The organism is Bartonella florencae (assembly GCF_000312525.1).
Lineage (GTDB): Bacteria > Pseudomonadota > Alphaproteobacteria > Rhizobiales > Rhizobiaceae > Bartonella > Bartonella florencae.
This window is the reverse complement of the sequence record NZ_HE997452.1, coordinates 219,861-277,531: the sequence shown is the minus strand read 5'-3', so window position 1 is coordinate 277,531 and position 57,671 is coordinate 219,861. Positions and strand designations below refer to the sequence as shown.

Genomic DNA, 57,671 nt, shown 5'->3' with positions numbered 1-57,671 from the left:
GCAAGAAAAGCAGCTTGTTTCTGCCATGCGCGCTGGAATGAATATGACGGTGAAGGCACTCTCGAAACGAGGAACTTCTACCACCTATACTTATTCCTTAAAAGGGATTACTGCTGCATTAAATGCGGCAGCGAAATGCCATTAAGGTCTCTGTAACATTAAACTATGATATAAATTGGAAAACAATGGCCATTTCTTATGACCTTAGACCAGTTGGGCTATGTCCATCACGGGAAACAAAGAGTGTTGTCATTAAAGAGAGCACTAAGCTCTCTTTAATTGGTTTATCGCAAGATGAAATGGCGCAAGCTTTAAAAACAATAGGGATACCAGAACATCAAACGCGTATGCGTACACGTCAACTTTGGCATTGGCTTTATGTCCGTGGTATTTCAAATTTTGATGAAATGCGAAACATTTCTAAACCCATGCAAGAAATGCTTAAGGGTCATTTTTCTATTGCGCGCCCAGAAATTGTTGGTGAACAAATATCAAAAGATGGCACACGTAAATGGCTTTTACGCTTTCCAGCACGTGGAGCAGGAAGACCTGTGGAAATTGAAACGGTTTATATCCCTGAAGAGGGCCGAGGGACTTTATGTCTTTCATCGCAGGTAGGGTGCACGTTAACTTGCTCTTTTTGTCATACAGGAACGCAAGTACTTGTTCGCAATTTAACAGCAGAAGAAATTTTAGCGCAATTATTGGTTGCACGTGATTGTTTGGGTGACTTTCCTGATAAGGATACGCCTGATGGAGCAATTGTTCCCGTTGAAGGGCGTAAAATCACCAACATTGTTATGATGGGAATGGGGGAACCACTTTATAATTTTGAAGCAGTCAAAAAAGCTTTATTGATTGCCTCTGATGGAGAGGGGCTTTCTTTGTCAAAACGCCGGATTACACTTTCAACCAGTGGGGTGGTACCTGGAATTATCCGAACAGGAGAAGAAATTGGCGTCATGTTAGCAATTTCACTCCATGCAGTACACGATACATTAAGGGATATGCTTGTTCCTATCAATAAAAAATATCCACTTGCTCTGCTCATGGATGCTTGCCGTCAATATCCTAGTTTGTCTAATGCAAAACGAATCACATTTGAATATGTTATGCTGAAAGATATCAATGATAGTTTGGATGATGCTAAGCGATTGATACAGTTGCTAAAAGCTATTCCAGCGAAGATTAATTTAATCCCTTTTAATCCATGGCCAGGGAGTAATTATCAATGTTCTGATTGGGAACAAATCGAACGTTTTGCCGATGTGGTCAACCAAGCAGGCTATGCCTCCCCCATTCGGGTACCGCGTGGGCGCGATATTTTAGCTGCATGTGGTCAACTTAAATCGGTTTCAGAGCGTTTACGTAAATCTGAACGTTTGCAGTTGGAAAACGCTATAAACAGCCAGTAAACTCAATTTTCGGTTATAAGAAGATGGAGAGCAAAGCTGGTAAAAGTACCAGCAATAAGCCAGTTTAAAAAGCGCATATAAAGGGGATTCTGTTTGAGGCTTTTGAAAAGTTTATGCGCCATAAAGACCGTCGAAATTGTGATGGGGAGAGAAATAGGAATATAAGAAAGCCCTAAGATGAGTAACTTTTGCGTTGCCATAGGATCATTCGCATTAATAAATTGCGGTAAAAAGGTTATGTTAAAAAGAATAACTTTGGGATTTAAAAGATTAATTCCAATACCAGCAAGATAGTTACGTTTAGAGCTTTTGTATTGAGAGGGTGCCTTTTCAATAGAAAACGTTGAGTGTTTACGTAATGTTTGAATGGCAAACCATAGAAGGTAAAAAGCGCCAGCAACTTTAAGAAGAACAAAAGCACGTGGTGAAGCGAAAATAAGAGCAGATAAACCAAGCGCTACACCTGTTACTTGAATGGCAAAGCCTGTTGCACTTCCAAGAGCACACATAATGCCAGCTTTTTTGCTTTGCGTGATGGTACGCCCTATAGAGAGCATCATATCAGGTCCTGGAATAAGTGCTAAAATCAATGATGCCATAGAAAATTGTATCAAAATAGGCCATTCAGGAAAAAATGACATATAAACCTCTTTGATTATTGTGTAAAAATATTCAAATAATTCACACTTTTTACAAAAAAATCTTCTTTACACTTTTTTGTGTTTTTTTGCATCTTTTAAATATTGTTCAAAAGGAATTTATTTTCATAATTTACACAGTTTTTAATCTTTAAGTATTAAAAAATAAACATGGTGAAATTTTAAAACGAAAAAGTGGCAAAATATTAGAAAAGTTGTTTTAGCTTATTCTAGGGGCTTGGATACGTCTATTATTCTTAAATGGTTGCAAAGTGAACGGGATGTTGAGGTTGTAACTTTTACAGCTGATTGAGGGCAGGGGGAAGAATTAGCTCTCGCGGGTTGTAAAGCAGAAATGCTGGGTGCGAAAGAAATCTATATTGAAGATTTGCGTGAAGAATTTTTACGTGATTTTGTCTTTTCAATGTTTAGCGCTAATGCCGTTTATGAAGTGAACTATCTTTTGGGGACATCAAAAGCGCGTCCATTCATTTCAAAACGCTTGATTGCAATTGCTAAGGAAACGGGTACAGATGCAATTGTCCATGGGGCAACAGGAAAAGGCAATGACCAAGTACGCTTTGAATTTTCTGCCTATGCCCTTAAACCTGATATCAAAATCGTTGTTCCATGGCGGGATTGTGATTTTAAGAGTCGAACAGATTTGATTAGTTTTGCGCATGTCCATCAAATTCCTATAGAGAAGAATAAGCAGGGAGAAGCACCTTTTTCGGTTGATGCAAATTTATTGCATTCGTTATCAGAAGGAAAAATTTTAGAAGATCTGGCGATTCCTGCTCCTGAATATGTGCATATACGGACTCTTTCGCTGGAAGCTGCTCTAGGTCAAGCAACTATCATCACTATTAGCTTTAAAAAGGCGATGTTGTTTCGATTAATGGGAAAAATTTATCTCCTGCAAATTTACTGGCTGAATTAAATAATTATGGATGCGACAATGGTTATCGGTCGGTTAGATTTAGTAGAAAATCGTTTTGTTGGTATGAAATCACGGCGCATCGGGCAATGGAATCTTTGACATTGTATCGAGGGGCAGTGCATTTGAAAGATGAATTAATGCCGCGTTATGCAGAACTCATTTATTATGGTTTTTGGTTTTTACCTGAACGCAAAATGTTGCAAGCGGCCATTAACTTATCTCAAGAAAATGTTGAAGGTGAAGTGACATTAAAGTTTTATAAGGGTAATGTAATTGTTGAAGAACGCCAAAGCAAAAAGTCACTATATTTTAGTAAATTAGTGACTTTTGAGGATGATGAAGGTGCCTATGATCAAAAAGATGCGGCAGGTTTTATTAAATTAAACACTGTGCGTTTGCGGACATTGGTAGCAGGTTCATCATAATTGTAAATAAATGCTTGCATATTCCACTGACAGTATAACAAAAGGATATTTTCTGTATAAAATATCTCATTTTGTCATTTTTCTAACTTATTGATGTTGGCAAAGTGGTTTGTTGTCCAATTTTTAGCTCAATGCTAGAAGACTTTTTTTCTTGCTGATAAGTGTGATAAGTAAAGCCTAGAATAATGGCAATTAAAACACCAATAACCAAAATGAGAAAATTATATTTCATAATATTTATACTTTATTGATATAAAAATAAAAGACAACACTAAGGACAAGAATAGGTCAGAAGTTAGTCATAACAAGAGTATAATAAAAAGATTTTTGGCAGCTTTTCGCTTGCTCTTATTGACGAATGAATCCAAGAAACATACACCATACCGTTAAAGAGTTTAATTTTTTAGGATAAAGATAATGATGCGTGATCAGTGTGATGCCCTTAGCCTTACGCCTGAATTGAAAGATGCGGCTGCTCAATCGAAAACTTGGCCCTTTGAAGAAGCACGTAAAATTATCAAACGGTATGAGAAAACAGGTTATCCAGAGAATGTTTTATTTGAAACAGGCTATGGTCCTTCTGGTTTACCGCATATTGGTACTTTTGGGGAGGTCGCGCGTACAACTATGGTACGCCATGCTTTTCATATTCTCACGGAGAATAAAGTGAAAACAAAATTGCTTTGTTTTTCTGATGATATGGATGGTTTGCGTAAAGTTCCTGATAATGTGCCCGATCGCGAGAAAATGGAAAGCTATCTTGGTCAACCACTTAGCTGCATACCCGATCCTTTTGGTGATATTTATCCCTCTTTTGGAGCAGCGAATAATGCACGTTTGCGCGCTTTTCTTGATCGTTTTGGTTTTGATTATGAATTTGCCAGTGCCACTGATTATTATAGCTCGGGTCGTTTTGATGAAACGCTTTTAAAGATACTTGCCTGTTATGACCAGGTAATGGCAATTGTTTTGCCAACCTTGGGTGAAGAAAGGCGAGCGACTTATTCACTCTTTTTACCTATTTCTCCATTTTCTGGTAAGGTCTTACAGGTGCCGATGATTTCTCATAATGTTGAAAAAGGCACCGTCACCTACATTGAACCTGAAACAGGAGAAACCATTGAAACGGAGGTAACGGGTGGCAAAGTGAAGTGTCAGTGGAAAGTGGATTGGGCTATGCGCTGGACAGCACTTGGTGTTGATTATGAAATGGCGGGCAAAGATCTTATTGATTCCACAAATCTTTCTTCTAAAATTTGTAAAACACTTGGTGGAAAACCACCAGAAGGATTTAATTATGAGCTTTTTTTGGATGAGAAAGGGCAGAAAATTTCTAAATCGAAAGGAAATGGCTTAACGATTGATGAGTGGTTAACATATGCACCAACGGAGAGTTTAGGGCTTTATATGTTTTCAAAGCCCAAAACAGCAAAACGGCTTTATTTTGATGTTATTCCCAAAGCCGTTGATGAATATTATGCGCATCTTGCAGCTTATGGTCGTCAAAGTTGGCAAGAGCGACTTAATAATCCAGTATGGCATATCCATAATGGTTGTCCTCCACAAGTTGATTTACCCGTACCCTTTGCTCTGCTCTTGAATTTGGTAAGTGCTTCAAATGCAGAAAATAAAGAGGTTCTCTGGGGATTTATTTCTCGCTATGCTAAAGGAGCAAATGCACAAACTTATCCAGAACTTGATCAGTTAGTGCAATTTGCCCTTAAATATTTTGATTTTTTTGTTAAACCCAACAAAAAATTTCGAGCAGCAGATGATAGTGAACGAGCAACATTAGCGCAAATTGATGAAAAATTAGCCAGTTTGCCTGAAACTTCTGATAGCAATATGATTCAAAATGCACTTCTTGATATTGCACGTTTAATAGAGCGCTATCAAGATCATAGCAAAAAAAGCCCTGAAGGGGGCCCAGGTGTTTCAAATGTCTTTTTTCAAATGATCTATGAGGTCCTTTTGGGGCAAGAACGAGGACCCCGATTGGGATCATTTATTGCTTTATATGGGATTAATGAAACGCGTGCACTGATTGCTGAAGCGCTTGCACGACCTGTGGAGGCATAATGGAAAAGCGCGTACAAGAAGTAAAACGGCGTCGTACATTTGCAATTATTGCCCATCCAGATGCAGGAAAAACAACACTAACGGAAAAACTGTTATTATTTGGTGGAGCTATTCAGCTTGCCGGAGAAGTAAAAGCGAAAAAAGACCGTATTCAAACTCGTTCCGATTGGATGCATATTGAACGTGACCGCGGTATTTCGGTTGTGACATCGGTAATGACATTTGAATATGAAGATCACATTTTTAATTTGTTAGATACTCCAGGCCACGAGGATTTTGCTGACGATACTTATCGCACTCTTACTGCTGTGGATAGTGCTATTATGGTGCTAGATGGTGCACGTGGGATTGAACCGAGAACACTGAAATTATTTGAAGTGTGTCGGATGCGGGATATTCCTATTGTTACTTTTATTAACAAAATGGATCGTGAGGCACGTGATCCCATAGAGCTTTTAGATGAAATTGAAGAAAAACTTGCCCTTGATACTGCACCAATAACTTGGCCCATTGGTACGGGGAAGGATTTTATAGGAACATTTGATCTTCATCATAATAGGTTTCGTCAAAAAGATGATGAGGTAACACAACAAAAAGTTTCTGGACCCCATGAGGTTGCAGATTTGCTTCCTGAGTATCAACGTTCAACTTTTATTGAAGGTGTAGAAATTGCACGAAATGCCTGCAAAAATTTTGATCTTCAAGCTTTTCGTGAAGGACATATGACGCCGGTTTATTTTGGTTCGGCTTTACGCAATTTTGGGGTTCGTGATTTGATCAATGCGCTCATTGATTTTGGTCAAAGCCCTCGTGATCAGGATGCAGATCGTCGCAGTATTGTTGCAACGGAATCTAAAATGACAGGGTTTGTTTTTAAAATTCAAGCGAATATGGACCCTAATCACCGTGATCGTATTGCATTCTTTCGGGTTTGTTCTGGAACACTTGAACGTGGCATGAAAACAAAATTGGTGCGAACGGGAAAACCTATAACACTTTCAACACCACAATTTTTCTTTGCGCGTTCACGCCAAATTGCTGATCAAGCCTATGCCGGTGATATTGTAGGAATTCCTAATCATGGCACATTGCGTATAGGTGACACCTTAACAGAAGGAGAAGATATTTTCTTTAAGGGAGTACCCAATTTTGCACCAGAAATTTTGCGTCGTGTGTGTTTGGGTGATCCGATGAAAGCAAAAAAACTCAAAGAAGCTTTGCAACAAATGGCAGAAGAAGGGGTTGTGCAATTATTTATCCCCTATGATGGTTCACCCTCGCTCATTGGTGTCATTGGTGCTTTGCAGATTGATGTTCTAAAGGAAAGACTGAAAATAGAATATGGTTTGCCGGTAAATTTTGAATCAGCACGCTTTAATGTATGTCGTTGGATTTCAGCACAAAGCAAAGATGAATTACAAAAATTTCTCAGCAATCACCATTCTGCCATTGCCCATGATTTAGAGGGTGATCCAGTTTTTTTAGCAGAAAATCATTTTTCATTGAATTATGAAGCAGAGCGAGCCCCGAAAATAAAATTTGCAACTTTTAAAGATTATCAAACACGCTCTGAATAAAAAAATATTTTTTTACAAAAAATTGTTTTTAACATCTAATAAGGAGGAGAGGTAAGATTCCTCTCCTTTTTAGAAAAATCACATGAGCAATTTAACCAAGTGCCTCTTTAATCCATTCAGTAACACGTGCTTTAGAGGCAGCACCAACCATATTCGATGAAACATTTCCCCCTTTAAACATCAACAGGGTAGGAATTGAGCGCACCCCATATTGGGTAGCCAGTTCGGGATTTTCATCGATATTCACTTTGGCAATTTTAACTTGATTTTGCATTTCTATTGAAATCTCATCCAAAATTGGAGCAATCATTTTGCAAGGACCACACCACTCTGCCCAAAAATCAACCACAACAGGGGTGGAAGAATTCAGAACTTCATTTTCAAAATTGCTGTTATCAACTTTTATACACATCATTGATTTATCCTTTATATTCATTTCTATAGATTGGTACGATAACGATTCATATCAAGTTATTGCTAAGATAAATTATAAGAGGCTTTAAGGGGGAAAATTTTTCATAATTTGTCAGGCAATTTCATCGAGAAGCGCATCGAGGTGTTCTGGAGGAAGTTTAAACACTTTTACTTCTTTACTGTAGACGAGAAGTGCTTGGATATCTTTATTGGGATGAATAGTTTGCAGCAATTTTCGATAAAGAGCCATTTGCAACAAATGGTGTTGAGGGATTGCAGCTTCATTTTCAGGTGGAAATCCTGTTTTAAAATCAGCAAAGATTATGCTCTCTTCTGTTATATAGAGACGGTCAATTTGACCGGAAACAGCTTGTTCTTTTCCACGAATTTTTACTATACCCATTAAGGGAACCTCAGCACGAGAATGATCAGAAAAGAGAGGTGTAAGGTAAGAATGATCTAAGATCTGCCAAACATGATAAAGTGCCTTTTTTCTTTGATTCTCAAACCAATGAGACGCTTTAGCATTAAGATAATGCTGAGCGTAATCTCGACGTCTTTGGGGAGGGCAATTGGGCAAATATTGCAGCAATCGGTGAACAATATTTCCATATTCAATGAAGAAAGTTCTGTTGCTATTTGTTTCTCCTAAGACAGGAGAGAGATTCAAATATTTTGGATTTGAGGAAATTTCAGGATCAGTTTCAATAGAAAGGCTAGCAACAGAGGGCTTCAATGGCTTAGGTAGAGTTGGTTCTGTCGGAACTTTATGGGAAAAAAAGGTTGGCAGAGATGGTGGTGTTTGGCACGCAGTATGAGGGAGCTCTTGGTTTATAGAGGCAGATGAAGAAGATGTAATACAATAGCGCCAAGCCGCGATATCTTCTGCTGGACCTTTTATAGCAACGGCATGGGGTTTGAGAGCATTTTTTACCAATTGTAGCCATGTGTGAGGGGAGGTTTTCTCACCACTATATCCGCAAACAAATAAACGATCTTCAGCGCGTGTCATTCCCACATAGAGAAGGCGCCTATATTCTTCTTCAGCGCGTTCTTTTAAAGATGACAATGCTTGTTTAGAGGGTGGTGTTTCGAATTTTGCATTAGGGCGCCAAATAAAAGCTTGTTGATCACAATCTTGCGCATGACTTGAAGGGACTTTAAGCAAGTGTGGTGCATGTTGAGGGTGCCAAATAGCACTCCCTGGGTCAACCAGAAACACAACAGCAGCTTCTAGTCCTTTTGCGGCATGAACAGTCATGATACGAATTTCTTCATGATTTTGATCAAACTCACGTTTAATTTCTGGATCGTTTGCACTTAATGTTTCCAGAAAAGCCTGTAACCCTAGTAAACCGGTTTTTTGAATAGTGAGTGTATAATCCATAAAAGCATCAAGCACATCATTTGCTTCCACTCCTAAGCGAGCCAAAATCTTTTGGCGTCCTTTATCATTATTCAGAATATAGCTATAGAATTCAAAAACCGGTATTTTATCCACGAGAGTGCGATAATTGCTTAAACTTTCAAAAGCATTTTTAAAAGATGCATGGGATGAAGCATGCATACAAAGGCTTTGCCACAGAGAGCCTGTACGATGTGCAGCAAGCTGATAAAGTTCCTCTTCACTAAGGGCAAAAAGAGGACTTTTCAAAACACAAGCAAGAGAAAGATCATCCTGTGGTTGCAAGACAAAACGTGCCAGCGCCATTAAATCACGCACACTAATGTGCTTAATCAGCTGTAAACGATCAGCACCAGCGATGGGAATATCGCGGTATTTAAGAGCACGAGAAAGAGCAGAAACAAAGTGATCACGTTTACGAACCAAGATCATAATATCACTTGCGCGCATGAGGCGCCCTTTTGCTGGAAATATTTCTCCTTTGTGTAACCAACCAGCAATTGTTTCAGCAATTGTTTCTGCTAAACGTGTTTCAGGGGTGTCTAAATGATCAACGCTTAAATGCCAATCATCAGGAAGTTCGCTTTTTTCTTTAGAAATGGCATCCCATATAATAACCTCTCCTGGGCTATGAACACGAATAGCTTCATGGACTGTTTTGGTATTTTCTGCTGAAAGTCCTTTGTAGTTTTCTGGTGTTTCAAACACAAGATCAACACTTTTAAGAACATCTGCCGTAGAACGAAAAGAATAATTCAGTTGTATTTTTTCAAATTTTTGTTTTGCTTGCTGGGCTTTTTTTTGAATTATTCGTCCATTTTCGGCAAAATTTTCTGGTACCGCACCTTGAAAAGAATAGATGGATTGCTTTTCATCTCCAACAGCAAAAAGAGTACGTATATTTGTACGCTGACCATAACCTGTAAAAAATTCTTGCGTCAAAAGTTGAATAATTTGCCATTGCTCAGGGTTGGTATCTTGTGCTTCATCAAGTAAAATATGATCAAGACCACGATCAAGTTTATAATGCACCCATTGGCTTGCCCCTTTGCGCCGTAACAGAGAGAGAGTGCGTTCAATGAGATCATCAAAATCCAACAAACCATTGACTTTTTTTAAATTCGCGGTGATTTTAAGATAGAGGGCACAAAGCTGAAAAGCTGCCCTATTGAATGTGACGATTTTTGCGCATTGATATTTCTCTAAAAGAACAGAAAGTTTATTCTGTTTATCCTCAAGCATTTGTTGAATAAAGGGCCAAATTTCATCTGATTTTTTACAAGATAAAGATGAAAAATTACGTGGTTCGCCTTTCGTTGTAAAATAAATATCGGAAATAATATCAATAATATTTGTTTCATCATGAGTCTCTTCTAATTGGGAAAATTTCGCGATTATTTTCTGGAGGCTTTTATTGCCGTTGGTTTGGCAATGTGTAAGAGCATAAAGAGGCAGACGAGCAGTTTGTTGAATTTTTTCTAGCAACCGTTCCTTTGTTTCATCGGCTGCTAAATGAAAGAGTGCACGCAACTTTTCTTCTGCGTTTTCAGAGAGAACAGAGGACAAAAAATCAGTTAGTTTATGCCGCTTCTCAATTGCCTCATACAGCAATTGGTTAAGCGTGTGCTCACTAACAATTTTAAGCAGCTGTTTTAAAGCGGATTGCGCATCCCTATGCTCCAAAAGCTGACGACGGGCTTCTTGGAGGAGTTTTTTTCGACTGATATCATCAAGCATTTCGAAATGCCCAGCAATATTAGCTTCTAGCATAAATTGATGCAAGAGAGATTCACAAAATGCGTGGATAGTTTGAATTTTTAATCCCCCTGGTGTTTCTAAGGCACGGGCGAAGAGTTGACGCGCATAGGTTAGTTTTTGTGCATTGATGGGTTTCTTTTCAAGCTGCGATAAAGTTTGTTGCAGCTGTGCATCATCAAGTTCATTCCAGCTAGAAAGTGTGCGAAAAATCCGCGATTGCATAACAGCAGCCGCAGCTCTTGTGTAAGTAAGGCATAAAATACGTGCCGGAGGGGTACCGTTTAAAAGCAAACGAATAACCCGTTCGCTTAAAACGTGGGTTTTTCCAGATCCCGCATTGGCAGAAACCCATACATTCGTTTTGGGATGTGTTGCTGTTTTTTGTGCTTCAAGAGCTGCTTCAGGAATAGAAAAAAAAGTCATTCTTGATCTGCTTTCTGAAGTCCACTTGACCATTCCCATAAACGTGCCAAATGGTCATAATCATCTTCATATTCTCGTTTAAAAGGAACTGCATTTGAAAGATAACCTTGTTGTGGATTTTGATAATAATTCATTAATGCGATAAGACGTTTCCATGCCCTCTCACCAAGATCAATGGGGCTTTGGTGAGCTTTTTCTTCTTTCTTTGAAAAAATTAACTGGGAAGTGATTTTACCTTTTTGATTAAGAGCGACATAAAATAAATTTGTAGGGGTAAGATTTTGAAAATCTGGAAAAGCGCCTTGCATAAACAAAGCTGTTTCTAGTGCCAATTGTGGAAACAATAAATCGCGCACTTCTTTTGATGAGGGGGGAGTACTAGTTTTAAAATCAAGTATTTCCACTGTTTTATTTGGCAACACATCAATACGATCAGCACGTCCCGAAAGGGTGACACCTGTGGTAGAGATGGGTATTTTTTGTGATACCACTTCGGCATATCGTTCTCGAGGTCCTAAGCTTTGTTCCCATTGGAGTAAAAACGGAGCAAGATTTTCAAAATTGTTCCACCATATTGCTTCAATATCGGCAGGCAAATTGAATTTATCAAATTCTTGACGTCCGATATTGAGAAGTACATCAAGTGCATTCGCAGCATTTAGGTTTTTTACTTGTCTACAAAAAGTAGCAAGAATAGCGTGATAAAGTATGCCACGTTCAGCAGCGCTAGGAGCATGGAGGAGGGCTTTAAGCGGTTTAAGATGTAAGATTTTTTTTGCATAAATAGCGTAAGGATTATAGCGCAACGTTGCTATTTCGGTAACGGAAAAATGGCGAGGACGCGCATCAAGGGGGGGGGCAGGACAAGGACGTGTCGCACCAGCAATGATATTTGTATGATCAAGCATTTTTGCCCAATGAAGAAATATTTCACCTCGAGCACGGATTTGTTGCCAAACTTGTTTTCCTATAACCGTTTCTAAGCGCTGTAACCAGCGTGATGGAATGGAAGGCGTATGATTGACTCTTAATGCTCGGCTCATCACCACTTTATCCATTCCCATAGCCCATTGAAAATCATGTGCGGAAAGGCCAATACGTTGTTCGGGTGGTTCAAGAGTTAGCATTATTTTCATCGGCCGTGATAAAAAAGCATCATTGTGGGTTGTAATTGGCCATGATCCTTCATTAAGTCCTCCGATGATGACTGTATCAACCGTTTGCAGGCGTGATTCCAAAGTACCCCAGATGAATAAGCGGGGATGTCCTCCAGGGGATGGTGTGACAGAACGGGTTGCTATCAGGGCTGAGAACATAGCAGGCCATTCGCAAAGAGGGAATTTTAACCCCGATTGATCGCTCACCAATTCACGTAAAAAAGTCAACAGAGCTTGACCTGCTTCATATTGATAAAGATGAGCAAGAGAATTGTTTTCATCACGCCCAAAATTTTCAAAAACTTCAACTGTTGCTACCGCAACCTTGTTGATTGTGCATTCCTGCTCTTGTTTCATGAGCGATGCTAAAGGCTCCACAGCTTTGATCAAAAGATCACCAAGCAGGCGTGCTTCTTCACATTTTTGTTGATCTAAAGCATCGGGTTCAGAAATATTGCTCAAATATGTTGCGGTCCATTTTTCGAGAAATTTATCGCATTCACAAAGATTGATACAGCTTGTGTTTCCTCGAAGAACAAAGAGTTCAAAATTTTCTGCCATTTCGCGTAAATGATGACGCTCTTGGCCCAATGTGGTGAGTGGATGTTTAAGAAGGGAAAGAAAAGCAACAGGATCATAAGGCTGAAAGATATTTTCTAAAAGAAGTCGTAACAAGGTGGCAGGGAGTGTTTGTGCAAGTGGTATTCCACCTGAATCATTTGCTTCAATGCCAAAGCGCTGTAATTCAGCGGCCACACGGCGTGCTAAATTGCGGTCATTAGTAATAAGAGCTGCATTTTTTTGAGGCTCTTCAATAGCATTGCGTAAAGCAACAGCAATAGCGAGTGCTTCCTCACGCTCATTTATCGCTTCAATGAATGACCAATCGGTACAAAGATGTTCGTAATCATCGCGGACAATTTGTATCCAGCGCTCTGTTGTAGAAGCTGGTCGTAGCGCTTCCGATAAAAGAGCCATACGCCTTTTCTTTATTGCACTTTGTTGACCAATTTCGCACACATCCATGCGGTGGCATTTCATGAGAGAAAGAAGTTTTTTTAAATGATATTGAGGATGGCTAAAAGCATTCACTGCATGATCAAAAACATCATAAGTTGTTTTTTCTTTATGGGTTACACCTAATGCCTCCCATTGTTCTTCATCCATATCAAGATCAAGTCCAGGAAGAACAACAGCACCTTTTGGCAGAGAGGCAATGACTTTTAAAAGATGAGAAACTGCAGGTATAGAGCCTGACACACCCGCTGCAAGAATAGGCTTATCAGGCTGAGTTTGCCATAAAGTCTCGGCGTGCATTTTAAGTGCTTGATTACGCCATGCAGCTGGATTACTTTGCCCTCTTTCTTGTAAGATTTGCGGCCAGCTTTGTGTGACAATGGTAAGGAAATCGACTGTTATTTGCCACCATTCCGCAACCATATCGGGGGCAATGTCTTTAAGTTTTGACCAGTCTGCTGCTTCTGTTTCCATTTCATCCATAAGCCTTACTAAATCTTGTGCAAGCCAAATTGCATCGGCCGTATGAGCGGGAATAAGCACATCTTCTGTACCAAACATGGCACGCAAATGAGCAGGCAAATTTTCACGCCAAGGACGAATGAAACGCGCGAGCAGCAGAAGGCGTTCACTTTCTCCGATAGGAGGGTTCAGAGCATTAATATGGTTTTCACTAAAAAGGAAACTCTCTTCATCCACATCTCCCAAAGCGCGAATGGTTGGCAAGAGGGTTGATCGTGTATCACTTCTTTCCACAAAAGCTAGACGCAAAGCACGCGCAGCACGGCGTGTTGGAACATAGATAAGGGTATCTGCAAGAGCAGTTTGAATATCTCCATGAGGTGCGAAATTATCAATAAGTACACCAGAAAACAATGCATCGACAAAATGCGATAGAAAAGATGTTCCTGGAGAAATAGAAAAGACACGCGGTTTATAGGTCATATGATCTCGTTTGGGATGTATGGAAATGTTCCGCCTTATTGATGATTTATGTTTTTTCTACTTTATACAATTTTTATAAAGGGTAAAACTGAAAAACTGCATCTATAAGAGATTGTTAGTTTGGGTTAAGCAACTTTGATAAAAAGACTCACTCATTGTTATGAAAGGGGTTTGGAACAGAAAAAGGAAGCAAAAATATTTCTTCTTCTCGCATCCCATAGTAAAAACAGCTTATTTTTGTAAAAAGAATTTTTTGAAAATAAAAAAGAGAAATCTCTATCCTATTTTTAGAGTCCTATTTCTTGATAGAGGTTTTGTAAAGGTCCAAGCATTGGGTGTGAAAGATTGCGGGCAAGATAATCTTGTACATGGGGGAGATATTGAAGATAAGATGATTTTCCATCTCGCTGATGAAGACGTAGAAAAATTCCTAACACTTTCGAAGCGCGTTGGGCGCCCGCAAAAGCATAAAGCTTGCGGAATTCTCCTTCATCAAAGGGTCGTGGCGCTTTATGACGTGCATTGCAATAAGCATCAAGAATTTTTACTTCAAGTGTTGGGGAAATAAACACACGTGCGTCTTGTGCTAAAGAAACAAGGTCATAGACTGTTGGACCTATTAAGCCATCTTGAAAATCAATCAAACCAATACGATCAAATCCTTCCTTATGTGCACGCCAAAGAATATTGGGTGAATGGTAATCACGCATAACAAAGGTATTTTCTCCTTTGGAGAGATGATCAAGATAGGGCTGCCAACAGGCAAAAAAAGCGTCACGTTGTGCTTGATCTAAATTTTTTTGTGTTTGAAAGGGGATATACCAGTCGAGCAACAAGGAAAGTTCTGCCTGTAGTGCTTGGCAACCATAGGGAGGAATTTGCAGCAAAAATGTTGTAAATTGCTTTTGGGAAGGCCATGATTTTTGATGAAAAGAAGAAAGCAATTCACTACAGGCGATGTAACGCTCTTCTAAAGGATAACCGTTTTGATCTAAAATTCCTTCATTTCCAAAATCTTCCAAAATCAAAAATCCCTTTTCAACATCTTCGACAAAGATATGAGGAGCAGAAAAACCATTCTCTAATATGAGTTGATTAATTCCAACAAATTGGCGGATATCTTTTGCAAGCTGTGCCATTGTTACGTAAGAGAGATCGGTATTTTGTTTCATCTGCATGGTTGGTGCATCCATGAGCACTTCCTTATTCTGACCATCATAAAGAAGTTCATAAATACGTCCTGAGGCATCACCAGCTAAAAAATGACGATGAACATGACCACGTTCATGGGTTTTTAAGAATGTACGAATTGCAAAAGAACGTTGTAAACGTTCAAGAGAATTTTGTGCTGCTGTAAGCGTTACATGACGCCCACAGCCTTCATGTTGTAAAGTGAGCGCAAAGGTAACCGATTCTAAGAACTCTGCCCCTTTTTCTGGCCATTCAATGAGTAAAATGCTTTGCTCACGTGCTTCATGAAGACCTAATTCATCAATTTCTTCTGCCATAGAAAGGCGATAAAAGTCTGCGTGAATAATTTCAAATTTTGGAAGTTGATAGTTTTGCACAAGAGTGAAAGTAGGGCTTGGAACATCCAGACTATTGTCATTTGCAAGTGTGTGGATAATTGTCCGTGCAATGGTTGATTTTCCTGCTCCAAGATCACCTTGTAGTGTCACCAGATCACTAGGCCTTAAAGCGAGTGCTAAATCTTGCGCAAAAAGCTTTGTTGCTTCTTCATTTTCAAGAAAAAAATTAAAATTCATGAACTGTTCCCTACAGGGATGAAAAATTGTGTCACAATAAAAGATACGATTAAAAAACTTTATCTCTTTGGGAAATTGGAAAAAAACATTTCACTGTTGTTCCTTGTCCAGTACCGGTAAGAATTTCAACGCGTCCATCATGGAGCTCAACAAAGCTTTTCACAAGGGACAAACCAAGACCTGCTCCAGCACGCCCACCATGATGTGAATGGGAAGAAAAAGGTTTGAAAATGCGATTGAGAATATCTTCTGGAATATCAAATCCCTCATTATGGACACAGAAGACGATGTTATCATCTTGTTCATCGACACAAAATTCAATCGTACTTGCTTCTGGTGCAAAGTTAATGGCATTGCTGAGAACATTAACAAAGATTTGATGCAAACGCGTTGCATCCGCAGAGATACAATTTAGGGAGGGAGAAATTTGCTGTAAAAGCGTAATATGGCGCCCATTAAGGCGTTCTTCTACACGTGTTACTGCCTGCACCATAGCATCGGCAATATTAACCAGCTGTATATCTAGCTTCATGATACCTGCATCAAGGGTTGCAAGATCAAGGATATCATTAACAAGATTCAAAAGAGAACCTGATTCTGAATGAATGTGCCCCAGATATTCCTTTTGGCGTTCATTAATAGAACCAAAAATTTGATCGCTTAAAATATCAGAAAATCCAATAATATTGGTGAGAGGTGTACGGAGTTCATAGGAAACATGTTGAACAAATTCATTACGCAAACGATCAGCACTTTCTAAGGCTTCATTTTTTTCTTGGAGAGCACGTGCAACATGAACAGTATCTGTAACATTAACAAAATTGAGCATTGTCTGCCCATCGGGAAGAGGTACAAGTTTATAGTCAATGATCATACCATTTGTAAGGTCCATGCGCCCTGAAATGGTATCACGTTTTTCAGCAAAACCTGTAATAAATTTGGTAAACTGATCCCATTCTTGTCGCAGGCTTAAGGCCGAGCAATGGTTTTGTAATTGTGTAATATGGGTACCTTCTACCAATAAATTATAGGGAAGAGACCATAATTTTGATAAGGCAGGATTTGATAAACGAAGACGTCCATCAGTGCCAAAAACGACAACACCTTCTGAAAGTTTATCAAGGGTTTCACCTTGTATTTTAATAAGGGTATTATAACGTCGTTCAAGGTCAATTTTTTCTGTAAGATTTTCATAAAGCCAAGTGATGCCTCCTTGGGGATGAGGGTTCGAGACAACCCGTATGGTGCGCCCGTCTGGCAAATTCCAAATTTGTTGATTTGATTCTGTTTGCTGGTAGGCTTTTAAAAGTTCTTCTTTCCATGCACGCCAATCTGGGGGTTGTGCAATGAGTCCTTTTTCGCGCAAACGTTCAAGAAGCAATGTATGGCTTGGTTCACTTTCTAAAAAAGAACTCTCCAAGGGCCATAAAATTTTAAAAGCATGGTTGCAGAATTTTAATTTTTGATTGGTATCAAAAACAGCGACAGCTGTTGAGATTTGGTCAAGTGTTTCACAGTGGCTTTGAAGAACGCGCCTTAGTTCATTAGAAAGATTTTCATATGCGCTGTCATCATGCGCAAAAGCGGCCATTCCTTCAGCAGTTGTAATCCGTGTAAGGTGAAAATGATGCCGTTCTCCATCAATGACCGTATGAACATGCTCTTGAAAAATTGTTTCTTCTTCATCTGTTTTATATTTTGCTGTGTCACTAAAAAGATCATTTACTTCATTAATACCTTCTTGAAATCCCGTTATTTCTTTAAAGGCACGATTAACAAAACAAACTTTTCCTTCACCGTCTCGTATCCATACGGGTTCTTGAATACGATCAAGAAGATTACGTTGCATTCTAAGTTCAATAAGGATTTTGGAGATATCCTTTTGTAAACGTGCATTTTCGCTCTGCTGTGTTGAGATATCTTGAAAGCGCGCAATGGCTACAGTTCCTGCAATGACTCCTGTAACCTGTAACAGTATATTATTTTTCGTTGTGATAGAAAGTTCAAAAGGATGCGCTTCATAACGCAATTGCGTCAGTGCATAATCAAGTTCTCGGTTTGAATTTTCTTCAAGCCAGAGTTCAAAACATTGAAAATCTTGCTGAAGAATTCCTGCTTTTTGTAACGCGGGAATGTTACCAACCAAACGAGGTAAAGCGTTCGGATCTTCCCAAATCAGAAGGGATTGTCCAGTTTCTTCTAGAAGCCATTCATAATATTTAATTTTCTCAGAAAAGTTTACTGTAATTGTTTGCTGAGGTTTCCACGAAGCTTTTTTTGCACATCTCATAAGAGCTATACAAGTGAGCAGTAAGGCACAAGAAATCCCTCCAAAGAGAATAACAAGAAGCCACGGACCATCTGGCAAGGTAAAAGTAAATGGTAAATGCATTTCCAATGATTGAGCAAAAACGCATGTCGGAAAAAAAAGACAAAAAATATGCGTACAGATTCGGATCATTTTTTGAACTTTTTCTTTGGAGGCATAGTCACCAAAGTGGAACACGGCGCCTTTTCCCTTTTTCTTTTAACCCAAGGAAACATTTTAATAACGATAATGATTTGGTTTATAAGGTCCTTGAGGCGTAACTCCAATATAAGCAGCTTGTTCTTCTGATAAAATGGTTAACTTTATTCCTAAACGATCAAGATGAAGGCGTGCAACTTTTTCATCAAGATGTTTGGGCAAAACAGCCACTTCATTTTTATAGTGTTCTGAACGAGTAAAGAGTTCAATTTGCGCTAAAACTTGATTGGTAAATGAGGCTGACATAACAAAAGAGGGATGCCCCGTAGCATTACCAAGGTTAAGTAAACGCCCCTCAGAAAGCAGAATAATGCGCTTTCCATCGGGAAAGGTAATCATATCGACCTGTGGTTTAATATTTGTCCATGGCAAATTTCGAAGAGCTGAGACTTGGATTTCATTATCAAAATGGCCAATATTTCCAAGGATACACATATCTTTTACTTGCCGCATATGGTCTAAGCGAACAATATCTTTATTGCCTGTTGTTGTGATAATAATATCGGCACTAGAAGCGGCATCATCTAAATGAACCACTTCATAGCCATCCATTGCTGCTTGAAGAGCACAGATTGGGTCAATTTCCGTTACTTTGACACGAGCTCCAGCACCTGAAAGAGAAGCTGCTGAACCTTTACCCACATCACCATAGCCACAGACAATAGCTGTTTTACCAGCTATCATCACATCTGTTGCACGTCGAATACCATCTACGAGTGATTCTTTACAGCCATATTTATTATCAAATTTCGATTTCGTAACACTATCATTGACATTAATAGCAGGAAAAGGCAAAAGACCTTTCTCTTGTAAATGATGAAGACGGTGTACACCTGTTGTGGTTTCTTCACTCACACCTTTGATTGCGGCGCACTGTCGTGTGAAAAAGCCCGGTGTTTTATTTATACGCTTTTGGATTTGTTTGAAAAAAAACGCTTCTTCTTCTGTTTTAGGATGAGAGAGAATATCGTTATTTTCTTCTGCACGACATCCCACCAAAATATAGTTTGTAGCATCAGCTCCATCATCTAAGATAAGATTGGAGAGATTTCCATCAGGCCATTGAAAAATGGCATCTATATAAGTCCAATATTCTTGCAATGTTTCACCTTTTACCGCAAAAACAGGAGTACCCGTGGCAGCAACAGCTGCTGCTGCGTGGTCTTGCGTAGAAAAAATATTACTAGAACTCCACCGTACATCAGCGCCCAATGATTTCAGTGTTTCAATCAAAACAGCTGTTTGTATGGTCATATGCAATGAACCAGAAATTCGTGCCCCTCGTAAAGGTTGATGGGAAGAAAATTCTTTCCGACAAGCCATTAAACCGGGCATTTCTGTTTCGGCTATATCGAGTTCTTTACGACCATAAGGAGCAAGTGCAATATCTTTGACAACATAATCTGGGGTTGCCATTTTTTATTTCCTTTAAAATTATTTTTCCCCAAAACGGTAGGAGAAATTAAAAAAAATGCAAGCCAATAGAAAGATTTCTTTATGTGAAAAAATTCTTATTTAAAACCTCTATAAATTTGTGCACAAAATAGGCATTTATCTGTATTAAATGACAGTAATTGACAAAATACAGCGGGTTCAAAAATTTTCTTAAGTAAGCATAATTTACCAATATTTGCTGTTTTTAAGGCATTTCAGTTTTTGTATATACAGCTAGGTTGAAATAAGAGTTCCACACATTCTATTTAGTTTATTTGTAAAACAGAAACACAGCTTCATTTTGGAAGAAGATAAAAACAAATTTCTAGATTTGTCATTTTCTTTTACTTAAGCTTTACAACTTTAAAAACCATTCAAGCAATATTATTTTTAAGAATGAAAATTACAGAATACCTTACATTTTTTGTATAGATTCTTTAATAGGGTCATGTCCTTTCACGAGGAAGAGCACGCCATTGTACAGCTTATCATATACTTGTTTAAAAAGACATTTCACTTTGTTCTGAGTTTCAGTTTCAAGTATTTGCTCATAAGTAATATAATGTGAGATTATTGGGCGCATCTTTATGCCTATGAAAAAACAAGAAAACCCTATTTTTAAATACTATAGCTATTTTTGCACTAAGAAGGTTTATAAGAATATTTTATTTTTTCCACAAACATCAAACAATTCTTATACTTTTAAATGTAAGGATTTAATGATAAAAACCGTTATAAATCAAAGAATTAAGTAATCTTTCAGAGGATTTATGCTAGGCTGGCAAATTTTTAGAAAATTGGCCATGTGGACGAAATCGCCAGAGGTAACTTGGCAAGAGAGCAGCCATTGCTCTGGGGGCAATACCTGCACCTTCCAAAGTATAGCCTTTTTCAAGAGCTTCTTGAGAAACAATATTATCCACTTGTAAGAAGTGTATCTGATGTTTTGTTACCAGTGTTGGCAAGAAAGGCAACTTACCGATAGCTCCCAAAAAACCTCCCATCAATAGCCCCACAGAAAGAGGCATAGATAGAATTGTTTTTTTGCGACGGATGATTTTGAGTATATTCTCGAGAACATTTTGGAAAGTAATAATCTGAGGGCCACCAAGATCATAACTTTTTCCAGAGGCAACTTTTCCTTCTAAAGCGCGTACGACAAATTCAGCAATGTCACCGACATATACGGGCTGTAATTTGCTTTGTCCTCCTCCAAAAAGGGGCATAATTGGTAAAAAACACGATAAGTTTGCTAAAGTGTTAAAGAAACAATCTTCTGGTCCAAAGATAACGGATGGACGCATAATAATTGCTTGAGAATGCGTATTTTGAACGATTTCTTCACTCATAAATTTGACGCGTGCATAAAGAGATGGAGCATCTTTATTGGCGACAAGCGTTGACATATAGAGAAGGGGAATACCAGCTTGAGCTGTTAATTCAGCAACATTTTGTGCCCCATCAATTTGTGTATTTTGAAAGTTTGATTGATTTGCTTGCGCTAAGCTGCCAGGAAGAAAGACTGCGCCATCTGCTCCAAGCAAGGCACGCTCAACAGAGGCACGATGCTTGATATTGGTTTGCAGCATTTGGGTTTGTCCCACTTCTCCTATTTGGAGCATATAATAAGCTTTTTGTGGACAACGAACAGCAATGCGAACACGATGCCCGCGCTTGGTTAAAGTTTCAACGACATGTCGCCCTACAAAACCAGAGCCACCAAAAACAGTGATAAGTTTAGGATGTTGATAAAGTGCACAATCAAGTTGCATGATTAAAAGGTCTATCTTTCAAAAGCTCCATAGATAATCAGTTTTTAACATGGTGGTGTTTTATTGTCACGTAAAATATCACCAGCAAGGTAAAGGGAACCACCGATAAGAACGATAGCCTCTTTATGATTTGTATTAATTTTATGTAAAGCATCTTTTAGATGCGTGCATGAGATGGCACAAATCCCTACTTTTCGTGCTGATTCAGCTAAAGTCGTTGGATAAATGCCTGCGTTGTTGTCGGTTAATGGGATTGTGTAAACTTTATCTATAAGATTTGCGAGAGGACGAAAATAACCGACAGCATCTTTGGTATTGAGCATAGCAGCAATCATAATAAAAGGACGATTTGTTTTTTTCTCCACTTGGTAAGTTCTACAGCAACCGCTTTTCCAGCAGCAGGATTATGACCACCATCGAGCCATGAATCAATATGAGGAGACAGTTGATCAATCAAATGTCCATGGGTCAAATGTTGCATTCGTGCTGGCCAGTAAATATTTTGCAAAGCATGGCTTATTGCTTGTTCTGAAAGTTGAAAACCCGCTTGATAGATTGCTTCAAGAGAAGCTCCCGCATTAGCAATTTGATGGGTTCCAATAAGGTTAGGCAGTGGAAGATCCATGAGACCTTGATTGTTTTGAAAGACCATACGCCCATGTTCTGTATAGCTTTGATAATCTTGATTAAAGAGTGAATATGGTGCTTTGTTTTTCTCTGCAAGGGTTGTTAAAACAGAAAGGGTTTCATCATGATCTTGCTTACCGATAACTACAGGAACTGTTGGTTTAATGATTCCCCCTTTTTGAAAAGCGATTTGTGCAATTGTGTTGCCAAGAAAGCTTTCATGATCATAATCAATAGGCATAATGAGGGAGACAGCTGGTCTGCTAATCACGTTGGTCGCATCAAAGCGTCCTCCCAACCCAACTTCTAAAATCACAACATCTGCTGGATGTGTACTAAACAGCATAAAAGCGGCTGCTGTGAAAATTTCAAAAACAGTAATTGGATTTTGACGATTTACTTTTATAATTTCATCAAGTATTGCCGCCAATTGGCACTCTGTAACAAGCTTTCCTCCTCCCTTTTGACCTAGCCGACAACGTTCATTCCAATTTACCAGATGAGGTGAACTATACACATGAACGCAGTAGCCGGCACTTTCCAGAAGAGCACGACAAATTGCTGAGGCTGATCCTTTGCCATTTGTTCCGGCAATGTGAATAACAGGCGCAAGATTTAAATGTGGATTACCAAGACGCTCTAAAAGATACAGAATACGCTCTAAAGAAAGATCAAATTTTTTTGGATAACTTTTTAGTAAATCATCTATCATCCTTTGTACTTGGCTTTTCTCCATGAAGTTAAGCTGCTTTGGTTTTAGAAAACGGTGTATGGGAATCTGTTGGAGATGGATTGGAAGGATTAACAGCCATAGGCTTTTTCATCATCAAGCGTAGAAGCCGTGCAATAGTTTCTTTCATTTTTAGACGCGATACGACCATATCAATCATACCATGTTCTAGGAGATATTCACTACTTTGAAAACCTTCTGGTAAGGTCTCGCGTATGGTTTGTTGAATCACCCGTGGTCCCGCAAAACCAATCATAGCACCAGGTTCGGCAATATGAATATCACCAAGCATGGCATAAGAAGCAGTAACCCCCCCCGTGGTTGGATTGGTAAGAACCACAATATAGGGAAGTTTTGCTTCTTTTAGCATTTCAATAGCTACAGTTGTACGAGGCATTTGCATCAATGAGAGTGTTCCTTCTTGCATGCGTGCACCCCCAGAGGCAGCAAAAAGCACTAAAGGGCATTTTTGGGCAATGGCAGTATCAAAAGCTTTGATAATAGCTTCTCCTGAAGCCATACCAAGGGATCCTCCCATAAAAGCAAAATCTTGAACGATAGCTATAATTGGTAAGCCTTCAATAGTACCGCGTGCGCTTAAAATATTGTCATCCACTCCAAGTTTAGAACGATAATCTTTTAACCGATCAATATAACGTTTTTCATCGCGAAACTTTAAAGGATCTGTTACAACTTTTGGATTTTCAAGAGGTGTATAAATGCCATCATCAAAGAAATGCATGAGACGATTTTTGGCACTAATGCGCATATGATAACCCGAACTAGGGATTACATATTGATTCATTTCTAGGTCTTTATGAAAGACCATTTCACCACTGGTGGGGTCTTTAATCCATAGATTATCTGGAATTTCACGGCGTCCCAATATAGAATTAATTTTAGGACGAACATAATTTGTAATCCAGTTCATCTTGATAACCTCTCTTTAATATTATACATTTTTTACATGATTTCAAAAAATAGAGAATTTAAACAATCAGACTCACTTTGCCAGTTGAATAAATAGGTCTATTTAATACTTTTTGCACTATACATATAGCTCCAACCCTATTGTTTTTGATTTTTTATCAAGGTCACAGCAATGCTTCCCATTAAGAATATTCCTTATAACAAATCTCTCAAGCAATTTTAATGTGTTAATAATTGATGGTCTTTGTTTTTTTACTTTGATATCAAACTCTCTTCCTTGCACTGGTTGGCAAATTTCACATTTGCTTTTTGATGAAAACAAACATTTACTGGGCTATTAGCCCTAGCACCCTTAAAGCAAAAAGACCTTATAGTTATAATATCACTAAGGCCAAAATGCTCTGTAACAAGAGCAAATATGATAACGTTATGTTAACGAAACACCAATACCAGAGCAAGAGTTTTTTAATGAAGGGAATAAAAGTGATCATTTAAAGTATACAACTTATTTCCTATGTTTTTTATGCATAAATCTTGTTGGGTTTTATTCTAAGTGTTATTATTTTTCACCAAGTACGTGCGGTGGTTTTTGAGAAAGCATTTTGTGTAAATATGTCATAAAGGCGGCTGCGAAAAGTGGTGTTGCTAAATTAACAATGGGAATCGAAACAAAAAGCGCGATTAACAATCCTGCGCCAAAAACCGTTATGTAATGCGTGCGCAAAAAAGCATGTGCTTCTTGTTCTGGTCGAAAGCGATAGGCGGCAAATACAAAATATTCACGACCAAGCAAGAAGCCGTTAATAACATAAAAGGCAATCAAATTAATACTTGGTATGAAAAATAAAATCAAAGCAATTCCATTACCAAGAAGACTTAAAAGCACAAATTTAAAGGAGAGAATGAGAGAACGCCCAAAAGACAGAGCATGCCCAACAGGCTCGTTTGGGTAATCTTCTTTTTCAATAATTTCAGCAGCAGAATCAATGAAAAAACCACCAATCATAGCGGTGATTGGGGCAATAAAAAAAGCCATCAATAAAGCTAAACCAAGATTAAAAATGATCAGCATACCCAGTCCTAACCATCCTGTCCAACTGGGTAATACAGGAAGAAAATGCGCAACCCAAGGCCAAAAATAAGAGATAAAAAATTGGCGTACACATAGCCATAAAATGATGAGCACACCAAAGGTAATTCCCAAAGCTTTCAATATCAAAATGCGATATTGTGGAGTCAGAAGACGTTGTAACGCACGATAGGCAGCCGTAAAAATCATAACAATCAAGTAAATAAGAAAAAAAAGTAAAAACAAGAAAGGGAGATTGGAGAATGTTTTACATATGTACTTAAGCTTTATAGATTCTATAAGTTTGTTGATACAAGAATAAATCAGCCCAAATGTATAAATACGGGGTTGAGCAGAATATTCAGCTTAGGATTTATATCAGCCAGCTAAGAAGTAAATCGCATAAACGATCAAAAAGTAAAATTTACCTGAAAAAACAATCTTGTTACAGATTGGTAGAATGAAAAATCTTCGTTTTTTAGAGTGAGGAGAAGGGAAAATATTGTAGAATATTTACGTTTTCTGTAGAGCTCATAGTATGAATAGCGTGAAAAAGTCACCATAAATACTACCAATTCTCTTTCAAATAAACTGAGATATGTAAGAATTTTATTTCTTTTAGAGAAAAGGTTACTGTTTGTACAAAGGGAATTTCAATGAAATCTGTATGTACAAATAGTTTTATATGATTTTAGTAATTAAATTTCATTTTTGTTTTGTTTTGCATTTCATTTAAAGTATTTATGTTCTCAGTTCTCAGTTCTCAGTTCTCAGTTCTCAGTTCTCAGTTCTCAATCAAATTTGTATTTTCATTTGAGATAAAGCATCTTTTGCCTCATTTATGGGTAAGGTGATGAGACTTGAAAAATGACACAATAACCTTTGTTAATTTTTCTGCTACTTGCTGTTTGCTCATATGCGGCCATTGTTCAATATTTTCTTTACTAACGAGATAAACTTGATTTGTATCAGAACCCATGACACTCGTGCCATCAGCATGGGAAATATCATTTGCAAGAATGAAATCAGCACCTTTTTCGAGACATTTTTTTTGCGCATTGACAATGAGGTCAGAAGTTTCAGCAGCAAATCCAATTACCAAAGGTGGGCGGTTTTCAGCATGTCCAATTGTTGCTAAAATGTCAGGATTTTCAACCATAGGCAAAGAGGGTGGTATTTTATGAGCAGTCTTTTTTATTTTATGTAGAGATTGTGTTTTGCTACGCCAATCGCAAACGGCGGCAACAAAAATGGCACCATCAGCAGGCAATTCGGTTTGAACGGCTTGTAACATCTGTTGTGCTGTTTCAACATGAATGGTTTTCACAGTTGGCGGGTTAGCAAGATGAACAGGTCCACAAATAAGTGTGACCTTTGCTCCTAAATGTGCAAGCGCTGTTGCAATAGCATGTCCTTGTTTGCCTGAAGAGCGATTAGCAAGATAACGTACGGGATCTATTGGTTCATGGGTAGGGCCAGAAGTCACAATAAAATGGCGTCCAGAAAGTGGTTGTTCATGTACGCCTAAAAGAGCCTCTACTGCAGCGACAATGGTTAAGGGTTCACTCATACGTCCACAACCCGTTTCATTGCGTTCAGCCATTTTACCAATTTCTGGTCCGATGATATGAATGCCATCTGCACGCAATGTTGCAACATTGCGAAGAGTTGCCGGATGTGTCCACATCGCTGGATTCATAGCTGGTGCAATTAAGAGCGGACAGCGTGCTGCTAAAAGTACGCAATCAGCTAAATCATCTCCTATGCCATTGGCTATTTTGGCAATACGATTGGCTGTGGCGGGCGCTAAAATGATGAGATCAGCATCACGTGCTAGGCGAATATGTCCGATATCATGTTCTTCTTCGCGTGAAAATAAATCACTATATACAGTATGACCGCTGAGAGCTTCAGCTGCTAAAGATGTGATAAATTTTTGCGCTGCTTTTGTCATAATAATGTTTAAGCGTGCTCCACGTTCTTGTAAACGACGAATGAGATCAAGCGCTTTATAAGCTGCAATACTTCCACCAATAATGAGAAGCAGAGACTTTGATTTCAATGATTGCACATCAATGGCACTTGCTTGAGAAAAAGATATTGTTGGAGTTGTAGGATTGCTTAAAATGCGGCGAGCTTCCTCTTCCATGGAAATGCCATTTTTTGCGGCGCGTATACGTAAAGATTCCTTGACTTCAGGAGAGAGGTTACGAATGGTAAGACTAGCCATAAAATACCTCCAAGAAATAGATTGATTGCAATGATTTCATCATTAGTGTTTTTTAGCATATTGAACAAATTAAAAAAGGTGAAAAAGATAAAAAATAAAACAAATACAACAAAATGCAATGATGAACAAACTATAACGGCCATAACGGTTGGTATGACTTTGTTCAACAGCAAGTCGTTTAAGAGTAGTGGGCGAAAGATTAAATCCTGTTTCTCTGATTTGGTTAAAGTCTTCTTCTATGCGTTGGAAGTTTTGTATTAATTGTGGTGTTTTTCGAGCGAGCGAAAGGATTGCTTGTGCTCCTTCACTAAGGTCTTTTACCACTCCTATAGGTCCTAAATTTTTGCCAATCCATTCTCTAACAACAGGTTCAGAGGCTTTCCACATGTTAAAATGAGGATCCAGTGTACGTGCAACACCTTCAACAACAACCATAGTTTTTTGGAGAAGTAAAAGTTCAGGCCGTGTTTGCATATCAAACAATTCAGTGACTTCAAACAACAGTGTGAGCAACTTTGCCATGGAAATACTTTGCGCTGATTGTCCGTGGATTGGCTCACCAATGGCACGATTTGCTTGCGCAAAGCTTTCAATATTGTGGTGTGAAGGTACATATCCCGCTTCAAAATGTGCGCGTGCCACACGGTGGTAATCACGTGTAATAAAACCATAAAGGATTTCAGCAAGGAAATGCTGTTCTTTTTTGCCAAGTCGCCCTGTAATTCCTAAATCGACAGCAACAATACATCCTTGTGAGTCTACAAATAAATTACCTGGATGCATATCAGCATGAAAAAAACCATCACGCAATGTATGACGAAGAAAAGATTGAATGAGTGTAATGGCGAGTGCTTGTAAATCAAAACCTGCCTCTTTGAGAGCAGAAATTTCAGATATTCTTATACCATCAATCCATTCCATTGTGAGAACATTGCGCCCTGTTCGTTCCCAATTAATTTTGGGTACCCGAAAGCCTACATCATGCTGAATATTTTCAGCCATTTCTGATATGGCTGCTGCTTCTAACCGTAAGTCCATTTCAATACGTGTGCTCTGTGCTAAAGTATCAACCACACAAACGGGACGCAGTCTCCGAGAAGCTGGTATATAACGTTCTTGTAAATGAGCAATGAGATAGAATCCTCTAAGGTCTCTGGCAAAACGGCTTCTGATATTGGGGCGAATAACTTTAACAGCACATTTTTTTTTATGACCGTTCTCATCATAATATTCAGCGGGATGAACTTGGGCAATAGAGGCAGCAGCAATGGGTGGATAAAAATTGACAAATAAATCATTAATAGAACGCCCAAGCGAACTTTCAATTTGTTCAACAGCATCAGGGCAAGAAAATGTTTGGACACGATCTTGTAGCTGTGCCAAATCTTCCGCAATATCACGTCCAACAATATCAGGTCTGGTAGCAAGAAATTGACCAAGTTTTATGTAAGAGGGTCCGAGCTTATTAATGGCGTAAGAAATATTTTCAGACCGTTTCTTCTTTTTTGTTTTGCCTCTCGCTAATGTTCTTGCTATACGATGACACAATGCTGGGAATCCTTTAAGATCATCGTGAGGCAAGGCACTCAATACACCTTCACGCGCCAAAACCCATCCTGCGCGCATTAATTGAAAGTAAATGGAAATTTGCACCATTTTTAAATTTTCCAACCTGAATGCAGTGCTGCGATAGCACCGGTAAGATTGCGGTATGAGACCCGCGAAAAACCTGCATCATTGATCATATGGGCAAAATCATCTTGTTTAGGAAATTTACGAATAGATTCAACAAGATAACGATAAGCATCACCATCATTTGCAATGATTTGACCAAGCTTAGGGATAGCATGGAAAGACCAAAGATCATAGATTTTGTCGAGCAGAGGCATTTCGACATTTGAAAATTCTAAACATAAAAACCGTCCTCCTGGTTTTAAAACACGAAAAGCTTCTTTAAGAGCTTTATCAATATGAGGCACATTACGGATTCCAAAAGCAATAGTATAAGCATCAAAATTTTGGTCTTCAAAAGGCAGATGTTCAGCATTAGCTTCAACAAAATCAATCAGAAAAGCAAGACCATCTTTTTGTGCACGTTTTTTACCAACACTGAGCATTGAGCCATTAATATCAAGCACTGTAGCGTGGGCTTTTTGGCGTGAGGCATTAAGAATGCGAAAAGCGATATCACCAGTACCACCAGCCACATCAAGAACCTTCCAATTGGAAAGTGCTGGTGGAGAAAGCCATGCAACCATAGAGTCTTTCCACACACGGTGGAGCCCTAATGATAAGATATCATTCATCTTATCATAATTTTCGGCGACAGAGTGAAACACACCATCAACCATGGATTGTTTTTGTGCTTCATCAACTCTTGTAAAGCCAAAAGAGTGCTCCATACCACCTTTAGCTCCTACACGCTCTGTTTCAGCTGCCATATACATGACCTTCCTTATTTTTCTTTGATCGTAAATGAAAAGAGAGGCAATGTTCAAATACGAAACAACAAAGTATAAAACCACAACGTTTATGCAGCCAGAAACAAAAGAGCTCCTTTAGATATCAAGATTGGCAACGCTTAAGGCATTATCCTGAATAAAAATTCGCCGAGGTTCTACTTCATCACCCATGAGACGAGAAAAGAGTGAATCTGCATCGGTTGCGTCATTGATTTTAACTTGTAAAAGAGAACGTGCATTAGGATCAAGCGTTGTTTCCCAAAGCTGTTCAGCATTCATTTCCCCCAGACCTTTATAACGTTGGAGCGTAATACCTTTTTTACCATTTGCAAAAATGCTCTCTAAAAGACTCATGGGGCCAAAAATGCGCTCTGATTTATCTTTGCGGTGTAGGAGAGGAGGAGGATTATATATTTCTATGAAATTTTTAGAAATGCGATCAATTTGGCGCGCGTCGGCTGAATTTATAAGCCCCACATCGAGGGTAAGAATATCTTTAACGCCGCGTAAAACACGTTCAAAACATAAACTTCCATCTGGTGTATACTGACCACTCCAACCGCGTTCCATATCATCGGCAATTAAATCAAGACGTTGGGCTATGGTATCAGCTGTTTTTTGCGCTTTTTCTGCTGTTGCTAAGGCTTCAGGATTAAAAGCCCCAACAATTGCTGCTTGTTCAACAATGTTGCGATCATAACGGGTGTGAAGACCATCTAAAAGTTGACGTAACACACGAGCATCTTTGGCAAGCTGGTATAAATCAGCGCCTGTACGAACTTCCCCTGTTGAGAGCTCTAGGGCTGCTTCTTCTAATCCAGTATCGATTAAAAATTCTTCAAAGGCTGCTTCATTTTTAATATATTGGGAAGACTTACCACGCGACACTTTATAGAGAGGGGGTTGCGCAATATAGAGATGTCCACGTTCAATCAATTCAGGCATTTGCCTAAAAAAGAAAGTAAGCAACAAGGTGCGAATATGGGCACCATCAACGTCCGCATCTGTCATAATAATAATTTTATGATAACGCAATTTATCTGGTGAAAATTCATCTTTACCAATAGAAGTTCCAAGAGCGGTGATAAGCGTTCCAATCATATCAGATGAAAGCATGCGGTCAAATCGTGCCCGTTCGACATTAAGGATTTTACCGCGCAGCGGTAAAATTGCTTGATTTTGACGAGAACGTCCACTTTTTGCTGATCCACCAGCAGAATCTCCCTCAACGATAAAGATTTCCGACTTTGCAGGATCACGTTCTTGGCAATCGGCAAGTTTGCCCGGTAGAGAAGTGATATCAAGTGCGCCTTTTCGTCTTGTGAGTTCACGTGCTTTGCGTGCTGCCTCACGTGCTGTTGCAGCTTCTACGACCTTACTGATGAGCAACTTGGCTTCATTAGGATGCTCTTCCAGCCATGTTGAAAGACCTTCATTGACCAAATTTTCAACAACGGGGCGCACTTCAGAAGAAACCAATTTATCCTTTGTCTGTGAAGAAAATTTAGGATCAGGAACTTTGATAGAAAGAATAGCTGTGAGACCTTCACGGCAGTCATCACCGGTTAAATTGACTTTTTCTTTTTTTGCAATGCCTGAAGATTCGGCATAACCATTAATTTGACGAGTCAAAGCACTCCGGAAACCTACCAAATGCGTTCCACCATCACGTTGTGGAATATTATTGGTAAAACATAAAACTTTCTCATGGTAGGAATCATTCCACCATAGAGCAACATCGACACTCATGCCGTCCTTTTCACTGGTAATATAAATAGGGGTGTCGAGAAGCGCTTTTTTTGTTTGGTCAATATATTTGACAAATTCAATTAATCCACCTTCATAATGTAATTCAACAGATTGAACATCAGCATGGCGTTCATCAACAAGAAGAATATGTATTCCAGAATTTAAAAAAGCGAGTTCTCGCAAACGGCGTTCCAAAGTTTCAAAATCAAACTCAACCATTGTAAAGGTTTCAGAGCTTGGTAAAAATCTGATTTCTGTTCCACTTTCCCTATCGCAATCACCAACAATTTTTAATGGAGAATCAGCAACCCCATGGGTAAAGGAGATTTCATGAATTTTACCATTGCGTTTGACTTGCAATTTAAGCCAAACGGAGAGTGCATTGACAACAGAGACACCAACACCATGTAAGCCCCCTGAAACTTTGTAAGAGTTTTGGTCAAATTTTCCACCAGCATGAAGCTGAGTCATGATAACTTCAGCAGCTGAAACACCTTCTGTTGGATGGATATCTGTTGGAATTCCGCGTCCATTATCACGAACAGAACAAGAACCATCAGCATGGAGTGTGACATTTACAAGGGTAGCATGACCGGCTAAAGCTTCGTCAATAGCATTATCTACAACCTCATAGACCATATGGTGCAAGCCTGAACCATCATCTGTATCGCCGATGTACATACCTGGACGTTTACGTACAGCATCAAGACCTTTGAGAACTTTGATAGAAGCGGCACCGTAGTCATTGTTAGATGTCGGTGAGGTTATTTCATCACTCATAAGTTAATCCACTTCTGTATTAAATTTACAATACCCCAATAGCTTTTTTAAAGCTTAATATTTTGACCAGTTATTTACGGAATAACCATATTAAACATTTATCGTATATCGGATTTATATTCAACATCTGTTAGTAGATAATTAAAGAGAATACTGTTTGCACACAATGTTGTCACATACAGAAATATAGGCAATTGGTCTGTTAAAATTCACTCCATTGAGCTTAATGTTTGGAGGAGATCATTATCTGCGTTTTGCTATAACAATCAAGAGTGAGATATTTTTGCTTCATTGTTTGTTGGCAGGCAGAGGGTTGCAGTGAAATATTTGAGAATATCACAAAATATGAATAGAAAAATTGGCATGTATTGATTGATAATCATAGAATCGTTTGCGCATCAGAAGAGAAGGGGGCAATATGTGAATAAAAAGGCCCGAGCATCATAAAAGAACTCTCATGAAGCATCTCAACATGGAAGTTGTTGAGACATTGGCAGTTGGCAAAAAGAATGATGATAGCGGTTCTGATTTTATAAGCATAAAGATGCTGCTGCTTGATAGATTTTGCTTTATACCATTCATGGATAGTTTTGTGAAAGAGAATGGGAAGGGACGAGAAGCATTTCTTTCAAAAATGCCGTGAATGTGTAATAAAATGGCACTTTTATTCTTTATGTGAGGGGTATGAGAATTCATGAAAGACAACACCAAGATATACTCCTGATATCGTCAAAGAGTTTGGGGAAACAAAAAACTAAGCGATCATATAGAAATTTATGAATATATGTTAAAAAACCATTTTCCTGCTTAAGAACTTTCTTTACATATTTGTTTTGAGAAGTGGGCACAAAAGCTCTATTATCTCCAATATGTTCTGGAAACTATAGGAAAATTGTTCAATTTTTTGACAACTGTTTCAGAATAATGAAAATTTTAATCCATGAGAGGAGCGGATATTTCAGTTCAATGCATTAGATATGATAACTGGGAAAAGTTATATTTTAACTTTGCAAAATGGGGGGGTAAGATTTTGAAAATAAAAAAATCGATAAAGAAATTCAGTGCTCTTATTGAAATTTTATTTGCAGCGTGGGGATTTTTGTTTTCTTCATTTGTAGAGGCTGAAACGGTTGTAAAACTCCCTTCTTTTTTTAATTCCCATGAACATTTTGTACAACCTGATACAGCAGGTATAATGCGTTTGCGTTTTGTAACAACGTTTGATTTTCCGCCCTTTAACTTTCTAGACAAAACAGGACAGCTTGCAGGTTATCATATCGATTTATTGCGTGCGATTTGCTCAAAGTTAAATCTTGAAAAACTCTGTGAGGTAGAAGTTGTTCCTTGGGAAGAGCTGGTAGATCATGTTAAAAATGGTGATGCAGAAGTCATTATTGCAGGTTTAAAAGAAACAATTAAAACGCGTCAAGATCTTGTTTTTACAAAGTCTTATTTACGTTTTCCGGCAAGGTTTGTTGCATCTAGATTTATTGCCTCTCAACTTTTAAATTTTGACGGATCAATAAGCGATAAACTAGCACATTTAAACAGTGGCGTTTTATCTAAAACTGTTCATGAAAAGCTATTTCGTAGTTATTTTCCTAAAGCAAAATATCAAGGATTTAAAGAGAGAGAAGTGCTTTATAAAGCGCTAGAGGATCATAAAATTGATATTATTTTTGATGATGGATTTGCTTTATCTTTATGGTTGAATGATCCAAAATCCACCGATTGTTGCGATTTTGTTGGGGGAGCGTATATGGCTCCACAGTTATTGGGGCAAGGGATGCAGCTTTCTGTTGCAAAAAAGAACGAAAAATTAGTTCCTATACTCAATTATGCTCTAAAATCTTTAGAAGATGAGGGTAAGCTTACAGAACTTTATCTACGTTATTTTCCGATTAGTTTTTATTGATAAATATTTTTTAAGAAAGTGCTGTTAACCTTTCAGAACCCAATCGGTACGAAATGGCTTCTGCCAGATGATGGCGTGCAAGATGTTCTGCGTCGTCGAGGTCAGCAATAGTGCGTGCAACTTTGAGAATGCGATGATATGCACGTGCAGAAAGATGCATCTTTTCACTCACATCCCGTAAGAGTTTAGCGGCATTTTTATCAGGTATGGCAATTTGTTCGATAATTTTGGCAGGGCAATCACCATTGGTGCGGATATGGTCAAGACCCAATGGTGTAAAACGTTTGGCTTGAATAGCACGACATCGTGCAACGCGCTTTGCAACATCGCAGCTTTTTTCTGATTGTTCTGGTTGCATAAGATCCATAGCTGTGAGCGCAGGGACATCAATCCGTAAATCAATTCGATCAAGCAGAGGACCAGAAATACGCGACTGATAATCGATCTGACAGCGTATTCCTTTCGCACAAACATGGTTTTTTTCGCCAGCCATACCACATCGGCAAGGGTTCATTGCGGCAATAAATTGGAAGCGTGCGGGATAGCTAATATGGTGATTAGCACGTGCGATAACACATTCTCCGCTCTCTAAGGGTTGACGAAGGGAATCAAGAACTTGTGGAGAAAATTCAGGCAATTCATCAAGAAAGAGAACGCCATTATGTGCAAGCGAGACTTCTCCAGGTCGTCCTTTAAGGCCGCCACCGATCATTGCTGCCATGGAAGCAGAATGATGGGGAGCACGAAAAGGGCAGTGGAGTGAAAGGGTATTATGGATTGTTTCTCCTGTAATAGAAGCTATCAGAGAAACCTCTAAAAGCTCGCGGCTATCAAGAAGCGGTAAAATGGAAGGTAAGCGTTGTGCTAACATAGATTTTCCTGCACCAGGAGGGCCGACAAACAAAAGATTATGCCGTCCAGCAGCACAAACTTCTAATGCACGTTTAGCGGTTTTTTGTCCTTTGATTTCGCAAAGATCTGGCAGTTCAGTTTGGATCGTATATTGGCGTGGTTGTGGACGCCTTTGAATTTGGGTTCCCTTAAAATGATTCACAATGGTGAGAAGAGTTTCGGGGGCAAGAATATTCATCTCTGCATTTGCCCATGCTGCTTCAGGTCCGCATGAAGAGGGACAAATGAGTCCTTTATCGAGTGATAAAGCTGTCATTGCGGCTGGTAAAACTCCATTGATGGCAGTAAGGGAACCATCCAGTGACAATTCACCTAAAATGACGTAGTCTTGCGCGACTTCGGGAGGAAGAATACCCATAACAAGCATTAAGCCCACGGCGATGGGCAAATCATAATGTGACCCCTCTTTAGGGAGATCAGCTGGTGCAAGATTAATTGTAACCCGTTTGTTTGGCATAGAAAGCCCACAAGCAAGAAAAGCTGCCTGCACGCGCTCGCGGCTTTCTGCGATTGCTTTATCGGCCAGTCCAACAATCGCCATTCCTATTTTACCGGAGGAAATCATAACCTGTACATCGACAGGAACCGCTTCTAGACCGCGAAAAGCAACAGTTGTGACACGCGCGATCATCATTTATTTCCCCCCTTTTAACTTAGAGGAGACAATCATATCTGTATATAAAAATCAAGAAGTCTCTATATGGTTTTTTGGAGTAAGAGATCTATATACATTGAGCGAATTTTTGTAGTGCTCTCATGGAGAGTCATTTGCGTAAATTTAACCATAATTATATGCGACTAAATAAAACATTTATAATGAGTTACGTGAATATGATAAAAAAAGGAATGTTGCTATTTGGTTGCACAACAGTACGGGATTTTATGAATGTTCAAGGGGAGGGCGCGGTTATGCATTGCAAGCAAAACTGTTATTTGATGTGATCAAACATTTGAAAGAGCCAGATTAGGCATATTTACCTTTCTTGTTTGATGTTTTTTATAGTAAAAAGTGATGTGAAATGTATTGAAGGTATCTGATTCAATGGTATACCAAATGGGAGTTTTTTTTAAATCAACAACCATGCGTAGTTTATGTATAGGTCTATGTTTTGTCTTTACTTTTCCTCAGCCACTTGCAGCATTTGATTTTTTCGGCATTCCTCTTTTTTCTCAAAAGAAAAAAACATCTTCTTCTACCATCAACAATACAGAGAAATTTTATAAGGTTGATGTTGTTGCACCATTAGGTGCACCATCCGAAGGTGTTAAACTAGTTAAGGCTGTTTCTTCTCTTGTCGCAGATAAAGATAAATCTTTTAGTTCTTCTGGTTTGTTAGCGAAAGCTCGTTCAGATTACCGGTCCATTCTTTCTGCTCTTTATGCTGATGGACGGTATGGCGGTATTATTAGTATCAAGATTAATGGTTTAGAAGCTGCTGATTTAAGTCCTATGACTCAACTACCAGCACAATCCAATATTATTATTACCATAGATGCTGGCCCAAAATATGTTTTTAGTGTTGCAGGTATCAATAAAGTTGCTCCATTTGTAAAATACAAAACAAATAAAATGCAAACAATTGATGAATTAGGTTATAAAACTGGGGCTATTGCTAAATCTGAAACCATTCTAAAAGCAGAAAGATGGGCAATTGAAGGATGGCGTCGACAAGGATATGCTAAAGCTGAAGTTATAAAGAGTGAGGTTGTTGCTGATCATGAAGCACGTCTGATTGACGCACAGATTGCTGTTGATCCTGGACAGGAAGCTTATTACGGTCCTTTAACTGTCCGTAATGTCAGTAAGAAGCCAAATGTAGATTCAGCCTATATTGTATGGATGACAGGATTGAAGGTAGGCCAAAAATATGATTCTAATGCCTTAGCTAAGGCAAATGAAAGACTTGCCAGACTTAATGTTTTTCGTGCTATAAATATACGCGAAGCTGATACAATTAATCCAGATGGTAGTTTACCACTTACACTTATTTTAGAAGAACGTAAACCACGTCGTTTCGGTATGGGTGGTAGCTATTCAACGTTAGATGGTACTGGTTTTGAGACTTATTGGATTCATAACAATCTTTTTGGCCACGCGGAAAATTTTAAAATTGAAACAAAAATAAGCGGTATTGGCAGCCACAAAGAAGAATCATATAATCTGAAAAATTTTGATTATCTTTTCGGTGCCACATTTATAAAGCCTAGTATACTTACTCCTGATACAGACTTTAGGACAGAATTAAAAATACAGCAAGATGTCCTAGAAAATTATACAACAAAAGCCATAAGAGGAAAATTCGGTATAGCGCATATTTTTAATAGTCATCTATCAGGACAGATTGCTGTAGAAATTTCGAACGGTTATTCGAAAGATGTTTCTTTTGGAAATCGTAATTTTACAACAATTGGTTTATCCAGTGGTTTGATTTACGATAGTCGTAATAATAAATTTAATGCGACAAAAGGTTTGTATGGTGAAGTGAATGTTGAACCTTTTTATGAAGTGCGCTCTAATACTTTTGTGTCAAAAATGACTTTAGAAGGTCGTTCTTATTGGGCATTGGATGAAAATAATCGTTTTGTTTTTGCTGCGCGAGCAAAGTTTGGCACAATTTTCGGAAGTGAAAAAACACAACTACCTTCAAATATACTTTTTTTGCTGGGGGTGGTGGCTCTGTTCGCGGTTATGCTTATCGCAATATTGGTGTTAAAAAAGATAATGATGGCGTTGTTGGTGGTCGGATGCTTGTTGAGGGGGCAGCAGAGTTACGTTTGTCTTTAAATGATAAGATAGGGCTTGTAAGTTTTCTGGATGGAGGTACCGTAGGGGAAAAGGCACGTTTTGATTTTTCTCAAAAAATAAAATGGGGTGCGGGTATTGGAGGTCGTTATATGACAGGTCTCGGTCCTTTACGTGTGGATTTAGCCTTTCCTCTTAAGCGAGAGAAAGGTGATCCTCGTATTGGTTTTTATGTAGGTATAGGGCAAGCATTTTAATGAAAAAAACTGTGCGTTTATTGGTTTTCTTATTTGGATTTTTGTTTCTTTTAGTGGGCGCTCTTATTTTTGTGCAGGGGGGTAATCCACTTTCTAGCAAAGCGAGAATCGATGATCATTCATGGTTTGTTTCTTTAATTGAAAGTGGACTTTCATCATCTAATCGCCAAGTTCGTTTATATAATGTACAAGGGGTATTATCTTCTCAAACTTCAATTAATGTCATCACCGTGAGTGATAAAAAAGGTGTTTGGCTTAAAATTACCAATGCTAAAATGGATTGGAATCGCCTCTCGTTACTGAGAGGACGCATGGATATTAACCAGCTTTCGGCAGAAAAAATTACGTTTTTACGTAAACCGCAAGATAACCCTTTCCTTATTTCTTTGCTTAAGGCAGGGAAAATTTCTTTACCCAAATTGCCACTTGCCATTTCTATCAATGCTCTTACCGCTCAACATGTAGCGTTTGAGGGGGACCTGTTGGGTTTTTCTGCTGATGCGTCCTTAAAGGGAAATCTAATTTTAAAAAATGATAACTTTGATATTGATATATCGGCTCATCGTTTAGATGCTCCAGGATCATTTTCCATTTTAACGAAGATATCCGATAGCAATCGTACGGCTAAAATTGATATTTCTGTTGACGAACCGCAAAATGGCATTTTGGCAAATATTTTTAAATTTGAAAAACGTCCCGCATTAAATTTCACTATTAAAGGTGATGGTACTTTTGATGATTTGGTTATCAAACTTTATTCGGAAGTTGATCACTATCCTGTTTTAGATGGCAATGTTATTCTTGCAAATTCTGCAGAAGGACATAGTTTTTCTACAAAACTTGTGGCTACACTTGGTTCTTTAATGCCTTCTCAATATCGTAGCCTCTTCGAATCTGATGTAACGTTGAGAGCTGAGGCAAGAATAACAAAAGAAGGGATCGCACACCTTGATCATATGGTGCTTCAGAGTGAAACAATGAATTTTGTGACCAATGCTGAAATAACAGCAGATGGATTTTTACGGCGCCTTTTTGTTGATGGTAAAATAGCGCTTAATAAAGAAAATGGAATGATAGATCCCGTATCAGAAGCGCCGATGCGTTTGGATAATCTTTCTTTAAAAATTGATTATGGTCGCGAAGGGAAGCAATCTTGGAACGGACAGCTTATTATACATCATATGAGGAATAAAGATATTCACATTCACGATGCAATTTTTGATATGGGGGGAGTGAGTGAAAATCTTGATAATGCAGCTTCTCGCCATGTTGGTATTCAGGTTAAAGGAACACTTAAAGGGGGCAAAAAAAATAACGATGCGTTGCGAGAAGATTTAAGTCAAACAGTTCATGTGCATCTAGATACGGATATTTTTTCTACAAAACCAGTTTTGATTCATGATTTTAGTATTACGGGGCAGGGGGTTGCTGCTTGGTTAAAAGGAAAAATGGAACGTTTTATTTTTAAAGGCGATCTTGGCTTTAAAATGCAAACACTTACTCCTGTTAGTCTATTGAGTAAAAAATCACTTTCTGGTAGCGCAGATATTAAGGCTAAAGGAACGATTGGTTTAATAAGTGGCATTTTTGATCTTCAATTATCAGGGATGGCTGACAATGTGAAAATAGGTGTGCAATCTTTCGATCGTTTCTTCAAAGGAAATTTTACGTTTTCAGGTGGGGCTGCTTACGATGCGACGAATTTTATTCTACGTCATTTAAATTTGAAAAGCCAATACGCAAATATAAGGGCTGATGGATATTTTTCAAATAAGAGCACTAAAATGGATTTTTCTGCTCAACTATCTGATCTTACTCTATTAAATCCGAAAATAACTGGTGCACTTACAATAGAAAGCACTGCTAAAGGACAAAATGGTCTTATAAAGCTTAACACACGTGCCAATGTTGCTGAAGCATTTTTAATGGGGAAGAAGCTGCAGAACACAAAATTTACGGTGAAAACACTGGTGGATAATAGATTGCCAGTTACTTCTTTAACAAGCTCTATAAAGGGTGAAGGAACTTTTGCTAAGAAGCCCTTGTATTTATCAGCTTCTTTTAAGGATTTTGATAAAACTCGCAAGTTTGAAAATATCGATATGAGAGCGGGAAGTGCAAAAATAACCGGTGATCTTTCTCAAAAGGAAGGTTTTATTGCAGGCGTTTTGCATGTTGATGCTGATGATATTTCAGAGCTTTCTGCGTTATTTTTACAGGAAGGCAGCGGAAAAGTAAAAGGAGATTTCATTTTTGATGAACAAAATGGCAAACAAAAAGCCAATTTAAAGGCACATATTGATCGGCTAAGCTTTGCAAAGAATAAAATAAAAAAACTAAAAATAGAGGCTGACATATTTGATCCATTTGGCATGACTCAGTTTGAGGGAGTTATCAATGCAGAGAATATCCAAACACCTTTGATGATGGTCGATCGTTTAAATGCTAAGGCTGATGTTAAAGAAGGGCAAACAGTTTTTACTGTTCAAGCAATGTTGCCTAATAATACAAAAGCACAGCTTTCTGGTTGTGTAATGGCGATGAAAATTCCTGAAGGTATAAAACGGGAAGTGCAAATTAAAACTGTGGATTTAAAACAACATAATTTTCATGCAACATTACCGCGTCCATCGACAATTGTTTTTGATAAAGATGGGATGACGGTCAATGAATTAGAACTTTCGGTAAATGGGGGTAAAATTATACTTCTGGGGAATGTTAAAGAGACCCTTAATCTGCATTTTATAATGGACGCTCTTCCTGTTACTTTAGTCAAGTTGTGGAAATCCGATTTTGGAGTAATAGGCCGTTTAACCGGGCAAGTTATGATTCGTGGTCATTTTAAAAAACCTGATATAACCTATGACATAAGGGGGGATAGACTGACACATGTTTCTGTTCAAGATAATCCAATTATGGATTTTACGCTCTCTGCTGCGGGTAAAATTGTAGACCAAGATCTTACTTTGAATGCAATTTTAACAGGAACGGGAACAAAAGGACAAGCACAGGGACGTGTATCTTTAGATAAAGGCAAACTTGATCTTCATATTAATATGCGAAGTCTGTCTGCAGGTTTAGTGAATAGTTTTATTCCAGGATATATACTTGATGGGGCGATGACAGGCAAAGTTGATATTGGTGGGACAATGAAGGATCCATCTGCTCATTTTGAGTTTTCTAGTCAAAATTTGATCGCTATAATGGATAGAAAATTTATAACGTATAAAGGATTTATGATAAATGCTCGTGGCTCTTACAAGAAATCGACATTTCATATTGAGAAGGTTATAGCCACTGGAGATAAAGGATTAGATCTCTCTATAAATGGTCCTGTTTCTCTCAATGGTTTAGAGGCAAAATTAAATGTTAAAGGGGCAATACCTTTTGATTTTGTTGATTTCTTATTAGCTAAGCGTGGCGCACATGTAACGGGCATGGCAAAAATTGATACCACTCTTAATGGTTCATTACTTAAGCCACAATTAACGGGAAATTTTTCTATATCTAATGGTAGTTTTTTTGATTCAAAAACAAATTTAGGATTAAACAATGTAACAATTGAAGGCACATTAAATGGCGATCATCTTCTTATAGAGAAAGCTTCTGCTTCTTCGTCTCAGGGAGGACTGGTTTCCGCTTCAGGTCGTATCTCTAATGATCTACAACCAGATTTGGTATTTCATCTTGATCATGCCAATTATAATGATGGTTCTATGATTCTTGCGATATTATCAGGAAAGATGACAATGACAGGTAATTTTCTGGATAATCTTGTTATTGGTGGTGATATTATCGTTGAAAAGGCTGAAATTTTGGTACCTGATCATTTTCAAAACACCAAATTTCTTGATATCAAAAATAAGAATTTAACCAAATCGATTCAAAAAACGCTTGAACGTGCTGACGTTAAGAACACAAACAAACGCAACAGCATTACTGAAGAATCTTCATTGGTTATGTTATCAAATCTACGTATTACGGCGCGCAATCAGTTTTTTGTACGTGGACGAGGGTTAGATACTGAATTGGGAGGACGTATCAACATAGCAGGTCCATTGCATGATGTGCACCCAGTTGGAGAGTTTCAGATGATTCGTGGACGTTTTGATATTCTTTCACAGCGTTTTAATTTTGATCAAGGACAAGCGAGTTTTAGCGGTAATCTTAATCCCACGGTCTATTTTGTAGCAAATAAGAATAGTGGTGATATTCGCGTTACGATCACTGTAAGTGGAACGATTGATGATCTTAACATTAATTTTTCTTCACAACCGAATTTACCGCAAGATGAGGTTTTGGCACGTTTGATTTTTAATCGCTCTCTTAATGAACTATCACCATTTCAGATTGCTCAGCTTGCGGCCGCCGCAGCTGAACTTGCTGGTGCTTCTAATACATCTTTATTGAACTCTCTACGGGCTAAAATTGGTCTTGATGATCTTGATGTTATCGTTGATGAAAAGGGAAAGACCGGTTTACGTATTGGGCGCTATATACACAACAATGTTTATTTAGGTTTTGAAGCAGGATCAGATGGAATGACGAAGGGAACAATTAATTTGGATATTTCGCGTCATCTCAAAGCTAAAGGTGCCATAGGAAATGAAAAGAATTCTAGTGTTGGTATCTTTTACGAAAGAGATTATTAAAGGTTAAAGTTCTAACACTTCAATTGCTTGAATTTTATATACTTAACTTTCTCGCTTAGAGAAAAATTAAAGTATAGGATAAGAAATTTCATAAAAGAAAAAGGTACGCGTGAAATATTTAATTTTTTTATTTATCGTGTTTTTTAATCAGAATTACACCCTTTATGAAAAATGACATATCATTATATTTTTCATTCATATACTCATTTCATATTTCTTGTTATTGCCAATGTTGCGATAGCCCTTGCATTGAGATCATTCATAAGAAGTATTTTTTATCCTTTTTTGTACAATTTTACTTGTACATCAATCCCGCTTGTGACGTGCAAGCAAGTGATTTTGATTGATACAGCATAGAGAGATTTGAAATGAAGAAATTTTACGATATTGAAGGCTCTCATTCGATATGAATAACGCTAATATTATTATAAACAATATATTGTTTCAGTAAGAATATCGGTATTTTCAAATATTTGAAGGAACTAAGATGCTTGAATCACATCATTTTTCTTTCCAGATGTGAGAATAAAACGCAAAAATTGGTCCAAGATATTTTTTACAGTAAGAAGTTTTATGATAAATTCCTCCCTTTTTCCATCATGGCTGTGCTTAATTATAATAATTTTCCATGATATCTCTCACTTTTTTACAAAGAGAAATAATTCTTTCTTCTTTTTTTATCTCAAACCTTATTTAAAGCTTAGAGATTATGGCTTCTGTTTTTTGAATTGGATATTGTGAAGTTTTTTGTAAAAACCATCTTCCTTTGCTAGCAACTCTTGTTGGCTGCCTTGTTCCATTAATTGACCATTTTTTATAACAACAATTTTATCAGCGCGAGCAATTGTTGAGAGGCGATGGGCAATAACAATAGTTGTACGCCCTTTGGTGAGGTGATGGAGTGTTTCATTAATTTGTGCTTCTGTCTGCGAATCTAATGCACTTGTTGCTTCATCGAGAATGAGAACTTCACTATCATGAAGCATTGCTCTAGCGATGGCGAGTCGTTGTTTTTGCCCACCTGAAAGTTTACAGCCATTATCGCCAATTTGGGTATCATAGCCATTTGGCAGTTCCATAATAAAGTCGTGAGCATTGGCTGTTTTTGCTGCTTTAATAATATCGTTATCACTAGCGCCTTCTCTTCCAAGACCGATATTATATCTAACGGTTCCCTGAAAGAGAAAAGTATCTTGTCCTACATAAGCCATTAGGTTTCTCAAGGAACGAAATGTCGTATAGCGTATATCTTGATCATTAATCAAAATGCGTCCCTTTGTTGGGTCATAAAGGCGCATAATAAGGTTGATAAGGGTTGATTTTCCTGAACCCGATGGTCCCACCAACGCTGTCATTTTTTGAGGTTCTATTTCTAGATTGATGTTTTTCAACACCATTTTCTCATCCGTATATGAAAAAGAAACATCTTCAAAACGGATACTCCCTGGCGTTTTATTCAGATCTTTAGCATTTTCATGTTCTATAACCACAAGAGGATGATCTAGTATCTCAAACATTGTGCGAATATTAACCAAACCAGCTTCAATTTTGACTCGTACATTTGCTAGTCTTTTTGCAGGTTCATAAGCGAGAAGTAAGGCGACAATAAAGGACATAAATTCACCTTGAACACCTGCATGTTGGGTTGCAAGATAACCGGAAAAACAGATAATACCGGCAATAGCAATACCAGTGAGTGTTTCCATAATCGGATTTGTAATGGCTTGCAGTTTTGCAATAGTGTTTGCTTGTTTTTCAACATTACTAATGGCATTATTCATACGTTTTTTCATGAGATCTTCTAATGAAAAAGCTTTGATGACTCGAATACCGATAGAGCTTTCTTGTATAATTTTGATAATTTCACCAAGCGAGAGGAGTTCTTTTTCGACAAGGCTGCGAATACGTTTTAAAGCCATTCGAACTCCTAAAAAAGCCAATTGTCCTACTATTAAAGTAATGGCGATTAAGGTAAAATTTTGAATAAGCATGACAAGCAATAAGCCAATAACGGAAAGCAAATCACGCACAAAAGTTGTAATAATTGTATCAATGATATTGCGCACTGCTGTAGCATTATGGGTTACTCGGACAAGAAGATCAGATGAAGTATTATTGTGATAAAAAGAAACTCCCTGTTCCATAAGACGCGCGTAAATTTTACGCTGTTGTTCAGCAACAATACTGTTGCCTGCTTTGCTTAAAAAGTAAGTTTGGGCAAAAGTGGCAATTCCTTTGAGGATAAAAATGAAAGCGATGATGCCAGAAATTAAAACAATCATGGCAAAATTCTTTCCATCAATGATATAATTAACAACGTCCCGCATAATCCATGCACTGGCAGCAGTTGTACAGGCAATAATAATCATTGAAAAAATAGCAGTACCATACCAACGTGCATGTTTATGAAAATTTTCTCGTAAAAGACGAATAATGAGATATTTATCAAAAGCGGAGATTTGTTTTTTTGTCATGAAGGGCTTTTATATTTTATCGCTATTTTATGCAAGCTTGAAGCTCTCTTACTTCAAGTTATTCAATTCTTTCGAGAAAATATTTTTTTTAAAGTCAAGGAGTTTACTACACTCTTCACCCAATTAAAAAGCACCACAACAAACTGTGGTGCCTGTACAATGTGCCGCACATGCAACTTTAGATATTCTATATACGATTTCAATAAAAAATCATTTAGCTGCTATTACCATCATCATTTGACGCCCTTCCAGTTTTGGCTCAGATTCGATTTTAGCGATTTCACTTGTATCTTCTTTAACCCGCTGAAGAAGTTTTAATCCAAGATCTTGGTGTGCCATTTCACGACCGCGAAAACGCAAAGTAATCTTCACTTTATCACCATTACCAATAAAGCGGTGAATAGCTTTGAGTTTTACGTCATAATCATGAACATCAACATTTGGACGCATCTTAATTTCTTTAATTTCAATGATTTTTTGTTTTTTGCGTGTTTCAGCTGCTTTTTTTTGGGTCTGATATTTTAATTTACCCAAATCAATGATTTTACACACAGGAGGTTCAGCATTTGGTACAATTTCAACCAAATCAAGTCCAGCTTCTGCAGCCATAGCAAGAGCCTCTTGTATTGGAACCACTCCTTGATGTTGTCCTTCATCATTGATAAGTTGAACACGAGGGACCCGAATGTCTTGATTTGCACGTGGCCCATCTTTCTGGGTAGGTGTTATTTTAAATGGTTTGCGAATGGTTTATGCTCCTTAATTTCGATTCATCTAGAACGTAATTTAATATACAATTATACACAGAAAAACAACTAGGATTCGTGCTTTTTTCATATTTGATTTATAATTTTGAAGATAAAAATTTTTACTTTATTAATAAAATAAAAATGTTTAACAAAGGAAAAGAAACATGGATCAAAATATTCCTTGCCAATTTTTTTCATATGAAGGCACTTCTCTTGCCGTACGTCATCGCAAGGGACATCATTCTCCGGGTTTGGTTTGGCTTCATGGCTATCAATCCGATATGTTGGGAAGTAAGGCGACGTTGATTGACCAGTTTGCCCAAAAGAATGATTTGTCTTGTTTGCGTTTTGATTACTCTGGCCATGGAGAATCGGAGGGTGATTTTTTTCAAGGTACGATTTCACGTTGGGTGAGCGAAAGTTTAGCGGCTTTTGAAACCTATTGTGAAGGACCGCAAATTTTGATTGGTACCTCTATGGGGGGATGGATTGCACTAAGGCTCGCTATGATGTTAGCGCAGAAAAATAAGAAGCTTGCTGGCATGATATTGATTGCACCAGCTCCTGATTTTACAAAAACTTTGGTGGAACCAGAATTAGGGCCAGTGGAATGGAAAATTTTAGAAGAAAAAGGATATATTGAACGACCTGCGGATAATGATGATGAGGAGCCAATGCCCTTTACAAAAGTGTTTATTGAAGATGGACGAGACAATTGTGTTATGAAGGGATGCATTGATGTTGGCTGTCCGATTCATATTCTACAAGGGATGGAAGACAATGAGATACCCTATCAGCATACATTAACGTTACTTAATCATTTGCCTTTACATGATGTGACATTGACACTTGTTCGTGATGCCGATCATCGTTTTTCGCGCCCACAAGATTTGGAATGTCTTGAAAGAGTGTTGAGGTCACTCATTGATCAAATTCATGCAGGATAAGGGTCAAATTTCCCAATATTAAAGACATAATATATGACGGTTTATGAACATTTTATTTTCTCTGATCGCATGATACCTCTACGTGTGCGCGAACGTAAGCATGCGTGCCGTCTTACATTACGTATTGATGCAAGTGGTCAGGAGATTTATGTGACGGTGCCACCAGCAATAAGTCCTTGTTTGATTCAAGATTTTATTGAAAAGCATCGTTCTTGGATTGAGACACGTCTTTCTCGTGTACACATTTTTCATGAAAATTCTTATCTCAAAGAGGGGACAACAATTCCTATATTAGGTGTTGCACATACTATAAGGCATGAAAAGGGACGTGGAATAACAGAAATCATTACAGGGGATATGAGACAGGAGCCTCAAATTATTGTTTATGGTCAATTAGAATATTTGCCAAGACGTATTTCTGATATGTTAAAAAAACAAGCTGCGCTCATTATAACGCCATTAGTGGGGCATTATGCACATAAAGTAGAGCGTAAAGTGAAGTCAATTTGTTATAAAGATACAAAAAGTCGTTGGGGTTCTTGTTCAATAAGAGGGAATCTCTCTTTCTCGTGGCGTCTTATTATGGCGCCAAAAGAAGTTGTTGAATATGTTGTTGCGCATGAGGTTGCCCATCTTATTGAAATGAATCACGGACCCAAATTTTGGGCTCTTTGTGAAAAACTTTGCCCCAACAGTAAAACATATCGCGCTTGGTTGAAAGAAAATGGTTATAAGCTGCAAGCAATCAATTTTCATTCCTCTAAGTTGGAAGTATAAAAAGAGATTTGAAGAAGACAATATTCGACGGAACTTTTTATTGGATATTTCATTATATGGTTATCTCATCGCATGATGAGGAATTCATTGAAGCCTCAGCAAAATTGTCTTCCCCTGCTTAGTTTGCTGAGTGTCTTCAATGTTTTTGCTTTATCTTTTTTGTAATTCAGCTTAATAATCTTTGACAATTCTTAAAATTCAGATTGGAAGAGTTATTTATGCCTGTTCTTACAGATCCACTCCAGTTATTACAGGCACTTATTCGTTGCCCTTCTGTGACACCGCATGAAGCGGGTGTTTTATCAATTTTGGAACAGTTTTTAGAAAGAATGGGTTTTTGTGTTGAGCGTCCTATTTTTTCTGATGAAAATACAGAAGATGTTGAAAATCTTTATGCCAAAATAGGTAAAGAAGGGCCACATCTTATGTTTGCGGGCCATACGGATGTTGTACCACCAGGGACATTGGAACACTGGACTTATCCTCCTTTTGAGGCTGTGGTAGATCAAGGGAAATTATATGGGCGGGGTGCTGTTGATATGAAGGGTGGGATTGCTTGTTTTGTTGCAGCACTTGCTCGAGTTTTTGAAAAACGGTCCATTAAAGGAATGGTCAGTCTTCTGATTACCGGTGATGAAGAAGGTCCTGCACTGAACGGTACAGTAAAGCTTCTTAAATGGGCAGAGCAAAAAGGCGAAAAATGGACTGCTGCGCTTGTAGGTGAACCAACGAGTGTAAAGGCTGTTGGTGATGTGATAAAAATTGGTCGTCGAGGGTCAATTTCTGGTATTATTACTGTAAAAGGTCGTCAAGGACATGTTGCTTTTCCTGAGCGGGCAGCCAATCCATTGCCTTTAGTAAGTAGGCTGATTCAAGCTTTGACAAAAACGCCTTTAGATCAAGGGACAGAGAATTTTCAACCAAGTAATTTGGAATTAACGACCATTGACACGGGTAACCCTGCAGTAAATGTGATTCCAGCACAAACAATTATCCGTTTTAATATCCGCTACAATGATCTTTGGACAAAAGAAACAGTGATGAGGGAAATTGAAAAACGTCTCACTTTAGTACAATCAAAAAACAACGGTGAACAGTTACCCTATTATCAACTTGAATGGATTCCAGGTTTGGGCGATGTTTTTTTGACCCAAAATGATAAATTGGTTCTCACATTATCAAATGCTATTAAAAGCATAACAGGGCATATACCAGAATGTTCTACGTCAGGGGGAACTTCGGATGCACGATTTATTAAAGATTATTGCCCAGTGGTTGAATTTGGTTTACCAGGGCAAACTATGCATATGGTTGATGAATGTGTAGCTCTTGATGCAATGGAAACTCTTACAGCTATTTATGAACGTTTCATCATTGATTTTTTTGCGTAAAAAAGAGGCAATCATTTTTTCAAAAACATCTTTATTATACACTGAAAACCATAAATATTATGTCACAATTGATATGCTTATAGGTTGGAACTATAAAGATTTTAATTTGCCAATTGGCAGATGATATGATCAAGAAGGATTCGTCCTTTGTTTGTCGCTTTTAGGCGTTGGTTTCCTAGCATTTTTACCAGACCTTTTTGTTGTAAATCGATAAGTTTTTCTATTGGTAAACTTTTGGAATTTAAAGTTTCATAACGTGAGAGATCCAAACCTTCACAAAGACGCAACCCCATAAGAAGCATTTCATTTGCTTGTTGCTTAAAAGTCAATTGTTCGGTTTCAATACAGCCATGTCCTGTTCTTTCTACCAATTCAAGCCAATGTTCGGGATATTTTTCATTGATTGTCACATAACGTTTACGGTTTTCAATTTGAGGGTCGGTTATTTTTGAAGAGTTTGAAGAGAGGGAGGAATGATTTGGTACATGCTCAATAAAGCGTCCATGGGCCCCTGGACCAAAGCCTGCATATTCGTGATAACGCCAATAGAGAAGATTATGTGCTGATTCGGCACCAGGCATTGCATGATTTGAGATCTCATAAGCTGGCAGTCCATGTTGTGTGGTTATTTCTTGGGTTAGATGATAGAGGTCTGCTGCCAGTTCTGATGCAGGAAGGATAAGTCTTCCTGCATCATAAAGCCGTTTAAAAGCTGTTCCTTCCTCGATAGTTAGTTGATAAAGAGAAAGATGATCGGCTGCTAAATCAATGGCTTGAAAAAGTTCACATTTCCATTGTTCAAGCGTTTGTCCGGGGCGTGCATAAATGAGATCAAAGGATAAACGCGGAAAGATTTCCCGTGCTAAAGCAATAGCATGAAGAGCTTGTTGCACATCATGGAGGCGTCCAAGTTGTCGCAGTGCTTTATCATTGAGTGCCTGTACCCCTAGAGATAAGCGGTTAACACCTGCTGCACGATATCCGCGAAAACGTTCTGCTTCCACACTTGAAGGGTTGGCTTCTAATGTGATTTCCACTTTATCATCGATTGTCCATTTTTTTGCCAGTGCTTGCAATAAGGCATCAACAGTTTGGGGAGTCATAAGAGAGGGAGTTCCTCCACCAATAAAAATACTAGTAATGTGACGTGGACCGATTTTATGGTATTGTGTTTCTATTTCACGTTCAAAGGCGGTTACAAAACGTGATTGATCAACTCCATGGATGCGAACGTGTGAGTTAAAATCACAATAAGGACATTTTGCAGCACAAAAGGGCCAGTGAAAATAAATACCAAAAGGTTCATTCATGAGAGTATCAAAAGATTTTCAGCTAAAAGTTTGAAGGCGCGTGCACGATGAGAAAGGGGAGGTGCTGTATCATTGAGTTTCCAGCCATGTTTTTGCTCTGTTGACATTTCTCCAAAAGTGTTGGCATATCCATTCGGTAAAAAAATGGGGTCAAAACCAAAACCTTTATCTCCCCGTGGAGGCCAAATGAATGACCCTTCAACGCACCCGCGAAAATAATCTGCGTGAGCATCGGGCCATGCAATGCAAATAACAGATATAAATCGGCATTTTCGTTGGCTTTTTTCATGCGCTCCATTTTTTTGGAGTTCATCTTCTATTTTTTGCATAGCTTTTGAAAAATCACGTGTGCCATCGGGTTGAAGAGCAAGGTCTGCTGTATAAACACCTGGTGCACCCCCCAATGCATCTACCTCCAAGCCTGAATCATCAGAAAGAGCAGGAAGTCCTGTATTTTTTGCTGCTGCAAAGGCTTTTATATAAGCATTTTCTTCAAATGTTGTACCGGTTTCTTTGGGCTCTGGCAATCCAAGCTCTTTTGCAGATTGTATTGTTAAACCGAATGGAGCAACCAAAGTGGAAATTTCATGCAATTTACCAGTGTTATGTGTTGCAATGACAAGTTTTTTGGTTGCTATGTTTCTCATATATTTCTCCAGAAGTGAAAAGAGAGGGCTATTTCATGCTAAAAATTAACAAAAATGCTTATATATACAAATTCTGCCAGATTTTATATGATACCATCTTTTGTATGTTTATTATTCTACTCAAATGAAATTTTTCATATTTTGCGATGACAACGAAAGACATATAGACGGTCTATTTTTTTGATGATAGCATTTTTATGATAAATATATGATAGTTACACTACTTTAGACTATTTGACCAAACCCTAGAAAAACTTATATAAGAGAGAGGTGTCTAAAGTAATGAAACAATTGTGATGAAGCACAAACCTATTGATGATGAATTAAAATATCTTGATGAGCGTTCGCGGGATATCTTTCGCCATATTGTGGAAGCCTATCTTAATGATGGTGAACCTGTAGGATCACGAAATCTTTCAAAGCTTTTGCGTCAGACATTATCACCGGCAACGATTCGCAATGTGATGAGTGATCTTGAGCATCTTGGTTTAATTTATGCACCTCATGTTTCTGCAGGGCGAATGCCGACACAATCAGGTTTACGATTTTTTGTTGATGCATTTATGGAAGCCGGTGATTTACCAAATGAGGAGCGTGAAAATATTGAAATGCAAGTAAAAGAGGCTGGTCACGCACAATCTGTTGAACATTTTCTTATTCAAGCAAGTCGCGTTCTTTCAGATCTTTCACGTGGTGCAGGGCTTGTTTTGGCAACGAAATATGAAGGGACGTTAAAGCATATTGAGTTTGTGCGCCTTGATAGAGAACATGCTCTTGCTGTTTTGGTCACCCAACAAGGTGAGGTTGAAAATCGTATTGTTCACTTACCGGAAGGGGTTACCCATGCACAATTGACAGAAGCAACGAATTTTCTCAACGCCCATATTCAAGGGTGCACATTGCGTGAAGCTAAAGAAGAAATTGCGCGTTTATGCGCAGAAACACGAGCTGCGCTCGATCATTTGTCTCATCATCTTGTAGAAACGGGGTTAGCCCTCCTAGGAGGAGAAGATGCTGATCATAAAATACATCTTATTGTGCGTGGGCGCAGCAATTTGCTTGAGGATGTGAAGGCAGAAGAAGATTTAGAACGGTTACGGCATCTGTTTGATGATCTTGAAACGCGTGAAAGTATGGCACAGCTTCTTGATTTAACGGATGAAGGTTCGGGAGTTCGTATCTTTATTGGTTCAGAAAATAAATTGTTTTCGCTTTCTGGTTCCTCTTTAGTGGTAGCGCCTTATCGTGATTCAAAGCAGAGAGTTATCGGTGCTTTAGGCGTTATTGGGCCCACACGGCTTAATTATGCAAGGATTGTTCCTATGGTTGATTATACGGCACAACTTGTATCACAGTTGTTGCGTTAAAATAATCGAGTGTTTATTTATAATAGAGGCATTCGTTATACGAAGATTGTGTAAATACCCCTTGATTTTTGTCTACAAAATTTCGATATCGAGAATAACAAATCTTATGAAGGAATGGAATTTTTATGTCTGATGAAAAAAACAAAGTGACTGATGCTTCATTTGAAAATTGCGATTTGAAAAATCCAGCTGATCGTGATGCACTTAAAAAAGCTGCTGATGCTTTTTTAAAAACACGTAAAGCCGAGGCGTGCGCAGAGGTTGAAGAGGATAAAAAGGAATCTATTGATCCTGTGGTTGCTTTACAGGAAGAAAATAAAGAGCTGAAAGATCAACTTTTACGTCTTGCAGCAGATATGGAAAATCTTCGACGCCGTACAGCGCGTGATGTAGCAGATGCTAGGACCTATTCAATTGCCAATTTTGCTCGTGACATGTTATCTGTTTCGGATAACCTTAATCGTGCTTTGGAAGCGATTCCAGAAGGGGCAAAGGAAAATGATGCTGGTTTGAAAACATTAGCTGAAGGTGTGGAAATGACTGAACGTGCCATGATAGCAGCGCTAGAACGTCACGGAGTACAAAAAATTCACCCAGAAGGGCAAAAATTTGATCCTCACTTTCATCAAGCGATGTTTGAAATCCCTAATACTGATGTGCCAGATAATACCGTTCAGCAAGTTGTTCAGGCAGGTTATATTATCGGTGAACGCGTTTTACGTCCGGCTATAGTGGGTGTTGCCAAAGGAGGAACGAAAAACCCTTCTGTTGAATCTGATTCGGCTTAAAACGTATCAATAGTAATACTTTAAACAAAGAAACAGAACTTAGAGAACGAATCTCCTACTCGTAAAGCATTATAAAAAAGAGCTCTAAAAGGGTGTTAAAACACCCTTTTACCTTTGAAGTGGCCAACTTCCTTTTACAATATATGGAGCATCGCTTGAGGGGGATGGCGATAAAAATAAAACAAAATGATCAACATCAAAGGGAGGAAATGAAAAATTACCCCGAGAGGACAGATAAAGAGGAAGATCTTCAGACTTAATATCAAGCAGTCGCGCAACAGTAATATGCGGAGTAAATTGTTTTTTATCAGGCTCTAGCCTCAAATGACTACGAATACATTGCATCTTTTCGTGTAAAAGATTAAGAATTTCACAAGGTTCAATGCGAACAACAAGAGAATGTGGAGCGTTTTCTGAACCAAAAACGTCAAAACCTTTCATTTGTAGCATAAAAGGAGGAAGCTTTATTGTGTCAAAGGCATGCATAAGTGCATCTGCTGTAGCACTTTCAACTTCACCGAAAAAAGACAAAGTGACGTGAAAATTTTGCGGATTGATCCACTGCGCATTTGGTAAGCCATTTTGCAACGATACAAGTTGTTGTGTTGTTTGTTGAGGAATTTGAAGGGCACTAAATAGGCGAGACATAGTAACTCCTTAAAATGAAAATTTGCCATTGCAAGCACAATAGCGGATAAAGGCGAAGCACACCAATAAGGATACGGCAATTCTGTAGAAAAATAATGTCTAAAAAATGGTTGTTCTATAATTATTGGATTGAATTCATAGAGCTTGTGAAACTTAAAAAAGAATGTTTATGGAAACAATAATAACCGTATTTACCTATGTTTTCTCTCTACAAACACCCAAAATTCAGCTTAAGATAAAGTGGGCATATTCAGTAAGCGATAAAAATCCTTTTTAACTGGAAAGGCTTCAATATAAATATTAAGCATGACAACAGCTATAATGGGTGACGAATATTTAAATTAATCAAAGGGAATTGAGAACGAAAACGAACCAAATATTTTGCACAACATAATTGCCAGAAAAACGCTTATGATAAACGTAATCCTAATCGATAATGAATATAAATACTGGTATTTTTAAAGAATAATGAGGAAGCCAATCAAAATAATAATGGCAAGAAGTCTTTGTTTCAGAGATGGTTATATATCTTTTAAGGAATGTAAAATCTAGTTTTCTTCTCCAAATTTATTATTGATGAGTCTTTCAAGAGCATCGAGAGCATCATTTGCTTCTGGTCCCCAAACGCGAATAGTGAGATTACAACCGCGGGAGGCTGCTAACATCATAAGCCCCATGATTGATGAACCACCAACGATTTTTCCATCTTTTTCGACTTCAACAATGGCATTAAAATTGTCAACAGTTTGGACAAATTTTGCAGAAGCACGTGCATGCAACCCACGTTTATTACAAATATTGAAATGACGGCTTATTTTAGAGGGGAGAGGGTCTTTTAAAAGCATTAGTTGTTAATTATCCGCTATAAAATTATACTGGTACATTAATATATTTCCGTCCTGCTTCTTGTGCTATTTTTAAAGCTTCTGATAATGAAATATCAGGACATTGTCGAATAGAAATGAGCTTAATAAGCATAGGCAAATTAACACCTGAAATCATTTCAACACGTCCTTTTTCAATAGCAGGAATAGCCATATTTGAAGGTGTTCCACCGAATACATCTGTTAATATAATGACGCCATGGTCTGTATCTGTAGAGGAAACGGCAGCGATAATATCACCTCGGCGCTGATCTATGTCATCATCAGGGTAGACACATATTGTTGCGAATTTTTCTTGTGTTCCAACAACATGTTCCACCGCATGTAGAAATTCAACAGCCAGCTCACCGTGCGTTACAAGCACGAGTCCAATCATTTACACAAACTCCTGTCCACTAAAAATCCAACCGTATTGGTGGAGACCGTATTTTACAAAGCTTTATTCTGCTGCCAAGAAAAATTTACAAAAAAAAGGCAAAAATGAAGATTTTTTTATATTTGAAAGAAAATTAGACCGATTTACGCCATATTTTTCTAAAAAAGAATGCTTCAATAGCCTGACAAATAGCTGTACAATCAGCTTCATGAAGGCTTGGGAGCTTTAAAAGAGGAATGTGTAGATCTGCAAATTGAAAAGTTTGATTTGTGGAAAAACGTTCATATTCAGGGCCAAGAAGAATAACGCAATCAATAATCGTTTGTTTTTCAAACTCTATCATATAAAGGCCAGCACCGCGAATCTCAATACCGCCCTGCAAACCTTCTGGAGTATATCCGTGAAGTTTTCCATTTTCTGCGCGGAGCGTTGTATAATCATCACTGATAAGTTTTGCTTCGCGTTTTGACCATTCAGCACGCTCAAGCAGCGAGAGAGTAAGGGTTGATTTTCCTGATCCCGACGGACCTATAATTAACAGACCTTTCCCTCCCAGTTGAAGACAATTTGCATGGAGTATTTCATTTTTTTTTGTCATGCTTTTTGCTCTGGATAAAAATTTATTTAACGAGGGGAAGCATAATAATAAAACGTGCGCCCATTTTACGATTTCCAAGTTCTGGATCAACAATATTTTCAGCTTTAATTGTCCCATTATGAGCTTCAATGATTTGCCGACTAATAGAAAGGCCGAGGCCTGAATTTTGACCAAAACTATCTTCATTTGGTCGATCAGTATAAAAACGTTCAAAAATGTGTTCAATATTTTCTGAGCGAATACCAGGTCCATTATCTTCAATAGTTAAAATAAGAGTTGAAGCATGACTTTTCATAGTTATACAAATTTCACCGCTCTCATGGGGAATAAAGGAACGTGCGTTTTCAATAAGATTAGACATAACTTGTCCCAAACGAAGTTCATGTCCCAATACGAGATAGGCTTTTCCATGAGGGCGCGGAACAATATTAAGGCTTATATCAATAGTTTGCCTATTACGGTACACTTCTTGAACAGCATGAACAAGGCTTTCCAAAAGCAGTTTCATATCAACGATCTGTGCAGTTTCACGCGCAAGTTCTGCATCCAGCCGTGAAGCATCAGAAATATCGGAAATCAAACGATCAAGACGACGCACATCATGCTGAATAATTTCAAACAATTGTTCTCGTGCTTCTTCATTTTTAGCTAAGGGAAGTGTTTCAACGGCACTGCGTAGAGAGGTGAGGGGATTTTTTAATTCATGACTTACATCAGCGGCAAAGCGTTCAATGGCTTCAATACGCATATAAAGGGCATTTGTCATATCACGAATAGAGGTTGAAAGATGGCCAATTTCATCTTCACGCATTGAAAAATCAGGAATTTCCACGCGCTTATTATTGCCATTGCGCACACGATTAGCAGAGGCAGATAATTTGCTTAAGGGATGTGCAATCGTATGAGCTAAAAAGAGAGAAAGGACCAAAAGCACACTTCCTACCACAATAAAGACTTTAACAATAACCAATCTTTCGCCTTTTACAATATTATCAATATCTGAACCCGTTGTTGAAAGAAGAAGTGCTCCGACCACTGCACGATAGCGTTGAACAGGAACGGCAACGGAAACGATGAGTTGACCTTGTCTGTTACGTCGTTTATTAGTAGCAAGAGATCCGTTTAATGCTTGATACACTTCTGGGTAAGCAATATCATTGTTTTTTACCTGTTCTCTACCAAGAGCAATATTATCACCATAAAATGTGCGTGAAAACCATGAGGAAAAGCGTTCCCACATGTTTTGTTCTGTTTTAAGTGGAGGTAAGTCATAGCTAAAAACTTCACCACCAGAATAAAGAACACGCGAATCAAGAAGTAAAGTCGCATCACGATCATAGATACGTGCTCTCGTTGTTTTTGGTGTGATGAGGCGTCGTAAAAGGGGGGCGACTTGTTCAGGGTTAATGGGAAAATCCCAAGAATCGGTTGATTGAGGTGCAGGAGTAACGCTTTCACCAGCGTGTAATTCTAAAAGTTTTTGTGGATCAATAAGGATAGAATTGGTATCTACCGTTGCAGAAGCGGCAATGGCTCCAGCGATAATTTTTCCTTGGATGGATAAACTTTTAATTTTCGTTTCAATGAGACCATCACGGAATTGATTAAGGTATAAAATACCTGTAACCAGAACAGCAAGAGCAGCAATATTTAATATGACAATGCGGCGTGTGAGACTAGAAAAAAGCAATTGTCTAAGAAGACGTTGTACTCGAAGGTGCAAATAAGCAGACATAGGAAACGGCGTTGATAGAATACCATTTTTTTTTGTCGTTTTTTGCAAAGTTTCCAGTTGAATATTTTTTGTCATCGATTTGATCGCTGTTCAAACTTTTGCGACAAAAGAGTTTTATACCTCGTGGAAACGATAGCCTACACCGTACAGTGTTTCAATCATTGCAAAATCATCATCCACTTGTTTAAACTTTTTACGCAGACGTTTAATGTGACTATCAATGGTGCGGTCA

38 protein-coding genes and 3 pseudogenes (2 of these 41 cut by a window edge) are annotated in these 57,671 nt (G+C 38.2%); 14 read left to right on the top strand and 27 right to left on the bottom strand.

From position 1 onward, the window contains the following. Positions 1–145, top strand: the 3' portion of a protein-coding gene (locus BN202_RS03960; RefSeq protein ID WP_034987420.1) for an invasion associated locus B family protein. It extends 359 nt beyond the left edge of the window; 145 of the gene's 504 nt are visible here — the last part of the coding sequence; its start codon lies off the left edge, out of view; the stop codon is at positions 143–145. A 40-nt stretch (positions 146–185) separates the two neighbouring features. Next, a complete protein-coding gene (rlmN, locus tag BN202_RS03955; RefSeq protein WP_034987417.1) occupies positions 186–1,415 on the top strand; it encodes a dual-specificity RNA methyltransferase RlmN in 1,230 nt (409 codons plus the stop codon). Positions 1,416–1,417: 2 nt separating this feature from the next. On the opposite strand, the gene BN202_RS03950 is transcribed toward rlmN, so the two are convergent. Beyond that, positions 1,418–2,056 (bottom strand): LysE family translocator, encoded by a 639-nt coding sequence (locus BN202_RS03950; protein ID WP_019219238.1) that lies wholly within the window; start codon positions 2,054–2,056, stop codon positions 1,418–1,420. 202 nt (positions 2,057–2,258) lie between these two features. Here BN202_RS03950 and BN202_RS10490 point away from each other — a divergent pair. Continuing rightward, positions 2,259–3,418 (top strand): annotated as a pseudogene (locus BN202_RS10490) (argininosuccinate synthase). Positions 3,419–3,500: 82 nt separating this feature from the next. Here the strand turns inward: BN202_RS10490 and BN202_RS09690 are convergent. Next, a complete protein-coding gene (locus BN202_RS09690) occupies positions 3,501–3,650 on the bottom strand; it encodes a hypothetical protein (protein WP_019219237.1) in 150 nt (49 codons plus the stop codon). Positions 3,651–3,835: 185 nt separating this feature from the next. Between BN202_RS09690 and BN202_RS03940 the strand changes: the two genes are divergently transcribed. Both BN202_RS03940 and BN202_RS03935 read left to right on the top strand, forming a co-directional pair. Next, positions 3,836–5,497 carry a lysine--tRNA ligase gene (locus tag BN202_RS03940; RefSeq protein WP_034987247.1) on the top strand — a complete coding sequence of 554 codons (1,662 nt, stop codon included), beginning with the start codon at positions 3,836–3,838 and terminating at the stop codon, positions 5,495–5,497. Then, positions 5,497–7,074: a peptide chain release factor 3 gene (locus tag BN202_RS03935; protein WP_019219235.1), complete on the top strand. Its 1,578-nt coding sequence runs from the start codon at positions 5,497–5,499 to the stop codon at positions 7,072–7,074. The genes BN202_RS03940 and BN202_RS03935 overlap by 1 nt, the downstream gene beginning before the upstream one ends. A gap of 91 nt (positions 7,075–7,165) precedes the next feature. Here the strand turns inward: BN202_RS03935 and trxA are convergent, their stop codons facing one another. The 14 genes and pseudogenes from trxA to gyrB form a co-directional block, all read right to left on the bottom strand. Next, positions 7,166–7,489, bottom strand: a complete 324-nt coding sequence (gene trxA / locus BN202_RS03930) for a thioredoxin (RefSeq protein WP_019219234.1) — start codon at positions 7,487–7,489, stop codon at positions 7,166–7,168. Positions 7,490–7,600: 111 nt separating this feature from the next. Further along, on the bottom strand, positions 7,601–11,074 hold the full coding sequence (gene addA / locus BN202_RS03925) for a double-strand break repair helicase AddA (protein ID WP_019219233.1): 3,474 nt from the start codon (positions 11,072–11,074) through the stop codon (positions 7,601–7,603). Next, the gene (gene addB, locus BN202_RS03920; protein ID WP_019219232.1) at positions 11,071–14,193 is read right to left on the bottom strand and encodes a double-strand break repair protein AddB; all 3,123 of its coding nucleotides are present in this window, start codon (positions 14,191–14,193) and stop codon (positions 11,071–11,073) included. Before addB ends, addA begins: the two co-directional genes overlap by 4 nt. A 287-nt stretch (positions 14,194–14,480) precedes the next feature. Beyond that, positions 14,481–15,959, bottom strand: a complete 1,479-nt coding sequence (gene tsaE, locus BN202_RS03915) for a tRNA (adenosine(37)-N6)-threonylcarbamoyltransferase complex ATPase subunit type 1 TsaE (protein ID WP_019219231.1) — start codon at positions 15,957–15,959, stop codon at positions 14,481–14,483. Between the two features lie 49 nt (positions 15,960–16,008). Further along, positions 16,009–18,465, bottom strand: a complete 2,457-nt coding sequence (locus tag BN202_RS03910; RefSeq protein WP_019219230.1) for a sensor histidine kinase — start codon at positions 18,463–18,465, stop codon at positions 16,009–16,011. A 39-nt stretch (positions 18,466–18,504) separates the two neighbouring features. Continuing rightward, on the bottom strand, positions 18,505–19,902 hold the full coding sequence (ahcY, locus tag BN202_RS03905) for an adenosylhomocysteinase (RefSeq protein WP_019219229.1): 1,398 nt from the start codon (positions 19,900–19,902) through the stop codon (positions 18,505–18,507). 791 nt (positions 19,903–20,693) lie between these two features. Next, positions 20,694–21,692 (bottom strand): complex I NDUFA9 subunit family protein, encoded by a 999-nt coding sequence (locus BN202_RS03900; RefSeq protein WP_019219227.1) that lies wholly within the window; start codon positions 21,690–21,692, stop codon positions 20,694–20,696. A 44-nt stretch (positions 21,693–21,736) separates the two neighbouring features. Then, positions 21,737–23,055: pseudogene (locus tag BN202_RS03895) on the bottom strand (bifunctional folylpolyglutamate synthase/dihydrofolate synthase). A 4-nt stretch (positions 23,056–23,059) separates the two neighbouring features. Next, positions 23,060–23,980 (bottom strand): acetyl-CoA carboxylase, carboxyltransferase subunit beta, encoded by a 921-nt coding sequence (gene accD, locus BN202_RS03890; RefSeq protein WP_019219226.1) that lies wholly within the window; start codon positions 23,978–23,980, stop codon positions 23,060–23,062. Positions 23,981–24,538: 558 nt separating this feature from the next. Further along, positions 24,539–25,258, bottom strand: a complete 720-nt coding sequence (locus BN202_RS03885) for a sulfate transporter family protein (RefSeq protein WP_034987414.1) — start codon at positions 25,256–25,258, stop codon at positions 24,539–24,541. 625 nt (positions 25,259–25,883) lie between these two features. Beyond that, positions 25,884–27,278, bottom strand: a complete 1,395-nt coding sequence (coaBC, locus tag BN202_RS03880; protein ID WP_019219224.1) for a bifunctional phosphopantothenoylcysteine decarboxylase/phosphopantothenate--cysteine ligase CoaBC — start codon at positions 27,276–27,278, stop codon at positions 25,884–25,886. Positions 27,279–27,347: 69 nt separating this feature from the next. Next, positions 27,348–28,934, bottom strand: a complete 1,587-nt coding sequence (ubiB, locus tag BN202_RS03875) for a 2-polyprenylphenol 6-hydroxylase (protein WP_019219223.1) — start codon at positions 28,932–28,934, stop codon at positions 27,348–27,350. A 2-nt stretch (positions 28,935–28,936) separates the two neighbouring features. Beyond that, complete coding sequence (gene ubiE, locus BN202_RS03870) at positions 28,937–29,719, bottom strand: bifunctional demethylmenaquinone methyltransferase/2-methoxy-6-polyprenyl-1,4-benzoquinol methylase UbiE (protein WP_019219222.1); 783 nt, start codon at positions 29,717–29,719, stop codon at positions 28,937–28,939. Between the two features lie 117 nt (positions 29,720–29,836). Next, positions 29,837–32,269, bottom strand: a complete 2,433-nt coding sequence (gyrB, locus tag BN202_RS03865; protein ID WP_019219221.1) for a DNA topoisomerase (ATP-hydrolyzing) subunit B — start codon at positions 32,267–32,269, stop codon at positions 29,837–29,839. 457 nt (positions 32,270–32,726) lie between these two features. Between gyrB and BN202_RS03860 the strand changes: the two genes are divergently transcribed. Beyond that, positions 32,727–32,912, top strand: a complete 186-nt coding sequence (locus BN202_RS03860; RefSeq protein ID WP_034987241.1) for a hypothetical protein — start codon at positions 32,727–32,729, stop codon at positions 32,910–32,912. Between the two features lie 387 nt (positions 32,913–33,299). Continuing rightward, the gene (locus BN202_RS03855; RefSeq protein WP_034987411.1) at positions 33,300–34,184 is read left to right on the top strand and encodes a transporter substrate-binding domain-containing protein; all 885 of its coding nucleotides are present in this window, start codon (positions 33,300–33,302) and stop codon (positions 34,182–34,184) included. 10 nt (positions 34,185–34,194) lie between these two features. Here BN202_RS03855 and BN202_RS03850 read toward each other — a convergent pair whose 3' ends face one another. Further along, positions 34,195–35,727: a YifB family Mg chelatase-like AAA ATPase gene (locus BN202_RS03850; RefSeq protein ID WP_034987409.1), complete on the bottom strand. Its 1,533-nt coding sequence runs from the start codon at positions 35,725–35,727 to the stop codon at positions 34,195–34,197. Positions 35,728–36,138: 411 nt separating this feature from the next. On the opposite strand from BN202_RS03850, the pseudogene BN202_RS03845 reads away from it, so the two are divergent. Then, a pseudogene (locus tag BN202_RS03845) lies at positions 36,139–38,096 on the top strand (autotransporter assembly complex protein TamA). Next, on the top strand, positions 38,096–42,748 hold the full coding sequence (locus BN202_RS03840) for a translocation/assembly module TamB domain-containing protein (RefSeq protein WP_019219215.1): 4,653 nt from the start codon (positions 38,096–38,098) through the stop codon (positions 42,746–42,748). Before BN202_RS03845 ends, BN202_RS03840 begins: the two are co-directional and overlap by 1 nt. Before the next feature lie 707 nt (positions 42,749–43,455). Here the strand turns inward: BN202_RS03840 and BN202_RS03835 are convergent. Beyond that, positions 43,456–45,222 carry an ABC transporter ATP-binding protein gene (locus BN202_RS03835; protein ID WP_019219214.1) on the bottom strand — a complete coding sequence of 589 codons (1,767 nt, stop codon included), beginning with the start codon at positions 45,220–45,222 and terminating at the stop codon, positions 43,456–43,458. Positions 45,223–45,432: 210 nt separating this feature from the next. Continuing rightward, positions 45,433–45,951, bottom strand: coding sequence for a translation initiation factor IF-3 (gene infC, locus BN202_RS03830; protein WP_034987237.1), 519 nt, complete (start codon positions 45,949–45,951; stop codon positions 45,433–45,435). A 184-nt stretch (positions 45,952–46,135) separates the two neighbouring features. Here infC and BN202_RS03825 point away from each other — a divergent pair, with 184 nt between their 5' ends. The 3 genes from BN202_RS03825 (at position 46,136) to dapE (ending at position 49,086) form a co-directional block, all read left to right on the top strand. Then, complete coding sequence (locus tag BN202_RS03825; RefSeq protein WP_019219212.1) at positions 46,136–46,918, top strand: alpha/beta hydrolase; 783 nt, start codon at positions 46,136–46,138, stop codon at positions 46,916–46,918. 33 nt (positions 46,919–46,951) lie between these two features. Then, a complete protein-coding gene (locus BN202_RS03820; protein WP_019219211.1) occupies positions 46,952–47,695 on the top strand; it encodes a M48 family metallopeptidase in 744 nt (247 codons plus the stop codon). A gap of 218 nt (positions 47,696–47,913) precedes the next feature. Beyond that, positions 47,914–49,086 (top strand): succinyl-diaminopimelate desuccinylase, encoded by a 1,173-nt coding sequence (gene dapE / locus BN202_RS03815; RefSeq protein ID WP_019219210.1) that lies wholly within the window; start codon positions 47,914–47,916, stop codon positions 49,084–49,086. Between the two features lie 101 nt (positions 49,087–49,187). Here dapE and hemW read toward each other — a convergent pair whose 3' ends face one another. Both hemW and BN202_RS03805 read right to left on the bottom strand, forming a co-directional pair. Then, on the bottom strand, positions 49,188–50,396 hold the full coding sequence (gene hemW, locus BN202_RS03810) for a radical SAM family heme chaperone HemW (protein ID WP_019219208.1): 1,209 nt from the start codon (positions 50,394–50,396) through the stop codon (positions 49,188–49,190). Further along, positions 50,393–51,043 (bottom strand): non-canonical purine NTP pyrophosphatase, encoded by a 651-nt coding sequence (locus BN202_RS03805; protein WP_019219207.1) that lies wholly within the window; start codon positions 51,041–51,043, stop codon positions 50,393–50,395. The genes hemW and BN202_RS03805 overlap by 4 nt, the downstream gene beginning before the upstream one ends. A 296-nt stretch (positions 51,044–51,339) precedes the next feature. Between BN202_RS03805 and hrcA the strand changes: the two genes are divergently transcribed. Continuing rightward, a complete protein-coding gene (gene hrcA, locus BN202_RS03800) occupies positions 51,340–52,410 on the top strand; it encodes a heat-inducible transcriptional repressor HrcA (RefSeq protein WP_019219206.1) in 1,071 nt (356 codons plus the stop codon). A gap of 125 nt (positions 52,411–52,535) precedes the next feature. Then, on the top strand, positions 52,536–53,198 hold the full coding sequence (gene grpE, locus BN202_RS03795; RefSeq protein WP_019219205.1) for a nucleotide exchange factor GrpE: 663 nt from the start codon (positions 52,536–52,538) through the stop codon (positions 53,196–53,198). A 108-nt stretch (positions 53,199–53,306) separates the two neighbouring features. On the opposite strand, the gene thpR is transcribed toward grpE, so the two are convergent. The 6 genes from thpR to BN202_RS03765 form a co-directional block, all read right to left on the bottom strand. Then, a complete protein-coding gene (gene thpR, locus BN202_RS03790; RefSeq protein WP_019219204.1) occupies positions 53,307–53,846 on the bottom strand; it encodes an RNA 2',3'-cyclic phosphodiesterase in 540 nt (179 codons plus the stop codon). Positions 53,847–54,394: 548 nt separating this feature from the next. Beyond that, positions 54,395–54,691 carry an HPr family phosphocarrier protein gene (locus BN202_RS03785; protein ID WP_019219203.1) on the bottom strand — a complete coding sequence of 99 codons (297 nt, stop codon included), beginning with the start codon at positions 54,689–54,691 and terminating at the stop codon, positions 54,395–54,397. Positions 54,692–54,716: 25 nt separating this feature from the next. Then, positions 54,717–55,106 carry a PTS sugar transporter subunit IIA gene (locus tag BN202_RS03780; RefSeq protein WP_019219202.1) on the bottom strand — a complete coding sequence of 130 codons (390 nt, stop codon included), beginning with the start codon at positions 55,104–55,106 and terminating at the stop codon, positions 54,717–54,719. A gap of 133 nt (positions 55,107–55,239) precedes the next feature. Then, positions 55,240–55,704: an HPr kinase/phosphatase C-terminal domain-containing protein gene (locus tag BN202_RS03775; protein WP_019219201.1), complete on the bottom strand. Its 465-nt coding sequence runs from the start codon at positions 55,702–55,704 to the stop codon at positions 55,240–55,242. Between the two features lie 22 nt (positions 55,705–55,726). Further along, on the bottom strand, positions 55,727–57,514 hold the full coding sequence (locus tag BN202_RS03770; RefSeq protein WP_019219200.1) for a sensor histidine kinase: 1,788 nt from the start codon (positions 57,512–57,514) through the stop codon (positions 55,727–55,729). 39 nt (positions 57,515–57,553) lie between these two features. After that, positions 57,554–57,671: the 3' end of a response regulator transcription factor gene (locus BN202_RS03765; protein WP_006590020.1), read on the bottom strand. 605 nt of this gene lie beyond the right edge of the window; the window shows 118 of its 723 coding nt (coding positions 606–723); its start codon lies beyond the right edge, outside the window; its stop codon occupies positions 57,554–57,556.

Coding starts and splice junctions, on each gene's coding strand:
- rlmN (WP_034987417.1), top strand. CDS start 186: ATGGCCATTTCTTATGACCTTAGACCAGTTGGGCTATGTCCATCACGG.
- BN202_RS03950 (WP_019219238.1), bottom strand. CDS start 2,056: ATGTCATTTTTTCCTGAATGGCCTATTTTGATACAATTTTCTATGGCA.
- BN202_RS09690 (WP_019219237.1), bottom strand. CDS start 3,650: ATGAAATATAATTTTCTCATTTTGGTTATTGGTGTTTTAATTGCCATT.
- BN202_RS03940 (WP_034987247.1), top strand. CDS start 3,836: ATGATGCGTGATCAGTGTGATGCCCTTAGCCTTACGCCTGAATTGAAA.
- BN202_RS03935 (WP_019219235.1), top strand. CDS start 5,497: ATGGAAAAGCGCGTACAAGAAGTAAAACGGCGTCGTACATTTGCAATT.
- trxA (WP_019219234.1), bottom strand. CDS start 7,489: ATGATGTGTATAAAAGTTGATAACAGCAATTTTGAAAATGAAGTTCTG.
- addA (WP_019219233.1), bottom strand. CDS start 11,074: ATGACTTTTTTTTCTATTCCTGAAGCAGCTCTTGAAGCACAAAAAACA.
- addB (WP_019219232.1), bottom strand. CDS start 14,193: ATGACCTATAAACCGCGTGTCTTTTCTATTTCTCCAGGAACATCTTTT.
- tsaE (WP_019219231.1), bottom strand. CDS start 15,959: ATGAATTTTAATTTTTTTCTTGAAAATGAAGAAGCAACAAAGCTTTTT.
- ahcY (WP_019219229.1), bottom strand. CDS start 19,902: ATGGCAACCCCAGATTATGTTGTCAAAGATATTGCACTTGCTCCTTAT.
- BN202_RS03900 (WP_019219227.1), bottom strand. CDS start 21,692: ATGCAACTTGATTGTGCACTTTATCAACATCCTAAACTTATCACTGTT.
- accD (WP_019219226.1), bottom strand. CDS start 23,980: ATGAACTGGATTACAAATTATGTTCGTCCTAAAATTAATTCTATATTG.
- BN202_RS03885 (WP_034987414.1), bottom strand. CDS start 25,258: ATGATTTTTACGGCTGCCTATCGTGCGTTACAACGTCTTCTGACTCCA.
- coaBC (WP_019219224.1), bottom strand. CDS start 27,278: ATGGCTAGTCTTACCATTCGTAACCTCTCTCCTGAAGTCAAGGAATCT.
- ubiB (WP_019219223.1), bottom strand. CDS start 28,934: ATGGTGCAAATTTCCATTTACTTTCAATTAATGCGCGCAGGATGGGTT.
- ubiE (WP_019219222.1), bottom strand. CDS start 29,719: ATGGCAGCTGAAACAGAGCGTGTAGGAGCTAAAGGTGGTATGGAGCAC.
- gyrB (WP_019219221.1), bottom strand. CDS start 32,269: ATGAGTGATGAAATAACCTCACCGACATCTAACAATGACTACGGTGCC.
- BN202_RS03860 (WP_034987241.1), top strand. CDS start 32,727: ATGAAGCATCTCAACATGGAAGTTGTTGAGACATTGGCAGTTGGCAAA.
- BN202_RS03850 (WP_034987409.1), bottom strand. CDS start 35,727: ATGATCGCGCGTGTCACAACTGTTGCTTTTCGCGGTCTAGAAGCGGTT.
- BN202_RS03840 (WP_019219215.1), top strand. CDS start 38,096: ATGAAAAAAACTGTGCGTTTATTGGTTTTCTTATTTGGATTTTTGTTT.
- BN202_RS03835 (WP_019219214.1), bottom strand. CDS start 45,222: ATGACAAAAAAACAAATCTCCGCTTTTGATAAATATCTCATTATTCGT.
- BN202_RS03825 (WP_019219212.1), top strand. CDS start 46,136: ATGGATCAAAATATTCCTTGCCAATTTTTTTCATATGAAGGCACTTCT.
- BN202_RS03820 (WP_019219211.1), top strand. CDS start 46,952: ATGACGGTTTATGAACATTTTATTTTCTCTGATCGCATGATACCTCTA.
- dapE (WP_019219210.1), top strand. CDS start 47,914: ATGCCTGTTCTTACAGATCCACTCCAGTTATTACAGGCACTTATTCGT.
- hemW (WP_019219208.1), bottom strand. CDS start 50,396: ATGAATGAACCTTTTGGTATTTATTTTCACTGGCCCTTTTGTGCTGCA.
- BN202_RS03805 (WP_019219207.1), bottom strand. CDS start 51,043: ATGAGAAACATAGCAACCAAAAAACTTGTCATTGCAACACATAACACT.
- hrcA (WP_019219206.1), top strand. CDS start 51,340: ATGAAGCACAAACCTATTGATGATGAATTAAAATATCTTGATGAGCGT.
- grpE (WP_019219205.1), top strand. CDS start 52,536: ATGTCTGATGAAAAAAACAAAGTGACTGATGCTTCATTTGAAAATTGC.
- thpR (WP_019219204.1), bottom strand. CDS start 53,846: ATGTCTCGCCTATTTAGTGCCCTTCAAATTCCTCAACAAACAACACAA.
- BN202_RS03785 (WP_019219203.1), bottom strand. CDS start 54,691: ATGCTTTTAAAAGACCCTCTCCCCTCTAAAATAAGCCGTCATTTCAAT.
- BN202_RS03780 (WP_019219202.1), bottom strand. CDS start 55,106: ATGATTGGACTCGTGCTTGTAACGCACGGTGAGCTGGCTGTTGAATTT.
- BN202_RS03775 (WP_019219201.1), bottom strand. CDS start 55,704: ATGACAAAAAAAAATGAAATACTCCATGCAAATTGTCTTCAACTGGGA.
- BN202_RS03770 (WP_019219200.1), bottom strand. CDS start 57,514: ATGACAAAAAATATTCAACTGGAAACTTTGCAAAAAACGACAAAAAAA.